The organism is Antarctobacter sediminis (genome assembly GCF_019218285.1).
GTDB classification, from domain to species: Bacteria; Pseudomonadota; Alphaproteobacteria; order Rhodobacterales; family Rhodobacteraceae; genus Antarctobacter; species Antarctobacter sediminis.
The window spans coordinates 1-54585 of record NZ_JAHUZG010000005.1; the positions used below are offsets into that span (position 1 = coordinate 1).

63 protein-coding genes and 1 tRNA gene are annotated in these 54585 nt (G+C 62.9%); 27 read left to right on the top strand and 37 right to left on the bottom strand.

What is annotated here, in order from left to right:
* Positions 1–114: 114 nt before the first annotated feature.
* The 4 genes from KJP30_RS20470 to KJP30_RS20485 form a co-directional block, all read right to left on the bottom strand.
* Positions 115–1473: a hypothetical protein gene (locus KJP30_RS20470; protein ID WP_218451234.1), complete on the bottom strand. Its 1359-nt coding sequence runs from the start codon at positions 1471–1473 to the stop codon at positions 115–117.
* A gap of 143 nt (positions 1474–1616) precedes the next feature.
* Positions 1617–2417: a metal ABC transporter permease gene (locus KJP30_RS20475; RefSeq protein ID WP_218451235.1), complete on the bottom strand. Its 801-nt coding sequence runs from the start codon at positions 2415–2417 to the stop codon at positions 1617–1619.
* Positions 2407–3117 carry a metal ABC transporter ATP-binding protein gene (locus KJP30_RS20480; protein ID WP_246594680.1) on the bottom strand — a complete coding sequence of 237 codons (711 nt, stop codon included), beginning with the start codon at positions 3115–3117 and terminating at the stop codon, positions 2407–2409. Before KJP30_RS20480 ends, KJP30_RS20475 begins: the two co-directional genes overlap by 11 nt.
* A 29-nt stretch (positions 3118–3146) precedes the next feature.
* Positions 3147–3626 (bottom strand): Fur family transcriptional regulator, encoded by a 480-nt coding sequence (locus KJP30_RS20485; protein WP_218451237.1) that lies wholly within the window; start codon positions 3624–3626, stop codon positions 3147–3149.
* 108 nt (positions 3627–3734) lie between these two features.
* On the opposite strand from KJP30_RS20485, the gene KJP30_RS20490 reads away from it, so the two are divergent.
* A complete protein-coding gene (locus tag KJP30_RS20490) occupies positions 3735–4769 on the top strand; it encodes a zinc ABC transporter substrate-binding protein (RefSeq protein WP_218451238.1) in 1035 nt (344 codons plus the stop codon).
* A gap of 13 nt (positions 4770–4782) precedes the next feature.
* Here the strand turns inward: KJP30_RS20490 and KJP30_RS20495 are convergent, their stop codons facing one another.
* The 19 genes from KJP30_RS20495 to KJP30_RS20585 form a co-directional block, all read right to left on the bottom strand.
* The gene (locus KJP30_RS20495) at positions 4783–5559 is read right to left on the bottom strand and encodes a LamB/YcsF family protein (RefSeq protein WP_218451239.1); all 777 of its coding nucleotides are present in this window, start codon (positions 5557–5559) and stop codon (positions 4783–4785) included.
* Complete coding sequence (locus KJP30_RS20500; RefSeq protein WP_218451240.1) at positions 5556–6557, bottom strand: 5-oxoprolinase subunit C family protein; 1002 nt, start codon at positions 6555–6557, stop codon at positions 5556–5558. The genes KJP30_RS20495 and KJP30_RS20500 overlap by 4 nt, the downstream gene beginning before the upstream one ends.
* Positions 6554–7297: a 5-oxoprolinase subunit B family protein gene (locus KJP30_RS20505; protein WP_343222802.1), complete on the bottom strand. Its 744-nt coding sequence runs from the start codon at positions 7295–7297 to the stop codon at positions 6554–6556. The genes KJP30_RS20500 and KJP30_RS20505 overlap by 4 nt, the downstream gene beginning before the upstream one ends.
* Before the next feature lie 144 nt (positions 7298–7441).
* The gene (locus KJP30_RS20510) at positions 7442–8686 is read right to left on the bottom strand and encodes an aminotransferase class V-fold PLP-dependent enzyme (RefSeq protein WP_218451241.1); all 1245 of its coding nucleotides are present in this window, start codon (positions 8684–8686) and stop codon (positions 7442–7444) included.
* Positions 8686–8868, bottom strand: coding sequence for a DNA gyrase inhibitor YacG (locus tag KJP30_RS20515; protein WP_218451242.1), 183 nt, complete (start codon positions 8866–8868; stop codon positions 8686–8688). The genes KJP30_RS20510 and KJP30_RS20515 overlap by 1 nt, the downstream gene beginning before the upstream one ends.
* A complete protein-coding gene (locus KJP30_RS20520; RefSeq protein WP_218451243.1) occupies positions 8865–9896 on the bottom strand; it encodes a ribonuclease E/G in 1032 nt (343 codons plus the stop codon). The genes KJP30_RS20515 and KJP30_RS20520 overlap by 4 nt, the downstream gene beginning before the upstream one ends.
* On the bottom strand, positions 9893–10483 hold the full coding sequence (locus tag KJP30_RS20525; RefSeq protein WP_246594672.1) for a Maf family protein: 591 nt from the start codon (positions 10481–10483) through the stop codon (positions 9893–9895). The genes KJP30_RS20520 and KJP30_RS20525 overlap by 4 nt, the downstream gene beginning before the upstream one ends.
* Before the next feature lie 162 nt (positions 10484–10645).
* A complete protein-coding gene (infA, locus tag KJP30_RS20530; protein WP_023849011.1) occupies positions 10646–10864 on the bottom strand; it encodes a translation initiation factor IF-1 in 219 nt (72 codons plus the stop codon).
* A 123-nt stretch (positions 10865–10987) separates the two neighbouring features.
* Complete coding sequence (locus KJP30_RS20535; RefSeq protein WP_218451244.1) at positions 10988–11872, bottom strand: carbon-nitrogen hydrolase family protein; 885 nt, start codon at positions 11870–11872, stop codon at positions 10988–10990.
* A 9-nt stretch (positions 11873–11881) separates the two neighbouring features.
* Positions 11882–12463 (bottom strand): GNAT family N-acetyltransferase, encoded by a 582-nt coding sequence (locus KJP30_RS20540; protein WP_218451245.1) that lies wholly within the window; start codon positions 12461–12463, stop codon positions 11882–11884.
* Positions 12463–12864 carry a ketosteroid isomerase-related protein gene (locus KJP30_RS20545; protein ID WP_218451246.1) on the bottom strand — a complete coding sequence of 134 codons (402 nt, stop codon included), beginning with the start codon at positions 12862–12864 and terminating at the stop codon, positions 12463–12465. Before KJP30_RS20545 ends, KJP30_RS20540 begins: the two co-directional genes overlap by 1 nt.
* Before the next feature lie 54 nt (positions 12865–12918).
* Positions 12919–13365, bottom strand: coding sequence for an arsenate-mycothiol transferase ArsC (locus KJP30_RS20550; protein WP_218451247.1), 447 nt, complete (start codon positions 13363–13365; stop codon positions 12919–12921).
* A gap of 1 nt (position 13366) precedes the next feature.
* Positions 13367–13846, bottom strand: a complete 480-nt coding sequence (locus KJP30_RS20555) for a UPF0262 family protein (RefSeq protein ID WP_218451248.1) — start codon at positions 13844–13846, stop codon at positions 13367–13369.
* A 125-nt stretch (positions 13847–13971) separates the two neighbouring features.
* Positions 13972–14394: an arsenate reductase (glutaredoxin) gene (gene arsC, locus KJP30_RS20560; protein WP_218451249.1), complete on the bottom strand. Its 423-nt coding sequence runs from the start codon at positions 14392–14394 to the stop codon at positions 13972–13974.
* 45 nt (positions 14395–14439) lie between these two features.
* Positions 14440–14793 carry an arsenate reductase (glutaredoxin) gene (gene arsC, locus KJP30_RS20565; RefSeq protein ID WP_218451250.1) on the bottom strand — a complete coding sequence of 118 codons (354 nt, stop codon included), beginning with the start codon at positions 14791–14793 and terminating at the stop codon, positions 14440–14442.
* A gap of 45 nt (positions 14794–14838) precedes the next feature.
* Positions 14839–16140 (bottom strand): histidinol dehydrogenase, encoded by a 1302-nt coding sequence (gene hisD, locus KJP30_RS20570; RefSeq protein ID WP_218451251.1) that lies wholly within the window; start codon positions 16138–16140, stop codon positions 14839–14841.
* 99 nt (positions 16141–16239) lie between these two features.
* A complete protein-coding gene (locus KJP30_RS20575) occupies positions 16240–16719 on the bottom strand; it encodes a DUF2948 family protein (RefSeq protein ID WP_218451252.1) in 480 nt (159 codons plus the stop codon).
* A complete protein-coding gene (gene murA, locus KJP30_RS20580) occupies positions 16716–17987 on the bottom strand; it encodes a UDP-N-acetylglucosamine 1-carboxyvinyltransferase (protein WP_218451253.1) in 1272 nt (423 codons plus the stop codon). The genes KJP30_RS20575 and murA overlap by 4 nt, the downstream gene beginning before the upstream one ends.
* A gap of 7 nt (positions 17988–17994) precedes the next feature.
* A complete protein-coding gene (locus KJP30_RS20585; protein ID WP_218451254.1) occupies positions 17995–18165 on the bottom strand; it encodes a hypothetical protein in 171 nt (56 codons plus the stop codon).
* A 138-nt stretch (positions 18166–18303) separates the two neighbouring features.
* Between KJP30_RS20585 and KJP30_RS20590 the strand changes: the two genes are divergently transcribed.
* Positions 18304–18378: transfer RNA gene (locus tag KJP30_RS20590), tRNA-Thr, on the top strand.
* Between the two features lie 344 nt (positions 18379–18722).
* On the opposite strand, the gene KJP30_RS20595 is transcribed toward KJP30_RS20590, so the two are convergent.
* Entirely contained in the window at positions 18723–18932 is a 210-nt protein-coding gene (locus KJP30_RS20595) for a hypothetical protein (RefSeq protein ID WP_218451255.1), read from the bottom strand.
* Positions 18933–19013: 81 nt separating this feature from the next.
* On the opposite strand from KJP30_RS20595, the gene KJP30_RS20600 reads away from it, so the two are divergent.
* The 9 genes from KJP30_RS20600 to KJP30_RS20640 all read left to right on the top strand — a co-directional run bounded on the left by KJP30_RS20600 (position 19014) and on the right by KJP30_RS20640 (position 27983).
* On the top strand, positions 19014–20243 hold the full coding sequence (locus tag KJP30_RS20600) for a 3-deoxy-D-manno-octulosonic acid transferase (RefSeq protein WP_218451256.1): 1230 nt from the start codon (positions 19014–19016) through the stop codon (positions 20241–20243).
* Between the two features lie 52 nt (positions 20244–20295).
* Complete coding sequence (locus KJP30_RS20605; protein WP_218451257.1) at positions 20296–20721, top strand: DUF1178 family protein; 426 nt, start codon at positions 20296–20298, stop codon at positions 20719–20721.
* A 31-nt stretch (positions 20722–20752) separates the two neighbouring features.
* Complete coding sequence (locus tag KJP30_RS20610; RefSeq protein ID WP_218451258.1) at positions 20753–21397, top strand: SDR family oxidoreductase; 645 nt, start codon at positions 20753–20755, stop codon at positions 21395–21397.
* Entirely contained in the window at positions 21375–21854 is a 480-nt protein-coding gene (locus KJP30_RS20615) for an SgcJ/EcaC family oxidoreductase (RefSeq protein ID WP_218451259.1), read from the top strand. Before KJP30_RS20610 ends, KJP30_RS20615 begins: the two co-directional genes overlap by 23 nt.
* 101 nt (positions 21855–21955) lie before the next feature.
* On the top strand, positions 21956–23194 hold the full coding sequence (locus KJP30_RS20620) for an aspartate kinase (RefSeq protein WP_218451260.1): 1239 nt from the start codon (positions 21956–21958) through the stop codon (positions 23192–23194).
* A gap of 269 nt (positions 23195–23463) precedes the next feature.
* Complete coding sequence (gene ptsP / locus KJP30_RS20625) at positions 23464–25716, top strand: phosphoenolpyruvate--protein phosphotransferase (RefSeq protein ID WP_218451261.1); 2253 nt, start codon at positions 23464–23466, stop codon at positions 25714–25716.
* 101 nt (positions 25717–25817) lie between these two features.
* A complete protein-coding gene (locus KJP30_RS20630; protein WP_218451262.1) occupies positions 25818–26252 on the top strand; it encodes a c-type cytochrome in 435 nt (144 codons plus the stop codon).
* Positions 26253–26256: 4 nt separating this feature from the next.
* The gene (locus tag KJP30_RS20635) at positions 26257–27555 is read left to right on the top strand and encodes a multicopper oxidase family protein (protein WP_218451263.1); all 1299 of its coding nucleotides are present in this window, start codon (positions 26257–26259) and stop codon (positions 27553–27555) included.
* Positions 27552–27983 carry a c-type cytochrome gene (locus KJP30_RS20640; RefSeq protein ID WP_218451264.1) on the top strand — a complete coding sequence of 144 codons (432 nt, stop codon included), beginning with the start codon at positions 27552–27554 and terminating at the stop codon, positions 27981–27983. The genes KJP30_RS20635 and KJP30_RS20640 overlap by 4 nt, the downstream gene beginning before the upstream one ends.
* 260 nt (positions 27984–28243) lie before the next feature.
* Here the strand turns inward: KJP30_RS20640 and KJP30_RS20645 are convergent, their stop codons facing one another.
* Positions 28244–29008, bottom strand: a complete 765-nt coding sequence (locus tag KJP30_RS20645; RefSeq protein ID WP_321206973.1) for an EcsC family protein — start codon at positions 29006–29008, stop codon at positions 28244–28246.
* A 50-nt stretch (positions 29009–29058) separates the two neighbouring features.
* Positions 29059–29544 carry a GNAT family N-acetyltransferase gene (locus KJP30_RS20650; protein WP_218451266.1) on the bottom strand — a complete coding sequence of 162 codons (486 nt, stop codon included), beginning with the start codon at positions 29542–29544 and terminating at the stop codon, positions 29059–29061.
* An 83-nt stretch (positions 29545–29627) separates the two neighbouring features.
* Here KJP30_RS20650 and KJP30_RS20655 point away from each other — a divergent pair, with 83 nt between their 5' ends.
* From KJP30_RS20655 to KJP30_RS20665, 3 genes are all read left to right on the top strand, one after another.
* Entirely contained in the window at positions 29628–30233 is a 606-nt protein-coding gene (locus KJP30_RS20655) for a flavin reductase family protein (RefSeq protein ID WP_218451267.1), read from the top strand.
* A 333-nt stretch (positions 30234–30566) separates the two neighbouring features.
* Positions 30567–31094 (top strand): dihydrofolate reductase family protein, encoded by a 528-nt coding sequence (locus KJP30_RS20660; RefSeq protein ID WP_218451268.1) that lies wholly within the window; start codon positions 30567–30569, stop codon positions 31092–31094.
* 286 nt (positions 31095–31380) lie between these two features.
* The gene (locus KJP30_RS20665; protein ID WP_218451269.1) at positions 31381–32040 is read left to right on the top strand and encodes a CatB-related O-acetyltransferase; all 660 of its coding nucleotides are present in this window, start codon (positions 31381–31383) and stop codon (positions 32038–32040) included.
* Between the two features lie 61 nt (positions 32041–32101).
* On the opposite strand, the gene KJP30_RS20670 is transcribed toward KJP30_RS20665, so the two are convergent.
* The gene (locus KJP30_RS20670; protein ID WP_218451270.1) at positions 32102–33730 is read right to left on the bottom strand and encodes a SulP family inorganic anion transporter; all 1629 of its coding nucleotides are present in this window, start codon (positions 33728–33730) and stop codon (positions 32102–32104) included.
* A gap of 260 nt (positions 33731–33990) precedes the next feature.
* Between KJP30_RS20670 and KJP30_RS20675 the strand changes: the two genes are divergently transcribed.
* From KJP30_RS20675 to KJP30_RS20685, 3 genes are read left to right on the top strand one after another with little or no spacing between them, the layout of a single operon-like run.
* On the top strand, positions 33991–34872 hold the full coding sequence (locus tag KJP30_RS20675; RefSeq protein WP_218451271.1) for an S-methyl-5'-thioadenosine phosphorylase: 882 nt from the start codon (positions 33991–33993) through the stop codon (positions 34870–34872).
* Between the two features lie 13 nt (positions 34873–34885).
* Positions 34886–35563 (top strand): DUF2927 domain-containing protein, encoded by a 678-nt coding sequence (locus KJP30_RS20680; RefSeq protein ID WP_218451272.1) that lies wholly within the window; start codon positions 34886–34888, stop codon positions 35561–35563.
* Positions 35564–35568: 5 nt separating this feature from the next.
* Positions 35569–36189: a LysE family translocator gene (locus tag KJP30_RS20685; protein ID WP_218451273.1), complete on the top strand. Its 621-nt coding sequence runs from the start codon at positions 35569–35571 to the stop codon at positions 36187–36189.
* 7 nt (positions 36190–36196) lie between these two features.
* On the opposite strand, the gene KJP30_RS20690 is transcribed toward KJP30_RS20685, so the two are convergent.
* Positions 36197–36370 carry a hypothetical protein gene (locus tag KJP30_RS20690; protein ID WP_218451424.1) on the bottom strand — a complete coding sequence of 58 codons (174 nt, stop codon included), beginning with the start codon at positions 36368–36370 and terminating at the stop codon, positions 36197–36199.
* 287 nt (positions 36371–36657) lie between these two features.
* On the opposite strand from KJP30_RS20690, the gene KJP30_RS20695 reads away from it, so the two are divergent.
* Positions 36658–37197: an adenine phosphoribosyltransferase gene (locus KJP30_RS20695; protein ID WP_218451274.1), complete on the top strand. Its 540-nt coding sequence runs from the start codon at positions 36658–36660 to the stop codon at positions 37195–37197.
* A 154-nt stretch (positions 37198–37351) separates the two neighbouring features.
* On the opposite strand, the gene phaZ is transcribed toward KJP30_RS20695, so the two are convergent.
* Entirely contained in the window at positions 37352–38632 is a 1281-nt protein-coding gene (phaZ, locus tag KJP30_RS20700; protein ID WP_218451275.1) for a polyhydroxyalkanoate depolymerase, read from the bottom strand.
* A 137-nt stretch (positions 38633–38769) separates the two neighbouring features.
* Here phaZ and KJP30_RS20705 point away from each other — a divergent pair, with 137 nt between their 5' ends.
* The 3 genes from KJP30_RS20705 (at position 38770) to KJP30_RS20715 (ending at position 41865) form a co-directional block, all read left to right on the top strand.
* The gene (locus KJP30_RS20705; RefSeq protein ID WP_218451276.1) at positions 38770–40572 is read left to right on the top strand and encodes a PHA/PHB synthase family protein; all 1803 of its coding nucleotides are present in this window, start codon (positions 38770–38772) and stop codon (positions 40570–40572) included.
* 120 nt (positions 40573–40692) lie between these two features.
* Positions 40693–41142, top strand: a complete 450-nt coding sequence (locus KJP30_RS20710) for a phasin family protein (RefSeq protein ID WP_218451277.1) — start codon at positions 40693–40695, stop codon at positions 41140–41142.
* A 255-nt stretch (positions 41143–41397) separates the two neighbouring features.
* The gene (locus KJP30_RS20715; protein WP_218451278.1) at positions 41398–41865 is read left to right on the top strand and encodes a phasin, PhaP; all 468 of its coding nucleotides are present in this window, start codon (positions 41398–41400) and stop codon (positions 41863–41865) included.
* An 89-nt stretch (positions 41866–41954) separates the two neighbouring features.
* Here KJP30_RS20715 and KJP30_RS20720 read toward each other — a convergent pair whose 3' ends face one another.
* From KJP30_RS20720 to topA, 5 genes are all read right to left on the bottom strand, one after another.
* Positions 41955–42266, bottom strand: coding sequence for a hypothetical protein (locus tag KJP30_RS20720; RefSeq protein WP_218451279.1), 312 nt, complete (start codon positions 42264–42266; stop codon positions 41955–41957).
* Positions 42267–42319: 53 nt separating this feature from the next.
* Complete coding sequence (locus tag KJP30_RS20725) at positions 42320–42943, bottom strand: CoA transferase subunit B (protein ID WP_218451280.1); 624 nt, start codon at positions 42941–42943, stop codon at positions 42320–42322.
* A complete protein-coding gene (locus KJP30_RS20730; RefSeq protein ID WP_218451281.1) occupies positions 42943–43647 on the bottom strand; it encodes a CoA transferase subunit A in 705 nt (234 codons plus the stop codon). Before KJP30_RS20730 ends, KJP30_RS20725 begins: the two co-directional genes overlap by 1 nt.
* Positions 43648–43735: 88 nt before the next feature.
* Complete coding sequence (locus KJP30_RS20735) at positions 43736–44287, bottom strand: L,D-transpeptidase (RefSeq protein WP_218451282.1); 552 nt, start codon at positions 44285–44287, stop codon at positions 43736–43738.
* Between the two features lie 93 nt (positions 44288–44380).
* The gene (gene topA, locus KJP30_RS20740; RefSeq protein ID WP_218451283.1) at positions 44381–47077 is read right to left on the bottom strand and encodes a type I DNA topoisomerase; all 2697 of its coding nucleotides are present in this window, start codon (positions 47075–47077) and stop codon (positions 44381–44383) included.
* 186 nt (positions 47078–47263) lie between these two features.
* Here topA and KJP30_RS20745 point away from each other — a divergent pair, with 186 nt between their 5' ends.
* Positions 47264–47698, top strand: a complete 435-nt coding sequence (locus KJP30_RS20745) for a hypothetical protein (protein ID WP_218451284.1) — start codon at positions 47264–47266, stop codon at positions 47696–47698.
* Between the two features lie 4 nt (positions 47699–47702).
* On the opposite strand, the gene dprA is transcribed toward KJP30_RS20745, so the two are convergent.
* The 3 genes from dprA to tldD all read right to left on the bottom strand — a co-directional run bounded on the left by dprA (position 47703) and on the right by tldD (position 50905).
* Positions 47703–48887 carry a DNA-processing protein DprA gene (gene dprA, locus KJP30_RS20750; protein WP_218451285.1) on the bottom strand — a complete coding sequence of 395 codons (1185 nt, stop codon included), beginning with the start codon at positions 48885–48887 and terminating at the stop codon, positions 47703–47705.
* A 124-nt stretch (positions 48888–49011) separates the two neighbouring features.
* Positions 49012–49467, bottom strand: a complete 456-nt coding sequence (locus KJP30_RS20755) for a hypothetical protein (protein WP_218451286.1) — start codon at positions 49465–49467, stop codon at positions 49012–49014.
* A gap of 16 nt (positions 49468–49483) precedes the next feature.
* Positions 49484–50905 carry a metalloprotease TldD gene (gene tldD, locus KJP30_RS20760; protein ID WP_218451287.1) on the bottom strand — a complete coding sequence of 474 codons (1422 nt, stop codon included), beginning with the start codon at positions 50903–50905 and terminating at the stop codon, positions 49484–49486.
* A 180-nt stretch (positions 50906–51085) separates the two neighbouring features.
* Here tldD and coxB point away from each other — a divergent pair, with 180 nt between their 5' ends.
* The 5 genes from coxB (at position 51086) to KJP30_RS20785 (ending at position 54536) form a co-directional block, all read left to right on the top strand.
* Entirely contained in the window at positions 51086–51961 is an 876-nt protein-coding gene (gene coxB, locus KJP30_RS20765; RefSeq protein WP_218451288.1) for a cytochrome c oxidase subunit II, read from the top strand.
* 80 nt (positions 51962–52041) lie between these two features.
* Positions 52042–52977: a heme o synthase gene (gene cyoE / locus KJP30_RS20770; RefSeq protein WP_218451289.1), complete on the top strand. Its 936-nt coding sequence runs from the start codon at positions 52042–52044 to the stop codon at positions 52975–52977.
* Positions 52974–53144: a cytochrome c oxidase system small membrane protein gene (locus tag KJP30_RS20775; protein WP_218451290.1), complete on the top strand. Its 171-nt coding sequence runs from the start codon at positions 52974–52976 to the stop codon at positions 53142–53144. The genes cyoE and KJP30_RS20775 overlap by 4 nt, the downstream gene beginning before the upstream one ends.
* Entirely contained in the window at positions 53134–53715 is a 582-nt protein-coding gene (locus tag KJP30_RS20780; RefSeq protein WP_218451291.1) for a cytochrome c oxidase assembly protein, read from the top strand. The genes KJP30_RS20775 and KJP30_RS20780 overlap by 11 nt, the downstream gene beginning before the upstream one ends.
* 20 nt (positions 53716–53735) lie before the next feature.
* Complete coding sequence (locus KJP30_RS20785) at positions 53736–54536, top strand: cytochrome c oxidase subunit 3 (RefSeq protein WP_218451292.1); 801 nt, start codon at positions 53736–53738, stop codon at positions 54534–54536.
* The last annotated feature ends 49 nt before the right edge of the window (positions 54537–54585 follow it).

The following is a 54585-nucleotide window of genomic DNA, read 5'->3' on the forward strand; positions in this document are numbered from 1 at the left end:
ACGGTCTGGTCGCGGACCTCTTCACCGCCGTCCCGGAACTGACCGAGAAACTCTGAGCGCACCCAAAAGCGCGAAAAAACGAAAAGGCCCGCCATTCGGCGGGCCTTTGGTGTGTTAGCCAAGCGCAAAGGCAAAGACCAGCACCCAGACCGACAGAAGCACACCCAGAACGGCGACGAAAACTCCGTTCCAACGCAGGCCCACGTGCAGCGCGCTGACGTTGCCAAAGGATCCAATCAGCAGCGTCGTGGCGGTAAAGGGTGAACACAGGCCCGAAATTGCCCAGCCCGCCGCGATTGCCGCAACAACCGCCGCAGGGGCCACACCCAGCACCTCGGGGGCGGGAATGACCGGCGCAAACAACGTCACCGCAAGGATCGGGTTCATGCCCAATTGTCCCAGCACCGGAACCAGCCAGACAAGCCCGATCAGCACGACCCATGTCGGCAGCGCCGCAAGGTCGATCCCTGCCCCGGCCACCACCGGGCCCAGCAGAGGCCCGCCTACCGTACCGATGTAGCCCGCCATCATCAGCAGCGTGACCTCGCCGCGCGCACCGGGCAGTTCGACGGTCACATAACGGTGCAAACGGCTGCGCAGGCTGAAATCCAACCCGCCGCCGCGATGCTGGATCAACACCCAGCCCAGCGACAGCGCCGGCACCACCAGCATAACGATCCCGACAATCCGCAGGCCGGTTTCCTCGTGCAGCACGGCGACGGTCACGCCCAGCAAAACCAACAAAAGCAGCAAAGGACGCAACAGCCGCCACGACCCTTCCACCGGTCCCCTTGGTGGCGACGGCACGGTAAGGCGCGGTTTGAAAATCGTGTCCAGAGCCCAGCCCGACACGAGGATGATCGCCGAAGTCCCGACACCCGCCACCACGGACTCGGCCCAGCGCGCACCGGGGATCAGCGCATTGGTGATGGCCATGGAAAACCCCAGAGGCGACCACGGCAGGGACGAGATGAAGCCTCGCTGGATCGCCAGCAACATGCGCCGGATGCGATGGCGGCGAATCTCGGCGTTGGCTTCGCGTGCGGCACTGGTGGTGGCCAGCGCCCCTAAAAGCGAGATCGCACCGTAATTCAGCAGCAGTGCGAACAGATGGCTGCCCACTGTGAGCGCCGCGTACCGACGGCCCGGCGGTTGCTCGGCAAGGAAACTGCCCGCCGCGCGGATCGCAGGCGACGTCTCGGCCACGTTGCGCAGGGTGGTCAGCGCCGCAAAAAATGCGCCAATAAATGCCGCCGAGGCAAAGCCGCGCAGGATGGTTTCTTGCCAGCCCGGCAAGGTGGCCGCCGCGACAGCCGTCAGCAGCACCGCCGCAAGGATGAACCCCTGCCGCGACCGGGCGACCTTGCCCGCCATCAGCGCCACAAGAAGGACCACCAGCACCGGCAAGAGAAAGGACAGGCCCGTCAGCCGCCATTCGTCCAGCGTGACCAGAACGGTCAGCAGAACGAGCATGGCGCCTGTCGCCGCGTCCAGCCTGTCTGTGCCCTGTGATGAAATAACGACTCTCCCGGCATGGTCCGTCCAGTCCGGGACCAGTCCTACCGGTCAAAACCGCCGGGCGATAGTTCGAAACGATGCCCGCGCGTTTAGCGCTTTCAGACGCTGCGCGCGCCGGTCACGCGCCCAAAGATCGAGCTTAGTGCAAACAGCGCCGCCGAGGCGCAAACGATGCTGGGACCGGCCGGCGTGTCAAATGTCCATGCCGCCCAAAGTCCGCCCAGCGCCGAAACCACGCCCACAGTGGCGGTGCCCGCCAACATCTGTTCCGGGGTCGAAGACAGCGGTCGCGCCGCCGCCGCCGGGATGACCAGCAGCGCGCCGATCAGCAGCGCCCCCACGACCTTCAGCGCGACCGCGACAACAAGCGCCAGCGCCAGCATCAGGATCACCCGCTCTCGTTCCGGGTTCAATCCCGAGGCGGCGGCCAGATCCGGCGAAATGGTCGAGGTCAGCAAGGCCTGCCAGCGCCAGCCGATCAGCGCGGCAACCGCCGCCCCGCCCAGCCAGATCACCAAGAGGTCCATCCGGCTGACGGCGAGGATGTCGCCGAACAGATAAGCCTCCAGATTGAGGCGCGGGCCGTTCAACAGGCTGGCTGCCACAAGGCCAAGAGCAAGCGCCCCATGCGCTGCGACGCCCAGAACCATATCGGCGCCAAATCCACGCCCCGACAAGCGCGCCACGCCAAAGGCAACCACCAGCGCCACCGCCAGGGTGCCCGCGAAGACAGGCACCGACAAGGCCAGCGCCAGCGCCACGCCAAGGATCGCCGCATGCGAGGTTGCATCGCCGAAATAGGCCATCCGCCGCCAGACGACGAACACGCCCAACGGCGCCGAGGCCAGCGCCGCCCCGACAGCGGCCAGCGCTGCGCGGACAAGGAAATCATCCAGCATTGCAGGCCTCTCCCGGTGCGTGATCGTGGCTGTGTGTATGTTGGTGGCGATACAGCGCCAGCGCACCCTTGGTCCCAGTGCCGAAAAGCGCGCGATATTCCTCGGCCTGCGCCACCACCTCGGGGCGTCCCTCGCAGCAGACGTGACCGTTCAGGCAGATCACCCGGTCCGAGGCGCTCATGACCACGTGCAGTTCGTGGCTGACCATCAGCACGGCGCAGCCAAGCCTGTCCCGCAGGTCTTCGATCTGGCGGTAGAAACTGGCCTGCGCCGGCTGGTCCAGCCCGGTGGTCGGTTCATCAAGGATCAGGATCTGCGGATCGTTCAACAGCGCCCGCGCCAAAAGCACCCGCTGGAATTGCCCGCCTGACAGCGCGGCAAGCTGGCGTTGCGAAAGATCGCCCGCGCCCGAAGCTTCCAGCGCGGCTTGCCGGGCCTCTGCGCTGACACGCTGCAGCAGGTTCAGGAACCGCGCCACTGTCATCGGCAACGAACCATCCAGCCGCAACCCCTGCGGCACATACCCAAGGCGCAGGCCGCGGGCCCGCGTCACCTTGCCCCGAAGTGGTTTCATCGCTCCGATCAAGGCGCGCAGCAACGTCGACTTGCCAGAACCGTTCGGACCAACCACGGTCACGATCTCGCCGGGGGCAATCGCGAAATCCACATTGCGCAGCACGTCCAGCGTGCCGTGCCGCATGGTCAGGCCACGCGCCTCGATCAGGGATGTCACTGATCCGCCTCCGCGCATGAGGGGCACAGGCCCTCGGCTTCGATCGCCACGCGTTCCACCTTGAACCCCAATTCCGAAGCCGACTCTCGCAGCACCTGCGAGGCCCGCCGTCCCGGCGTTTCCGCCACCGAGGAACAACCGCGACAGATCAGGAAACAAGGGGCGTGCTGCTCTCCCGGAGAGCCGCAGGCGATAAAGGCGTTCAGCCGTTCGATCCGATGCGCAAACCCATTGGCCACAAGGAAATCCAGCGCCCGGTATGCCACCGGGGGCTGGGACCCCTTGCCCTCTTCCCGCAGCACGTCCAGCACCTCATAGGCCCCCATCGCGCGATGTTCGGCCAGAAGGATCTCCAACACGCGGCGCCGCACGGGCGTGAACTGCAATCCCTGCGCGCTACAGGTCTCTTCGACCGTACTAAGCGCGGTGGCAATGCAGTGATGGTGGTCGTGATGTTCGAACCCTTTGGCTTCCATGTCGCGACTCTCCTTCGGGTTTGGGGTTGATATGGTATAACGTTGTGCCGTACAAGCCCGCAGATGTTACATTGTAACACTCCAACGCTTTTCAAGATCCGAGGCCCCATGCTGCGCTCCCTTCTCCTTACCGCCTGCCTAGTCCTTCCGCGACCCTTGCTGGCAGATACCCCCCGCGTCGTGACCGATATCGGCCCGGTTGAAAGTCTTGCCACCATGGTTCTGGGGGATCTGGGCACCCCCGAACGGCTGCTGGCGCCCGGTGCCTCGCCGCATACGCTGGCGCTGCGCCCCAGCCAGGCGCGCGCCCTGTCGAACGCCGATCTGGTTGTCTGGGTCGGTCAGGGTCTTACGCCGCAGTTGGACGGCCAGATCGAGACGCTGGCAAGCTCTGCCCGTCACCTGCCGCTGGGCGAGGCAGAGGGCATTCTGCTGCTGGAATTCCGGGACAGCGGGTTGTTCGAACATGACCACGGCCACGACGAACATGATGAGCACGACGATCATGATCACGCTGACCATGACGATCATGACGATCACGATCACGGTGATCACGATGACGATCACCACGATGATCACGACGACCATGATCACGCAGAGGCCGGTCATGATGATCATGGCCACCACGGAGCGAATGATCCGCATCTTTGGCTGTCCCCCGAGAATGCGACAACCGCATTGACCCTGATTGCCGATGCCCTGTCCGATCTGGATCCCGAAAACGCGGCAACCTATGCCGCCAATGCCAAGACCGGAGCGGCCAGCATCGCCAAGGCCGAGGCCGAAGCCCGCGCGGCACTAACCTCGGTCGGGGATCGCCCGATTGCCGTGGCGCATGATGCCTATCAGTATTTCGAAGCGCATTTCGGCCTGACCGTAACCGGCGCCATCTCGGATGCCGAGGCCAATACCCCCGGGCCGGCGCGCCTTGCCGAACTGCGCGACGGGATCGCAGACGACCGACCGGCCTGTGTCCTGATCGAACCGGGCACTGACGCGCGCCTGCTGGAAACCGTCAAGGCCAGCGGCATCCCGACCGCGATCGTGGACCAACTGGGCGCTGATCTTCCCAGCGGTGCGGGGTTCTACCCGGCGCTGATCCTTGGCATGGCGGAGAAAATCGCCGATTGCGTCGGCAACTAAAGCGCGCCGGGGCCTATGCGGCCCCGCGCCGTCCCTCAAAACAGCGCACCCTGACGCCCGCGTCCTCCAGCGCAGACCGCACGGCACGGGCCATAGGCAGCGCTGTTGCCCCGTCGCCATGCAGACAGATCGTGTCGATGGCGGCGGGGATCGGCTCTCCCTCTTCGGGCAGGATCGCCCCGGCTTTCACCATCTCGACGATCCGCGGAGCCGCGGTCTGAGGATCATGCAGAACCGCCCCCGGCAGCTTGCGATCCACCAAAGTGGCATCGGCATTATAAGCCCGGTCGGCAAAGATCTCTCCGGCCCAGCGACAGCCCAGCCGTTCGACCACGCGCTGTTGCGCCGTCGCGGCCAGCACCATGACGATGATCTCGGGCGCGACCTCCAGCGCGGCACCGTAACAGGCCTCGGCCAGCCCCTCGTCTTCAGAGGTCATGTTGGACAGCGCGCCATGCAGTTTCAGGTGGCGCACCTCGGCACCGACCGCCCGCGCCATGCCCAGCGCCGCGCCAAGTTGGTACTGCACCATATGGCGCACGGATTTTTCCGGCAGGTGCATCCGGCGCCGTCCGAATCCCTGAAGATCGGCAAACCCCGGATGCGCTCCAATACCGACACCACGGGCCAACGCCGTCCCCATGGTCTCGGCCATCACATCCCAGTCACCGGCATGAAAGCCGCAGGCGACATTGGCGCTGGTCACCACGTCCAGCAGTTCGGCGTCCTGCCCCATAACCCAAGGGCCAAAGCTTTCGCCCATGTCGGCATTCAGATCGACAGTAGTCATGGCATCTCCTCCCCCGCGGTCACACCGCTGATGAATTCATAGGACAGCAGGTCCGGCATCTCGGCCGGGTTCCTCAGCAAGGGTCGCACGACCAGCCCCGCCAACAGGCGGCGATAACCGGCCTCGGCCTCCAGCGCCTCGGCCCGGGTGACAAACCGGAACCGCAGCGCGGCCCCCGGTGCAGCCTGCGCCACCTTTGGCAAATCGGCCGGAATAACGGTCCCGATACGCGGATAGCCCCCGGTCGTCTGGCATTCGTTCAACAGGACGTATGGCGCCCCATCGCCCGGAATCTGGATGTCACCGGCAGTGATCACCTCCGAGAGGATGCTCTGCCCGGCCGTCAGCCCATACCCCTCCCCCTCGGGCACAAGGCGGATCCCCATGCGGTTGCCCCGGCTGTCCCGGGTAAACCGCTCCTGCGTGAAACGATCCCGCATGTCTTTCGGGAAAAACGCGGTTTGCAGCGACGGCAACACCCGCAAATCGCCCCCCGAAAACCGCGCCATCGGGTCCAGAGTCAGTCCAATGGCACGCCCGGCGTCCCCGCTCAACAGCAGCCGATCCCCGGTCTGCAAAACCCGGCCAAGCCCCGCACTCAGATGGGCCGACCGCGCCCCCAGTTTCTCCGGCAGGTCCAATCCGCCACCAAGCGTGAGATAGCCATAGACGCCGGACAGGGCCCCGCCAATCTCCAGCACGGCCCCCGAGGGCAACATGTGACTGGCGTTCCACGCCAAGGGCACCCCGTCCACGGTGGCCCGCATCGGCGCGCCGGTCAGGGCGATCCGACGCGCGGCCTCAACCCGGAAACGCCCGCCAAACCCGGCCATTTCCAAGGCGACACCCGGCGCCTGCCGCAACAGCGCCGCCCCTTCGGCCAACGCCATGGGATCAGCCGCTCCACCCCGCGACAGGCCCAGAGCCATATAGCCCGGACGCCCGCCATCCTGCACACTCACCCCCGGTCCGGCCTGCAAGACCTCCAGCACGCTCATGTCAAAGGCTCCATCACGACGCCGCCGGCCGGATCCGCCGAAAGCCGGTCCCAGGCTCCGGCTTCCACCGCGTCGAACTGCACCTCGTCCCCGGGCCGCAAAAGAAACGGACGATCGCCCTCTGGCCGAAACAATGGCGCAGCCGTCCGGCCAACTTGCCGCCACCCGGTCGGAGCCGACACTGAGAACAGGACAAACTGCCGGATCGCCACGACAAGCGCCCCTTCGGGCACCTTCGGGGTCAATCCGCTCTGACGCGGGATGTCCCAGACCTCGGGCAAAGTGCCAAGATAAGGCTGCCCCGGCGCGAACCCGATGGCATTGACCCGAACCCTGGCCGTAGACAGCGCCTCCACCGCAGCCTTTGCGCTCAGCCCGGCCGCCTCTGCCGCCTCGTCCAGCTGTGGCCCGAAACTGCCGCCGTAAACCGTCGGGATCCGCAGGAAACGACGTCCATCGGGCATCGGCGCCGCGTACCAGTCTTCCCGCGCCAACCGTGCCTCCAGATCCGCCACCAGAGCCTCAAGCGTCAGCGCCATGGGATCGAACCGCAGATAGGTGGACACCAGCGACGTCGAACATTCCTCGACCCCGTCAGGAGGATCCCGCTCGATCGCAGCCCGAAAGGCCAGCGCCGCGCGGTTCGCGGCCTCCGACAATGCGCCGCCAAATTGCACGATCACCCCGTCCAGTCCGATGGGTTCAATGTGCGGAAACTCTCGTTCGGGCAACCCTGTCACCACCTGCGCTCCTTTTCGCACAGACCAGCATGCAGGCCGGCGGTTGTCCACCGCCGCGCCTTCCAGCACCCGGCCCGGGCTTCTTCTTGGCAAAAATACTCCGGGGGAGCCGAAGGCGGGGGCAGAGCCCCCAAATGCACGCCCTCAGCCGAGAATGCTGCGCATCGCAGTCAGGAACGCCCGCACTTCGTCCATCGAATTGTAATGCGCGAGCGAAACCCGCACGCAATCGGCCTGCCCCAAGGGCTGCAACACGTTGCCGGAATAGTGATCCGCCTTTCGCGTATGGGTCCGGATGCCCTGCGCGTTCAGGCCCGCGACAATCTCGGCCGAATCCCGGCCTTCGGCCCAGAAACTCACCAACCCTTCGCGCGCAGGATTGTCGGCACCGCCGACGATCTGAACACCCGGCAAATCCGTCAGCCCGGCGAGGTTGCCGGTGCCATGGATCATTGCCTTGCACAGGCCCGCCTCTTGCGCGTGGATGGCATCGCGCGCCGCCGCCAGCCGTCCGACCCGCGTCCCGGCATCGGACAACTGCCCGCCCAGCCAGTCGAAATACTCCACCACCTCCGAGAAGGTGGCATAGGCACCGGTGTCGCGTGTGCCCAGTTCCCAGTTGCCCGCCGGGCCGCCGATCAGCGCGTCATGCGCCAGCGCCGTCAGCCGGTCCGAAGCCCATGCAAGCCCATAACCGTGGCGCGAAAAGACCTTGTAAGGCGAGATGACATAGCCGTCGACACCCGCTCCGGCCACATCGATGTGGCCGTGGCAAGCGTGCTGGATGCCATCGACGATGATGAAACACTCGGGCGCGACCGCCCGGATCGCCGCCGCGATCCCCGCAAGGTCCATGCCCATGCCCGTCACCGGCGACGTATGCAGGATCGTGGCCACCGCCATATCCGGCGTGACATGTGCGGCATAGGCCTCGGGTGTGACCTGTCCCGTGGCGTCGTCATGCGGGATCAGCACATGTTTGCGCCCGGACACTTCGGCCCAGCGCGCCATGGCGCTGCGCGAGGCCGGATGTTCCACGGTCGACCCCAAGGCCTGTCCCGCCCCCGCGCCAAGGCAGGCGTCCCGGATCAGGCGGAACAATAGCTCGGTGCCGCTTTCGCCAACGATCACCGCGCCGCCTTCGGCACCGACAAAAGCCCGCAGATCCTCGCGCGCCTTCGCGATCACCTCGACCAAAGCCTTGGAGGCGGGGTTGTCCCGCCCCTGATTGTCGGGGATCGCGGCAAAACGCGCCGAGACCTCGACAACCGAATTCAGTGTCAGCGCCCCGCCCGCGTTTTCGAAGAAGACCCGCTTGCCGGTAAAGGGGCAGTCCTCGACATGGGCAAAGCGCCCGCGGATCTGGGTCAGCAGAGCATCGTCGAACATCAGTGGGGTTTCCGTTCTTCTTCGGCCACGGCCTGCGCGGCGTCTTCCATGTCCTGAGGGTCGTCCGAGGGGATGGCATAGCCTCCCCCCAGCCATTTCGCGAGATCGACATCCGCGCAGCGCTTTGAGCAAAACGGACGGTATGCCGCCTCGCTCGGCTTGGCACAAATCGGGCAGCTCATATCAGGTCCTTCAGGGCCACGCGGTCGCGCTTGCGCTGCAACTCCAGCAGGCCCAGCGTCGTCCATCCGGCCACGACGGTTTCAGTCGTTTCGGTTTTTAGCGCGGCCTTCAGCACGCTTTCGATCTGGCGACGGTCCTTTTTGACCATCGGGGCCGGGTCGATCACGATCTGCCCGCCAAGCCCCCGCAGGCGCAACTGGCGCGGCAATTCGCGGAAAGCGGCGATATTGGCCTTGAGCCCCGCCGCGGGCGATGTATCGCCGCCGGTGTTCACATCCACTGCGACCAAGGCCGAGGTCGGTTCGATGACCATGCTGCCCCCGGTCGGCAAACTGACCTTGGCGCGGCGCAGCGCCTCGACAGCGTCGCTTACGCCGTGGCGGTCAAAGGCACCTTCGCCCTCATCCACCTCGGCCGGTTCGGCCCATTCCCGCCATGCCAGCGCGTGGGGGCCATCGCCCTCGACCAGCAATTCGGCATCGCCTTCGGTGTCGGCCAGAACGGCCCGCGCCAGTCCGGACATGGCCAGCAAGTCATCCATGATCGCATCGGCTGCGTCAGGATGCGCCGAAGACCGCAGGATCACCCCCGCGCCCTCGGGCAGCGGGCTTTCGGCCACGGCCTCATGGGCGATTTCCAGCAACTCGTCGCGCAGTTCGTCATCCCGGATCTGCCGCGAGACATTGATCCCCGGCGCGCCCGGCGTGACGATGGCATAGCGCGATTTGAACAACAGCCGTGTCGTGACAGGGATCGCCTTGCCCGGTTCGGCATAGCCTGTCACCTGCACCAGCAGGCGGTCGCCGGGGCTCAGGCCCTTGACCTGTCGCAAAAAGGCATTGCCGTCCGGGGTGCGCAAGAACAGCCCGCCTTGCCCTTTCATCGGCCGTTCGACCACGCCACGATAAATTGACCCTGGACGCGGCAGATCCGCGTCGATCAACAGGTCTTCCAGCTGTCCGTCCACCAGCAGCGCGGCCGCCTCGCGGCCGTCCCACTGATCCAATGCGATTGTTCTGCCCTTCATGAGCGCGCTTTGTAGAGCGGATACCCCGCCGCTTGAAGCAGATTCGCGGTCTCGGCCAAGGGCAACCCCACAACCGCCGTGAAGGAACCGCTGATCCATGGGATCAACGCCCCTGCCGGCCCCTGAATGGCATAGCCTCCCGCCTTGCCGCGCCAGTCGCCGCTGGCGAGATAGGCGTTCAACTCTTCGTTCGACAGCATCTTCATCTTGACCTGCGTGACCACGTCGCGCTCCCACAGCTTGTCGCCCCGGCGCACCGCCACGGCGGTGATGACCCGATGGCGACGACCTGACAGCGCGGTCAGAAAACCCGCGGCTTCCTTCTCGTCCTCCGGCTTGCCAAGGATACGGCGCCCCAGCGCCACGGTCGTATCCGCCGACAGCACGACCTCTTCGGGGTCCGCCGGGATCGCCAGCGCCTTTTCGCGCGCCAGCCGCACGCAATAGGGGCGCGGCAACTCGCCCTTGCGCGGATCCTCGTCAATGTCGGGCGGGCGGATGTCATCAGCCGAGACTCCCAGTTGCGCCAGCAGCTCGCGCCGGCGCGGGCTGCCGGATCCCAGGATCAGGCGGGGCATATCGGACATGTGGAACTCCTTGCGACAGCAGCACAGGCTTCACCAGAGGTCCGCGCCGGATGCAAGCAAAAGCGGCAGACACCGCCCAAAGGAAAAGCGGCCCGAAAGGGCCGCTTGTCACGCGCGCCGAAGCGCGTTTCCCGTTGTTCAGACCCGCAAAGGCCCCGCTGCTTACTTGAAGCGATAGTTGATCCGACCCTTGGTCAGATCGTAGGGGGTCATTTCGACCTGAACCCGGTCGCCCGCGAGGACACGGATGCGGTTCTTGCGCATCTTCCCTGCCGTATGTGCGATGATCTCATGGCCGTTATCAAGCTCGACCCGGAACGTCGCGTTCGGCAGGAGTTCCTTCACGACACCGGGAAATTCGAGCGTATCTTCCTTGGCCATGGTCTCTCCTGAATCGAAAACCGCGCTCTCGGCGCGGCGCGCCATAATATGCGCTTCTGCAGCGCGGAATTCAAGCCAGAAGTTCCGGCGTATCCCCCGGGGCTGCCCGTGACAAAAGCGCCCTCAGCGCAGGCGCTCGACCTCGGGCGGGCCATCACGCCCCTCCTGATCCTGCCAGTGCAGGCGGTTCAGCACCACACCATTGCGCCGGACCTCGGCAATCGCGGCCATATCAACATCGGCATAGGTCCATCCCGGTACGTTCAGCGCGCCCTCGGCAAAGATGCCCGTCGCCGGAAAGCCCGTATCCGGCGGACCAAAGATCGCGCCGCGCCCGACACTGACATCGATTGCCTCGCTCCAGTCCGCCTCGCCCACGACAGAGGACATGACCGCGACGCATTGCGCCTCCAACGCGCGGGCCTGCGCGCCGATGCGCACACGTGAATGCCCGGTCAGCGCCTCGGTGACAGAGGGCACCAGCAGAATATCCACCTCGGACAGCGCCCGTCCCAGCAGGGGAAACTCACTGTCGTAGCAAATCAGGATTCCAATCCGCCCCAACACCGTGTCGAAGACCCGCAAAGGACCGCCCGGCGCGATATGCCATTCCTCACGCTCAAACCGGGTCATGATCTGCTTGTCCTGCACGCCCATCCCCCCTGTCGGGGTAAAGAGGCGCGCGCGGTTCACCGGGCGTTCCGCGACCGATGAATCGAACACGGGTGCCGAGGCTGCAAGGATATGCACGCCGAACCGTCCGGCCAGATCGGAATGCAGGGCATCCGCCGCCGGGATCCGCTCGGCCACGGCATGGATCGAGGCCTCGAGATCCAGCGCCGTTTCGCGGCCTTCCAGCGTCGACAACTCCATCGCACCATATTCCGGAAAGACCAGCAACTGCGCGCCCTCACCCGACGCCTCGCTCACCCATCGGGTGAGCTTGTCAACGTAAGCATCCCAGTTGTTTAGAAAATCCGCAGGATAGCTTGCTGTTGCCACCTTCATGTCATCACCTCACAAAGCCCGGATCCAGAACTGTAGCGGCTTTTCTGTTTCGGCGTCCTGATCAATGTCTTTCCAGCGGAACCGCGCGATCGCACCGTCCAACGGCGCATAGCCGCGCTTGCGCCAGAACGGATCGAGCGGCGCGTAATCCGCAGGCCGCAAAGGATGGTCCTTTGGCCGGACAACCCCGCAGAACGCGGCATGTTTCCGCCCCAACGCCCGCGCATGACCTTCCCGCAGATCAAAGAAACGATGCCCGACACCGCGCCCGCGATAGTCTGGCAACAGCACGGATTCGGCACAGTAAAAGACCTCGGACAGATCATACCCCGTGCCCGCGAAGGCGCCGCCGAAATCATCGGCGTGATCCTCCAGCGGCGTCCCCGTGGCCGCACCCACCAGCCGGTCACCGTCAAATGCCCCGACAAGCACCGCGTTTTCGCTGTCTCGATAGGTCTGGAGATAGCCGCGCTCATAGTCGAAGTCCCCATCGTAAAGATAAGGAAAGGCGCGAAAAACCGTAATCCGCAACTGCGCCACATCGTCCAGCGCCGCTTCCAGCGCGGCGCCGGTCAGCACCTCGACCCGCATCAGGAAACCTGCCGCACCCAGTCAGCAAGGTTGTAAAAGGTCACAACCCGCGTGATCTTGCCGTCCGCCAGCGAAAAGAAGGACCCCGCCGGAAGGCAGTAAGTCTGGCCTTTCGCCTCGGGCAGGCCCTCGTCGGTTTCCAGATATGTCCCGTTGACCACGAATTCGGCCGCGCCGCGCGTGCCGTCCTCATTGGCGAAAATCACCATGTCGGTCAGGTTTTCACGGTAGCAGCGGTTCATATGCTCGCAAAAAGACCGGAACAGGTCTTTGCCAACCCGAACCTGACCTTCGTTTACGTGATGCGCCACATCGTCGGACAAGCAATCCAGCATTCCTGCCACGTCACCCGCATTGAATGCCGCAAAATAGCGTGCCACCACATCCCGCGCCTGTTCCATGCGCAACTCCCTGTATCTTCTCTGTGAAATTTCCCGGAAAAGCGACGCTGCCGCTTAGTCCGCTTCCCATTGATCGCGCAGCCGTTTCACCAACTGGTCACGTGTCTGCCGGTAGGCATTCAGCTTTTGCTCACGCGTTTCGCCAATGCCTGTCGGATCCATCACCGGCCAGTAATCCACCGTCAGGTGGTAATACCGGGTCAGTTCCAGCGCGCGCCGCTGAGAGGCCGGGGACAGCGTGACGATCAGGTCGAAACCTGACAGCATCTCGCCCATCTGCTCCATTTCCTCGAAACTGCGCGACCGGTGCCGCTCCAGCTCTACCCCGATTTCGCGGCAGGCGGCGATGGCGAAACCGTCAATTTCCAGATCGTTCACGACACCGACCGATTGAACGTAAGTCTCTGTCCCGTAAAGCTTCTTCATGACGCCTTCGGCCATCGGAGACCGCACGGCGTTGTGGTCGCAGGCAAAAAGGATCGACTGCGGCAATTCAAGCACTTCAGCCCCCGAAATGCAGCACGCAGACAAGGGTGAACAACCGCCGGGCGGTGGCGTCATCAACCTCGACCTTGCCCTCCAGACGTTCCTGAAGGATGCGCGCACCTTCATTGTGAATCCCGCGACGCGCCATGTCGATGGTTTCGATCTGGCTGGGAGGCAGGGTCTTGACCGCGTCGAAATAGCTTTTGCAGATCTGGAAGTAGTCCTTCACCACCTGCCGAAACGGCGACAAAGACAGGTGAAATTCCGCTGCCTTTTCATGACCTTCCGTGGTGACGTCAAAGACAAGCCGCTTGTCCCGGATCGACAGGCCCACATTGTACGGTCCCGTCGGGACTTCGCGATCCTCGCGCCCGGGCAGAACAAAGGAGTTTTCTTCCATCAGGTCGAACATGGCGACACGGCGCTCTTGCTCGATCTCCGGCGTCGGCGGCGGAAGATTGGCGTCATCCAGTTCGATATGCGCGATGCGGGTCATGGGCGGCATCCTGAAAGCTTGCCTTGGCTTAGCGCGGCCCGCGCGCGGGGGCAATGGCACGAATTGGTCCATTGCCCTCGGGCGGGGCATCAAGCCGGCCTTCACCGTGCCCTTCATCGACAGGATCAGTCGGGACGACGGCCTTCGGCGTCCAGCACCATCCCGCCGTCCTCCTTGAACACCGGCCCGTCCGGCCAGCGTTCGATGATCTCCAGCACCGTTTCGGACGGGCGGCACAGGCGGACGCCTAGCGGAGTGCAGACGATGGGCCGGTTCACAAGAATGGGATGTTCCAGCATCGCGCCCAGCAACGCCTCGTCTGACACCTCGGGATCGGTCAGGCCCAGTTCCTCGGCCGGGCTGCGCCGGACGCGCAGCGCCTCTCGCGGGGTGAGATTCGCGGCAGCAAAAAGCGCAAGCAGTTGCGCGCGGGTCCACCCCTCTTCGAGATAAAGCACCACATGCGGATCATACCCCGCAAGACGCAGGAAATTCAGAACGTTCCGGGATGTCCCACAGTCGGGGTTGTGATGGATGACAACAGACATGAGGCCCCTCTTCTCATGCCAATGTAACCCTGTTGTGTCGCAGCCTCAGTCGCCCAGAAGTTCACCAACCAGTTCGGGCGGACGACACAGACGAACACCGCGCGGCGAACATACGATAGGCCGCTCCACCAATTCGGGATGCGCAACCATGGCGTCGAGGATCGCTTCCTCGCTCACACCCTCTTCCAACAAGCCCAATTCCTTGGCTTGACCGCGCGCAGTGCGCAGCACGTCCCGCGCGTCAAGGTCCGCCACGGCAAACAGGGCCTGCAACTGGGGCTTGGTCCAGCCGGTTTTCATGTAGGGCACGACAACCGGATCCTGGCCCGCGTCGCGGATCAGTTGCAGGGCAGCCCCCGACTTGGAACAATTCGGGTTGTGAAAGATGACGATCGCCATGTTCTGATCCTGTTTGGTTCGCCTTCCGGCGGTGTCGCGCGCCCCTTATCGGTTCAGCTTGTCCAGCCGCGCAGTCACGCTTAGCCCATGCGCTTCAAGGCTTTCGGACTGCGCCAGAACCTCTGCCGCCGGACCGATGGCCCGCAGGCTTTCCGGTGTCATGCGCGCCATGGTGGTCCGCTTCAGGAAATCCATCACCGAAAGCCCCGAGGAAAAACGCGCCGACCGCGCCGTCGGCAACACGTGGTTCGGGCCACCGACGTAGTCACCGATCGCTTCGGGCGTCCACTGACCAAGGAAGATCGCCCCGGCGTGGATGCATTTCGCGGCCAGCGACTCGGGGTCTGCAACGCAAAGCTCGAGGTGTTCCGGTGCAATACGATTCGACAGCACAGCCGCTTCGTCCAAGTCGCGCACCGTGATGACCGCGCCAAAGTCACGCCACGATGCGCCCGCGATGGCGCGACGTTCCAGTGTTTCCAAACGCTTGTCGATGGCCTCGGCCACGGCGCGGCCGAAATCCGCATCGGTCGTGATCAAAAGCGACTGCGCGCTTTCATCGTGTTCGGCCTGACTCATCAGGTCCAGCGCGATCCAGTCGGCATCGTTTTCGCCATCCGCGATCACCAGAATTTCCGACGGGCCAGCGATCATGTCGATGCCCACCTTGCCAAAAACCCGCCGCTTGGCAGCCGCGACAAAGGCATTTCCCGGCCCGGTGATCTTGTCGACAGGGGCGATGCTTTGCGTGCCATAGGCCAGTGCCGCCACAGCCTGAGCGCCGCCGATGCGATAGATCTCATCCACCCCGGCCAGCCGCGCGGCCAGCAGGACTAACGGGTTCACAACGCCATCCGGCGTCGGCACCGTGATTGCCAGCCGTTCGACCCCGGCAACCTTGGCCGGGATGGCATTCATCAGGACCGACGAAGGATAGGAGGCCAGCCCGCCGGGCACGTAAAGACCAGCCGCCGAAACCGCCGACCAACGCCAGCCCAATGTCGCCCCTTGGGCATCGGTCCAGCTTTGATCCTCTGGCATCTGGCGCAGGTGGTAGGCGCGGATCCGCTGCGCCGCCGTTTCCAGCGCCTGCCGTTCCGCTTCTCCGACCTTGCTGCAATGTTCTTCGATCTCGGCCTCGGAAAAGCGGAGGCGATCCGCGTTCAGGTCCAGCCGGTCAAACTTGGCGGTCAGTTCCAGCACCGCCTCATCGCCCCGGGCGCGCACATCGGCGATGATCCCGGCCACCACGGCATCCACGTCCGGGCTGTCTTCGCGTTTGGCACCCAGCAGCGCGGCAAAGGCGGTTTCGAAATCATCCTGACGGCTATCGAGAAAGACGGGCATGCAGACCTCCGCTATATCAAGCGCGTCTTAGCCCGCCCCCCCGTCAGCCTCAAGCACCTGCCGGGGCGGGCAGATGCGACCAATTCCTGCAACCTGCGATCAGGCGCCGTGATCGGGCACCTTGCCCGAGGGGGCGATATAGGGGCGCGTCACGTCTTTCAGCGATACTTCCAGGGCTTCGACCCGGGCCCGCAGCGCACCATCGCCAGCAAGCGTCAGCACCACGAACCCTTCGGCGTCTTCCCCTGCTTCGAAACCCAGGGACAGGACTTGCAGGATCATGTCCTTGTCCGAACGATCCACGCCCTGACTGGAAACGCCCAACACGTTGTCGATCACCAAAAGGGATTGCACCCGTTCGACAGGGCGGCCGCGCTGGCGCGCGGTTGCCACGTCTTCCCAGCGCAGACGGTTGACCAGAAGGCCCAGCCGACGCTGCGTGGCTTGCCAGCGGATCTCTGTCACCGGCAGCACGGCATCCTGCACGAGGCTGGAAATCACCTGCAAATCCTCGGCATCCAGCGCGCCAAGGTTCAGCGGGCGTTCGGCCCCATCTTCGAAACGGGCGTCTTCGGTCATGTGCCGCTGATCCTTTCGATCCGGGCGCCAACGGCAGAAAGTTTGCCTTCGACATCCTCATAGCCGCGATCAAGGTGGTAAACACGGCTGACCACGGTTTCCCCCTCGGCCGCCAATCCGGCAAGGATCAGCGAAACGCTGGCACGCAAATCGGTCGCCATGACCGGCGCGCCCCGCAAGCGTTCCACGCCAGTGACCTTTGCGGTGCCGCCATGGACGTCAATCTGCGCACCCATCCGCATCAGTTCCGGCGCGTGCATGAACCGGTTCTCAAAGATCTTTTCCTCAAGCACCGAAACGCCTTCTGCCGTGCAAAGAAGCGCCATCATCTGCGCCTGCAAATCCGTCGGGAATCCCGGGAAGGGTTCCGTGGTCACGTCCACCGCCGACACGCGTCCGTTGCGACGTGCCACTTTCAGGCCTTTCTCGGTCTCTTCGACCGAAATACCGGCTGCATCCAACCGCTCGCAAAATGCCGCGACCAGATCCATGCGCCCGCCAAGACAAGTGATTTCGCCACCGCAGACCGCCGGTGCCAGCATGTAAGTGCCCAATTCGATCCGGTCGGTCACCACCGCATGGGTCGCACCGCCCAGCCGGTCGACACCTTCGATGGTGATGGTCGAGCTGCCCTCGCCGTCGATCTGCGCGCCCATCTTGCGCAGGCATTGCACCAGATCCACGATCTCGGGTTCGCGCGCCGCGTTTTTCAGAACGGTTGTGCCCTTGGCCAGAACCGCCGCCAACAGCGCGTTTTCCGTGGCCCCGACGGAAACAAACGGAAAGTCCACGATCCCGCCCCTCAGGCCGCCCGCGGGCGCCTTGGCGTGGACATAACCATCCCGCAGGTCCATTTCCGCGCCCATGGCCTCCATCGCCTTGAGGTGGAGATCAACCGGGCGCGCGCCGATGGAACAGCCGCCCGGCAGCGATACTTCGGCATAGCCGAAGCGCGCCAGAAGTGGCCCCAGTACAAGGATCGAGGCGCGCATCTTGCGCACGATGTCATATTCCGCCCGCTGCGAGATCAATCCGTGTGAGGACATCGCCAGCACCTTGCCATCCGCAAGCGAGGACACCTCGGCCCCCAGCGATTGCAGAAGCAACGTCATGGTGCGGATGTCCGACAGACGCGGCGCATTTGTCAGCGTCAGCGGTTCTTCGCTGAGCAGCGTCGCGGGCATCAGCGTCAGGCAGGCGTTTTTTGCGCCCGCAATGGGAATCTCCCCGTTCAGCGGGCCGTTCCCGGTCACTACAATCGAATCCATGCCTGTCCTATTCCTCGCCCGGTGCCGCGCCATCGTCCTTCGGAGCGTTTTCGGCGGCATCCTGTCGTGCGCGCGCCTGTGCCTTTCGGCGCGCAAGATTGGCCTTCAGCGCCGCCTTCAGCCGCGCATCCCTGCCGTCCCCTGCGCCTTGTCCGCGCCCTTTGCCCTTTTGCTCCATGGCGCGGGTTTACCGCAGGCGCGATAGCGGGTCCAGACTGCGGCAGAGCGGCGACGGGCGGATCGGCGATTTTTTCCGATAGTTTTTCAAATGACCTCTTGCGGGGTCCGAAATTTGGGTCTATCAGGCCCGCCACACGCTGCTGTAGCTCAGAGGTAGAGCACTCCCTTGGTAAGGGAGAGGTCGAGAGTTCAATTCTCTCCAGCAGCACCATCCTCCTCAAATCGATGGTGTTAGGTGACCCGGAACCGGGTTTCTGAAAGCGCCGCCACATTTCACGCATCGCGCGAGGATGTTCTTGCAGTCCGCTGTTTTCAAAAAGAAAATACCTCCCCATCGAGCAAACATGCGCTGCCTTCCGGTTTCGGCGAAAACTCCTGAATCTTGGACCTATGGTTATCCACAGCAATAAACGCTGGCAAAGGCTGAGACTCGCGCGAGGAATGGGGTTCATCCCCTGCCGCCTCTGAACTGGGCAAATTGCCCGTCCGCGCGGCACGGCCTCCCAAGGGGCCGCTGCGCAGGGAAACGGGCAAAAAATCGCTTATAGACAACCTTCATGCGAAGTTGAGCCATTTGCGGGCCAAAATGATCGCATAAGGATAAGCCTTCGCGTCACATCTTGCCGCAACAGCATCGACATTGGATCCATGCGTTGAAACAAAGAGGCTGAAAACAAAAGCATTTTTCTTCGACCGCTTCTCGCCCTCCAAATCGTCAAAAACACATGGTTTCGCCGGTTTCGGCGCGCTGACGACCACCAACACCGCCGGGACTTGCCAAGCCGTGCCCCCGCAGCCTATCCGCTAGCAACGCCAGTCGGCCCGCCGGGATGGAACCTGATACACGTGCTACTTTACCGCCTGCTTCTCAGCCTTTTCGCCGCAGTCACCCTGACCAAAGCCCTCCGGCGCGGCGGACTGGCCTCGGCTCGCGCCCGGCTTGGGGTCGGATCTGCTCGGGGCGGCACGCATATCTGGCTGCACGGGGCATCGAACGGCGAGCTGGCCTCGGTCCGCCCCCTCTTGGAAAAACTGATCGAGGCGCGCCCCGATTTGGCTTGGCTGATCACGGCCAATACTGAAACAGGGGTGGCGCTTGTCGACGGTTGGCGGCTGCCTCGTGTCTCTGCGCTCCTCGCGCCACTTGATCTGGGCCGCCCAACCCGCCGACTGATGCGCGACTGGCAGGTTTGCGCCCATATCGCCCTGGAGGCCGAGCTTTGGCCCAATCGGTTCCGCCTTTGCCCCGGTCCGATCCTTCTGCTGGGCGCGAGGATGAGCGCCGGAACGGCACGCGGCTGGGCGCGACTGTCGGGGCTGGCGCGACGCATTCTGTCCCGGGTCAGTTTTGCCTCGGCTCAGGATGCTGGCAGCGCCGAACGTTTGCAGCAACTGGGCCTGCCCATGCAAGCACGCGGCCCGGTCATTGACCTCAAGGCATTTTATGCGCCCCCCGTCGTGCCGCCGGACGCAGAGCTCGACACCGCATTTGATCGCGGCTCGACGTGGCTGGCTGCCTCGACCCATGAAGGCGATGAAACCGTGGTTCTGGCGGCCCACCGGACCTGCCTCGAACAAACGCCCGGTCTGCGCCTCATCCTCGCCCCGCGCCACCCCCGTCGCGGCAACGAGATCCAGCAGGAAGCCGCAGCGCTAGGCCTAAACGTCGCACGGCGCAGCCTTGGCGATGCGCCCGGCACCGCGCAGGTCTATCTTGCCGACACGATGGGTGAAATGCCTCTGTGGTATGCGCGCGCGGGGCGCGTTTTTATCGGCGGCACGCTGAGTGATCGCGGCGGCCACACGCCCTATGAACCGGCAGCCTACGGCGCAGCACTTTTGCACGGGCCGGACATCCGCAATTTCGCCGCAGCTTTCGGGCGGCTGAAAGAAAACCACAGCGCGGTTGAAATCCGCGATGCACAAGGATTGGCCACCGGCTTGCAGACGCTGGCATCGCCAGAGGCCCAATTGACCGCGGGCACGGCCGCGCGCACCGCCTTGCAGCAAGACGCCGACATTGACGCGCTGGCAGAGTTGGTGTTGAAGCATCTGCCGCCGCCGCGGCAAACTTGATCCGCGGCACGATATCCTTATCTTTCGTACAGTTGCCATCCGGAGCCGGGAGATGATCCAGTACAGCCTGAAATGCACCGAAGGTCACCAGTTCGACAGCTGGTTCCAATCGGCTTCGGCCTTTGACAAGTTGCAGGCGGCGGGCCACGTGGCCTGTGCCATTTGTGGCTCGGCCAAGGTGGAAAAGGCACTGATGGCGCCGCGCGTTGGCCATGGCGAGACAGAGAAGCCGGCAAAGCCGCTGACACGGGAAAAGAACGCCGCCGAACAGGCACTTGCCGCATTGAAGGCACATGTCGAAGCAAATTCAGACTATGTGGGCAACCGATTTGCCCAGGAAGCCCGTGCAATGCACGCCGGAGAGGCCCCCGAACGTCCGATCTGGGGCGAAGCCAAAGGGCACGAGGCCAAGGCCCTGATCGAAGAAGGCATCAAGGTCGCGCCCCTGCCCTTTACACCGACCCGTAAAAGTAACTGATCGCCTGTCGCGACCAAGCCGGAGTATCCACATGCAAATCCTGATTACCGGCGCCAATCGCGGCATCGGCGCGGCGCTGGACAGCGTGCTGACCGCGCGCGGCGATACCGTTCTGGGCACCGCACGGTCCCATCCGGAATACCTGCCGCTGGAGGTCACCGACCCCGCCTCGCACCAAGCGCTCGCGGAGCGGATCGAGGGTCAGCCGATCGACGCGCTGGTCTGTAACGCCGGGGTCTATCTTGATAAGGGACAGAACCTTGCCGACGGCTATCCGGCGCAAATGTGGGCCGACAGTTTCGCCGTGAATGTCACCGGTGTCTTTCTGGCGGTGCAGTCGCTGTTGCCGAATCTGCAACTGTCCAAAGCCCCGCGGATCGCAATCATCTCGTCGCAGATGGCATCGCACACGCGCGCGCCGGGCGGCAGCTACATCTACCGCGCCTCCAAGGCGGCGGCGCTGAACCTCGGCCGCAACCTTGCCACGGACCTTGCGCCGCTGGGCATTGCCGTCGGCATCTATCACCCGGGCTGGGTGCAGACCGACATGGGCGGCGGCACGGCGGAAATCACACCCGAAGAGGCCGCACGCGGCCTTGTCGACCGCATCGACGGGCTGAACCTTGAGACCACCGGCTGTTTCGAGACCTGGGATGGCCGCGCCCATCCCTATTGATCCCGCACCCGAACCAGAGCGGTTCCCGGCCACCTTCGCCGCAGCATGGCACAGCCGGAGTGGTGCGGCGCTGGCCGAGCTTTTTACAGAAGACTCGGTTTTCGTGAACGTCACCGGCCTGTGCCTGCATGGGCGCGCCGAGATCGCCAAGCCTCATGACCGCCTGTTCAGGACCGCCTTTGCGGAAACCATCCTTGCCCCCAGCCGGACGGCCACCCGCAGGCTGTCGGACATCAATGCGCTGGTGCGCTGCCGGTTCACGCTGTCGCGCCATCGCACATATGACGGCAGCATTCGGCCAGATCGCCTGTGGATCACGAGTTTCGTGCTGGAAAAGCGGGCAACCGGCTGGCTGGCACTCAGCGCACAGTTCACCGGAGATACCTCCTCCCCCGAGGCATTGATCGCGGCCGGTCGAATGATCCCGGTTGACCACAGCACCCCGCGTGAAAGCTGAATCGCGGCGGTGCCGCCACAGCGCCCGTTCCTGCGGCCAAACCGCCCTTGCGTGCGCCCCAAACGCGGCGTAAAGGCCCTGCGATCTGAAGGGAAATGCCTATGCCCGTGCTCGTGATGAAATTCGGCGGCACCTCTGTCGCCACGCTGGACCGCATCCGCCGCGCCGCCAAGCGCGTTGGCGTCGAAGTGGCCAAGGGCTATGACGTGATCGTCATTGTCTCGGCCATGTCGGGCGAAACCAACAAGCTGGTCGGCTATGTCGAGGAAACTTCGCCGCTGTTCGATGCGCGCGAATATGACGCCGTCGTGTCGAGCGGGGAAAACGTCACCGCCGGTCTCATGGCGCTGACGCTTCAGGAAATGGACGTGCCGGCGCGCAGCTGGCAGGGCTGGCAGGTTCCGGTCAAGACGACCTCGGCCCATGCCTCGGCCCGGATCGAGGACATCCCGACCGACAATATCACTGCAAAGTTCGCCGAAGGCATGAAAGTGGCCGTCGTGGCCGGTTTCCAGGGCATTTCGCCCGAGGGCCGCATCACCACGCTGGGCCGCGGTGGATCGGACACCACCGCAGTCGCCTTTGCCGCGGCTTTTGGCGCCGAACGGTGCGACATCTATACCGATGTGGACGGGGTCTATACGACCGACCCGCGGATTTGCGAAAAAGCGCGCAAGCTGGACAAGATCGCATTCGAAGAAATGCTGGAAATGGCCAGCCTGGGCGCGAAGGTGCTTCAGACCCGGTCCGTGGAACTGGCCATGCGCTTCAAGGTGCCGCTGCGGGTGCTGTCGAGCTTCGAGGAAATGGATGACGCGGCGGGGACGCTGGTCTGCGACGAGGAAGAGATCATGGAAAGCAATGTTGTGGCCGGTGTGGCCCATTCCCGCGACGAAGCCAAGATGACGCTGGTCTCGGTCGCGGATCGTCCCGGGATCGCAGCGGCGATCTTTACCCCGTTGGCGGATGCCGGCGTCAACGTGGACATGATCGTGCAGAACATCTCGGAAGATGGCCGCACCGATATGACCTTCTCTTGCCCCACCAATCAGGTGGCCCGCGCCGAAAAGGCGATGGAAGACGCCAAGGCCAAAGGCGACATCAACTTTCATGGTATCGTCGCGGATACCAACGTGTCGAAAGTGTCGGTTGTCGGCATCGGAATGCGCTCGGCGGCGGGCGTTGCGGCCAAGTTCTTCCGCGTGCTGGCCGAAGAAGGCATCAACATTCAGGTCATCACCACGTCAGAGATCAAGATCTCTGTTCTGATCGAACGCAAGTACATGGAACTGGCGGTGCAGGCCCTGCATGACGCCTTTGACCTCGACAAGGCGGCCTGAGACAACCCCGCCACGCTTTGGAAAGGCCCCCGCGGGGGCCTTTTGCGTTTCCGCTCGGCCCTTCGGCTGAACGCAGCAACAAGTCAATTAATTGCACGAAATTCTTTCGTTCCCGGCGCAAATGCGTCGATTTTGCGCAAAGCCGAGGTCGCCTGACACCCGCATAACGGGTATTTTCACACCAAGACGGAGAAAAGCCGTTTCCCTTGGGCCCCTTAATGCTCTATTGATGCGGGTCGCATCCAACAGCGACGCGCGGGAAAAAATCCATGCCGACAAACACAGAATCGGAAAGCCGCAAGCTGCTGGGTCGGTTACGCGACACGATGGCCGAGGATGCCGCCGGTCAGGCCCGACTGGACAAGATCACTCACCTGACTGCCGACAGCATGGGGACAGAGGTCTGTTCGATCTACCTGTTCCGCGACCCGGAAACGCTGGAACTTTGCGCCACGCAGGGCCTCAAGCCCGAGGCAGTCCACCAGACCCGGATGAAACTGGGTGAAGGCCTTGTTGGCCGTGTCGCCCGCACCGGCAAGACGATCAACGCCGCTGATGCGCCATCTGAACGCGGGTTCCGCTACATGCCGGAAACCGGCGAAGAGATCTATTCCAGCTTTCTCGGCGTACCGATCCAGCGGCTTGGATCGAAACTGGGCGTTCTTGTCGTCCAGTCGAAACAGGCCCGCCAGTTCACCGCCGACGAGGTCTATGCGCTGGAAGTGGTCGCCATGGTGCTGGCCGAGATGACCGAACTGGGCGCCTTTGTCGGTGAGGGTGCCGCGCTCAAGGCGCGGCATTCGCAATCCATGCTGTTCCGTGGCGGCACCGGGCAGGAAGGCGCGGCCATGGGCCATGTCTGGCTGCACGAGGCGCGCGTGGTGGTGACCAACCCGGTGGCCGACGATCCCGACAAGGAATTGAAACGCCTGCACGACGCCGTGGACAAGCTGCGCGTCAGCGTCGACGAGATGCTGGCCGGGGCCTCTGCCGGATTGGCTGGCGACGGCGATCAGGTGCAGGTGCTGGAAGCCTACCGCATGTTCGCCAACTCAAAAGGTTGGATGCGGCGCATGGAAGAGGACATTGCCCGCGGGTTGTCCGCCGAGGCCGCGGTGGAAAAAGAGCAATCCACCGCCCGTGCCCGCATGTCACAGGTCAATGACGCCTATCTGCGCGAACGCCTGCATGATCTGGACGACCTGTCCAACCGCCTGCTGCGCATCCTGACCGGTCAAGGCCGTCAGACGGGCGCGGAGCTGCCGGAAAACCCAATCCTGATCGCGCGGAACATCGGCCCGGGCGAATTGCTGGAATACAATCGCAAACTCAAGGGCGTGGTGCTGGAAGAGGGCTCGGTCGGCAGCCATGCGGCCATCGTCGCCCGCGCGCTGGCGATCCCGCTGATCATCCACGCAGAACGCATCACCAACGAGGCGCTGAACGGCGATCTGATCCTTGTGGACGGCGATCAGGGTGTGGTCCATCTGCGCCCCGACGATAGCGTGGTCAGCGCCTTTCGCGACAAGATGGCAATGCAGGCCAAGGCGCAGGAACGGTATTCGTCGATCCGCGACACTCCCTGTGTGACCGCCGATGGTGTCCGCATCCAGTTGCACATGAACGCCGGGCTGATGGCCGACCTGCCCTCGCTGGACGGGTCCGGCGCCGAAGGTGTGGGGCTGTTCCGGACAGAACTGCAATTCCTTGTCCGCAACCAGATGCCCAAGCGGACCGAACTGGCCGAACTGTACAAGCGGGTTCTGGACGCGGCGCATGGCAAGCGCGTGATCTTTCGCACCCTGGACATCGGGTCGGACAAGGTGCTGCCCTACATGAAAACGCTGGACGAACCGAACCCGGCGCTTGGCTGGCGGGCGATCCGCGTTGCGCTGGACCGTCCCGGCGTCATGCGGATGCAGTTGCAGGCGCTGGTCCGAGCCGCCGCCGGGCGTCCTTTGTCACTGATGTTCCCCTTCATCGCCCAGTACGAGGAATACGCCCGCGCCCGCGACGAGGTGGAAAAGGTGCTGGCTCGCGAACGCCGCCTTGGTCATCCGGTTCCCGAAAAGCTGGAGGTCGGCACAATGCTGGAAACCCCCAGCCTCGCCTTTGCCTCGCGCCGCTTCTTCGAGGAGGTCGAGTTCCTGTCGATTGGCGGCAATGATCTGAAACAGTTCTTCTTTGCCGCCGACCGCGAAAACGAACTGGTGCGCCGCCGCTATGACACGCTGAACGTCTCCTTCCTCAGCTTCATCGAGGACATCGTGAAACGCTGTGAAAGCACCGGCACACCGCTGAGCTTTTGCGGCGAGGATGCGGGCCGCCCGGTCGAGGCTCTGGTGCTGGCGGCGATTGGCCTGCGGTCTTTGTCGATGCGTCCCGCCTCTGTCGGGCCGGTCAAATCGCTGCTGATGCGCTATTCGCTGAAAGAGGTGCGCGACGTGATCGAAGAAGCCAAGCTGCGCGGCGAACAATCGGTGCGGCAGGCGGTCATGGAGTACCTGCGCGACAATTCCTGACCTGTCCGCTCCTCACGGATAGTTTGGCGGCGGGTTGCTTGACAGGCGCGCCACCTGCCTAAACTCTTCGACAAACGGAGAAGAGAGAGACAGGGTTCGACATGCGCAAGACTTTTCTGACCGGCCTGCTGGTCGTCACAGGGGCCGCCGCCCTTGCCCATTCCGGTGTTCAAAATGCCGCCGTTCTGGCACGTATGGACAACATGAAAACCATCGGCGACACGATGAAACTGCTGGGCAGCATGGCCAAGGGGCAGACGAATTTTCAACCAGAAGTCGCCCAGGCCGCCGCCTTGCAGATCGCAAAACATGCCGGCCAGACGCCTGCCCTGTTCGAAGCCCCCGAAACCGACCCCAAGTCCGAGGCCAAGCCCGCGATCTGGGAGAATTTCGACGATTTCTCGGCCAAGTCGCTTGCTTTGGAAACCGCTGCGCTTGAGGTCGCACAGGCACTCAGCAGCAAGGACGCGCTTGTGCCATCGGTCCAGCGCCTTGGCGAGACCTGCAAGTCCTGCCACAGCCTGTATCGCGAGTGATGCCATGCCGCTGAACCGTCGTCGTTTCATCGGAACCGCCCTTGCCGCCACCACCCTGCCCGGCGTGTTGCGGGCGGCCCCGCATCCTTTGCGGGCGGAACCGGTCGTGGCGCAGATCCTCGATCCGGGCGAGGGCGCGACAGCGATGTTTGGTTTCAACGGCAGCACGCCCGGGCCGGAATTGCGCATGACCGAGGGGCAGCGCCTGACTGTGGCGTTCCAGAACGCCCTGCCCGAGCCGACCGCCGTGCATTGGCACGGGATCCGCATCGACAACGCAATGGACGGCGTGCCCGGGCTGACGCAACAGACAGTCCCGCCGGGGGGCGACCACATCTATGATTTCGTGACCCCGGACGCGGGAACCTACTGGTATCATTCGCACCACCAAAGCTGGGAACAGGTGGCGCGCGGGCTATACGGTCCGCTGATCGTCGAAGAAACCGCCCCGCCGGAGGTCGACCACGACATCACCGTGATCCTTGACGACTGGCGGCTGGAACAATCCGGCGAGATGGCGGGCGGCTTTGGAAATATGCATGACTTTGCCCACGCCGGGCGGCTGGGGAATTTTGCAAAGGCGATCCTGCCCAAGACCAAGGTCAACCGGGGCGAACGCCTGCGCCTGCGGATCATCAACACGGCTACGGCCCGGGTTTTTCCCTTGGTGCTGGAGGGGATAGAGGCGCAGGTCGTCGCATTGGACGGCCGCCCCCTGCCCGCGCCGCGCACCGCAGAACAAATGTTGTTGGCCCCGGCGCAGCGGATCGACGTGATCGGCGACGTGACTGATGTGGTCCGCTTTTTGTTTCCAACTCCGGACGAAGCCTTTGAGATGGGTAAACTGACGCTGGGGGACAGCCCCGCAACGCCCCGCGGCACGCAGGTCTTGCCCCTGCCGGCGGGATACCGGCCCCAGCCTTCGGATACGCCGCGCGACCTGACCATAACGATGGAAGGCGGCGCGATGGGGGGCCGCCATGCCGGAGATGACATCTGGGCCTTTAACGGTGTGTCAGGGCTTGCGGATGCGCCCTTTGCCCGGTTCGAACGCGGCGAGACCGCCCGCCTGCGCCTGATCAATGACACCGCTTTTCCGCACGGCATCCACCTGCATGGGCACCATTTCTTTGAATTGGATACCGAAGGCACGCCGGGCGATCTGCGCGACACCACCTTGCTGATGCGAGGAGAAACGCGCGACATTCTTTGCGTCTTCGACAACCCGGGAAAATGGCTGTTGCATTGTCATATGCTTGGGCATCAGGCCTCTGGAATGAAGACTTGGGTGGAAGTGACATGAAGCCGCTGATTTTTGCCCTGCTTGGGATAGCTGCCCTGCCTGCCATGGCCGCACATGAATTGGACGGGCGCGACATTGACGCGGGTGCGCGGCTTTATGCCGAGAATTGCGCTGCCTGCCATGGTGCCGGTCTTGAAGGTCAGCCCGACTGGCAAACCCCCGGCGCGGATGGCGTCATGCCTGCGCCACCACATGATGAAACCGGCCACACTTGGCATCACGGCAACGTCCAATTGTTCGACTACACCAAGCTGGGCGGCGCCGAGCTGGTCAAACGCATGGGGCTGAGCAGTTTTAACAGTGGCATGCCCGGCTTTGGCGACGTGCTCAGCGACGAAGAGATCTGGCAAATCCTCGCCTATATCCGGTCGACATGGCCAGAAGAGATCCGACAAATCCAAGCCGGACGCAATCCGCCGCACGACTGATGCGCATGATCGACGGGGCATGATGGGCGGAGCATGAAAAAACCCGGTCGCTGCCTTCGGCGGGCGACCGGGTTCCACGAGTTTTTCACGAGTTCGCCCCTACCGTTCTGGCCAGAGCGCCACCCGCGCTTTCTGCGCGGGAGGATCCCCTTTCCCCTTGTCTGCAATCTGCGGTCCTTCGCCAAAGCCGCATGTTTCGGGGGCGGGTGCTTCGTTCCGGTGCTTTCCGCTCCGGTACGACTCACTTACCCCGGTTAAGCCTAATTTCGCGTTAACCGAGGTGCCCACATCTCGGCTTTCAATTCGGCCACCAGATCTTCACGCGGGAGCCCGGATCGCTTGGCCAGTGCCAGCAGACCGAAATGCACATGGGCCATTTGCTGATAATAGCTGGTGTAGGCGTAATTCGTCGCGGCCCCGGCCACGGCCCCCAGAACGGGCACCGTTTGCGCGGCCAGCTTTTGCCCCATGGCGATGGACAGGCGCGGGGCGACGCGGGCAATCAGCCCGTGCAAGGCGGCCCCCGTCACTGTCACTCGGGCCGCCAAGAACCCCATTTCGCCGCCATCATCCTTTTCCAGCGGACCAGCGGCGGCAAAGACGCTTAGGCATTCGCGCGCGATTTCAGGATCTTCGGGATCAAAGCCATGTTCCGCAGCAATGCCTTGAATCGCCCGCAATAGCACGGTCACCGTCACGGGCAATTCCGCCAGCGCCGTGGGCAATCCGCCCGATCCGCCGACCGCCCCCATCGCCGTGGCGAGGGCCGTGTTCAGCCATCCCTTTTGGTCTGGAACCATGCCGCGTGACTGTTGCGCCGCCTGCAAAGACACGGTCAGGGCGCGCCTTGTCGCCTCTTCCAGCCGGTCTTTCGCCTTGTCGGGCAGCCGTTCCAGAAGGTTTTCCGCCTGTCCTCCGATCAACGACAGGACCTGCATCCCGATCGACCCTGCGTCACGATATCGCTTGGCAAGAGCAGCGATTTCCGCCTTGTGATGCACAACCGGCAAGTTCGTATCCGTCACGTTCGCGTCCTCCTCGGTCCCGTCAAAGATGGGTCCGAAGCGGTGCCGGATCAAGCTGCGCGGGTAACGGCGCCTGTCACGCCCTTCCATGCGCCGGGGATCAGGTCCAGCCCAAGGATGCGGTCCGGGTTGGTCGGCGGCGGCATGTCCACGCCCTCCAGCCGTTCGAACCCGAAGCGCCCATAATAGGGCGCATCCCCCACCAACAGCACCCGTGCAAAGCCCTGTTCCGCCGCCCGAGCCAGCGTATCGCGGATCAGCGCCGCCCCAAGGCCTTCGCCCTGAGCGATGGGGTGGACGGCCACCGGGCCCAATAGCAGACTCTCGGCCGCGCCCACGCGCACCGGCCAATAGCGGATCGCGCCGCCGATATTGCCGTCTTCGTCGCGCGCAATCCGGCACAGCCCGGCCACGGGCGCCACGTCATCGCGCAACCGGTATGAGGACAGCGCCGTGCGGCCCGGTGCAAAGGCCAGGTCGAAAAGCGCCTCGACGTCCCACCAGTCGGCGGTTGTTTCCTGTGCAAGCGTGAACACCCTGTCTCTGCTCCTGCCCCCGTGCAATTCGGCGCAAGGCCGCGTATCACGCGAGAAACCCACGCGCAAACAGGAGCGAGCCCTTGTTCTATCGTCCCGAAGACGGCCACGGCCTGCCGCACAACCCCTTCAATGCCATCGTGACCCCGCGCCCCATTGGCTGGATCTCGACCCGGGGCGAGGACGGGCATGACAATCTTGCCCCCTATTCTTTCTTCAACGCCGTGGCCTATGTGCCGCCGCAGGTGATGTTTGCCTCGACATCGGCCAAACCCGACCGGGCTGATACCAAGGACAGCGTGGCCCAGATCCGCGATACCGGCGTTTTCTGCGTGAACGTGGTGGAATACGCCATGCGGGACGCGATGAATGCCAGTTCTGCGGCCTTCGGCAAAGAGGTGGATGAGTTCGAGGCCGCCGGCATCGAAAAGATCGCCTGTGAAACCATCGACTGCGCTCGCGTCGCCGGGGCCCCGGCCAATCTGGAATGCAAGCTGACGCAGATTGTTCAATTGCCCGGCGAGGCGAATTTCGCCGTCTTCGGCGAAGTGACCGGCGTACACATCCGCGACAATTGCCTGAAGGATGGCATCTTTGACGTGCTCAGCTTTAACCCTCTCAGCCGTATGGGCTATCGCGACTACACGGTGGTGCGCGAAAAATTCTCGCTGAAGCGCCCGGGGGAGTGACAACACAACCGCGCGCTGGCCGCATCAGATGTCAGCGCGCGACAGCGCCGGGCAATCTGTGGACCTATGCAGAGAGCAAGCGCTTACCGGACGGGTCCGCTCTCGATTGGGGGCATCCGGCTTTGGCGCCGCGAGAGCCGGAAAAGAACGTGAGTTGCCTGATGCTGCAAGGGGTGCAAAAGCCCACTTAAATGTCGCGGTCGGTTGACCAAGTAGACAAGCCTCGCTACAAAATCCCCGTCATTCGAGGAGTGCTCTGTCAGTGATCAAATAATTTCCAAGTCAGTTGTAAGCCAAAACGGCTTCTCGGAAATTATTAGACAGGAGCAACTCATGCATCCCATCATTTATGACGTGGCAGTCTCATTGGACGGGTTTATCTCTGGTGCGTCCGGAGACATTTCAAAGTTCGCCCAAGAGGGCGCGATCATAGACGACTATTTTAAGCGCCTCAAGACCTACAAGACGGCAATCATGGGCCGGAAAACCTATGAGTTCGGATACGACTTTGGTCTTCAACCCGGCCAGAACCCCTATCCACACATGAAAACATTTGTTTTCTCCGACGCGCTAGAGGTGCCAGAACACGCTGAAGTAACGGTTTCCAGCCGCCCGACACCTGACGAAATACGCTCTTTGGCCCGTAGCGCCAATGGCCCCGTGTATCTGTGCGGCGGCGGCGATTTCGCAGGATGGATGCTGGAACAAGGATTGATTGACCGGCTCATTCTGAAGCGCGCCCCATGTGTGCTTGGGGGTGGCACGACCTTATTTGGCGCATGTACGCGACCCGTCTGCATGTCTCGGGTTCGGACAGAAACCTATGAAAACGGGTATCTTCTTGAAGAGTTCGAAGCCTGATCAACTTCGAGAAGCGGACAATGCCAATCCGATTGTCCGCTTCGTCCCTCTTATTGCCCGCCTCAAAAACCGGGCCCTGCGGCCCACTGTGGCGAACGGGTTCGTGAGGTCGTGGCTCTGCTTGGGCAGCAACCGTCAGCGCCGCATGCCCTCCATGCGGATCCGCATGGCCCAGCCACTCGTATTTCCGCGCCATACATGCTATCTCCACCCTGCAACGATGGAGGCACCGATGACCAAGACCCTTTGAACCCCTGACATTGACCAAGCGTTCAAAGGAGGCATCATGCCCGCATCCATCCTGCCCGCGGCCGATCTGGCCCATCCCATCACCCTGCCCGACGGGTCCACTCATCTTGGCACGGTTTACCTGAAAAACGTCATCGACCACCCGCGGGTCGAGGTTGGCGACTACACCTATGCCTCGGATTTCAATCCGCCCGAGGATTGGGCGACCCATCTGGCCCCCTATCTTTTCCCGTTCAGCCAGGAAAAGCTGACCATCGGAAAATACTGCCAGATCGCCCATGGCGTGCGTTTTGTCGGCAGTTCCGCCAATCACGCCATGGACGGCGTGACCACCTTTCCCTTTGCGGTCTTCGATCCCGACACCATGCTGGGTTATCAACCTGACAGCCGCGACATGACCATCGGGCATGATGTCTGGCTGGGCTACGGCGCGCTGGTGCTGCCGGGGGCGAGGATCGGCAATGGCGTGATCGTCGGCGCGGGGGCGGTCGTGCGTGGCACAATCCCTGATTATGCCATCGTCACCGGAAACCCTGCGCAGGTCGTGCGGATGCGGTTCACCGACGACGAGATCGAAAGGTTGAACCGCCTTGCGTGGTGGGACTGGCCGCCCGAAACCGTGGCCCGGGCGCGCGAGGCGCTGCTGGCCGGGGACGTGGCGGCGCTGGAACAATGCGCGCCGAACAGCAACGGATAAACAAAAAGGGCGCCCTTGCCGGGGCGCCCTTTTCCTGTGTTGATCCCGTATCCCGCGCGGCCTAGTGCCCGCCAAGGATCCCGGTGCGGACGTTGTAATCAACCGCCAGCTGGTAATCGGGGTCATCGTCGCTGTCGATCACAAGGTGCCCGGCCTTGGTCAGCAGGCGGTGGCAATCGCGGCTGAGATGGCGCAGCTGGATCTGCTTTCCGGCGGCTTCGTATTTTCCGGCCACCGCCTCGATCGCTTGCAGCGCCGATTGGTCGACAACACGGCTGTCGGCGAAATCGACGATTACGACCGCCGGGTCTTCGATAACCTGGAACATCTCGGAAAACCCTTCGGACGAGCCAAAGAACAGCGGGCCCTGGATCTGGTAGACCTTGGCCCCTTCGGGCGTGGTGTAGGTCTTGGCGTGGATCCGGCGCGCGTTGTTCCATGCATAGGCAAGGGCCGAGACGATGACGCCCACGACCACCGCGACGGCAAGGTCTTCCATCACCGTGACGACGGTCACCAGCAGGATGACAAAGGCATCCATCAGCGGGACCTTGGTCAGGATCCGCAGCGAGTTCCATGCGAAGGTACCGATCACCACCATGAACATCACGCCGACCAGCGCGGCCAGCGGGATCAGCTCGATCAGCGGCGCGGCAAAGAGAATAAAGATCAGCAGGAACAGCGCCGCCGCGATCCCCGCGATACGGGTGCGCGCGCCGGATTTCACGTTGATCATCGACTGGCCGATCATGGCACAGCCGCCCATCCCGCCAAAGAAACCGGTCAGGATGTTCGACGCGCCCTGTGCGATACATTCCTGGCTTGCGCCACCGCGTTTGCCCGTCATCTCGCCCACGAGGTTCAGCGTCAGCAGGGATTCGATCAGGCCGATGGCGGCAAGGATCACCGCGTAAGGCAGGATGATCTCCAGCGTTTCAAGGTTCAGCGGCACCATCGGGATGTGGAAGGCCGGCAGACCGCCCTGGATCGAGGCCATGTCACCCACGCGCGGCGTATCAAGGCCAAAGCCGATCACCAGCGCCGCCACAACGGCGATGCCGGCCAGCGGTGCGGGCACCACCCGGCTAATCTTTGGCATGATCCAGATAATCGCCATGGTCATCGCCGTCAGCCCCAGCATCAGGTACAGCGGCAATCCCGAAAGCCACTCGCCTCCGCCGACGCCGTGGCCCGAAGCCTCGGCCGTGCCCGGCACCTTGAACTGGCCCATCTGTGCCAGAAAGATCACGATGGCCAGTCCGTTGACAAAGCCCAGCATGACCGGATGCGGCACAAGGCGAATGAACTTCCCCCACTGCATCACCCCCGCAAAGACCTGAAGGATGCCCATAAGGACCACGGTCGCAAAGAGATATTCGACCCCGTGTTCCGCCACCAGCGCCACCATGACCACTGCAAGCGCGCCGGTCGCACCGGAAATCATGCCCGGACGCCCCCCGATCAGCGCCGTGACCAGCCCCACCAGAAAGGCCGCGTACAGCCCGACCAGCGGGTGAACGCCCGCCACAAAGGCAAAGGCCACGGCCTCGGGAACCAGCGCCAGCGCAACAGTCAGACCAGCCAATAGCTCAATCCGCAAACGTCCGGGCGTCAGCTTTTCTTCGGGCAAAAGCGAGAGGTCGGGCAAAGCAAGACGATTGGCGAAACTCGCCAGAATGCCTGGTTTCATCGGGGATCCTTTCCTTGGGCGATACCACGGGCGCACCCGTCACGCTGCAATGCAGCATGGCGCATCGATTCACCGCCCCATACCGCAATCACGGAAAAGATGCACGGTATTCTTGCGTATTCCGCTGCGCGGTGTTGCGGCGGCGAACAGAATATCCGCCAAAACTGCGGCGGGGGCTTTGCTCTCTTTCGCGCATCCGTCAAACTCGCGCCAAATCGAAAGGGGCAGCCTCACGGCGCCCGAAAAGACAGGACATGACCATGACGGACACGATGATCGCCGTGATCGGCGGATCGGGCATCTATGATATCGACGGGTTGCAGGAGGCCCGCTGGCAGGCGGTCGACAGCCCTTGGGGTACGCCGTCGGACGAGATCCTGACCGGCACGCTGGACGGCATTCCGATGGCCTTTCTGCCCCGTCACGGCCGTGGCCACGTGCATTCCCCGACCGAGGTGCCCTATCGCGCCAATATCGACGCGCTAAAGCGTCTGGGCGTAACGGATGTGATCTCGGTTTCGGCCTGCGGGTCGTTCCGCGAGGAATATGCGCCGGGCGATTTCGTCGTCGTGGACCAGTTCATCGACCGCACTTTCGCGCGCGAGAAATCCTTTTTCGGCACCGGTTGCGTCGCGCATGTAAGCGTTGCCCATCCCACCTGCCCACGTCTGGGCGAGGCCTGTTTTTCGGCGGCCCGCGATGCCGGGATCACGGTCCACAGGGGCGGCACCTATCTTGCGATGGAGGGGCCGCAGTTCTCGACCATGGCGGAATCCAGGATGTACCGCGACAGCTGGGGCGCGGATGTGATCGGCATGACCAACATGCCAGAGGCAAAGCTCGCCCGCGAGGCCGAGCTTTGTTACGCCTCGATCGCCATGGTCACCGATTACGATAGCTGGCACCCCGATCACGGCGCGGTCGACATCACCGAGATCATCAAGACACTGACAGGAAATGCCGACAAGGGCCGCGAGATGGTACGCCGCCTGCCCGCGCTGCTGGGCGCGGACCGCGCGCCCTGCCCGCATGGCTGTGACCGCGCGCTGGAATATGCCCTTCTCACCGCCCCGGAAAAGCGCGACCCGGCGCTGCTGGCCAAACTGGACGCCGTCGCCGGGCGCATGTTGGGCGGGAACTGAGGAACGAACAGCAATGCCCCGCGCCGCGAGCCTTTTCCTTGCCTTGACCCTGCCCTGCGCCGCAGTCGCAGCGGTGGACTACGTGGAAACCACGGGGCCACTCAGCGACGAGGATTTCTACCGGCTCGTGGCCTGCGCTGCCCCTCCGGGCGATGCCTGCCGCAAGGACATCGTTCGCTGGCCAACCGACAAGCCCTTGCGCGTGCAGATCACGCAGGTGGATCGCGCCTTTCTTGGCGGGCGACAGAAACGGGCCCGGGCCGCGCTGGTCCGGGCCATCCAGTACATCAACCGGGCCGGTGCGGGGATCACCCTGCGACAGGTTTCATCCGGGGACGAGGCAGACATCCGGATCCACCTGATCGACACCGATGGCACCGAACCGATCACGGGCACCGGGATCAAGGGCGTGGACGGAACAACCGTCACCGGCGCCCGGGTCATCGTCTGGTCGCGCAGTGACACCCATGTGATCCAGCGCGCCCGCATCGTCTTTGGCACCCGCCTGCACATTCGCCACTACGAATCCGCGATGATCGAGGAATTGACCCAGGCGCTTGGCCTTCTGACGGACATCCGCAATCCCGACTACCTCGGCAAGTCGATCTTTTCGCAGGATGACAATCAATCCAAGGATCTGGGCCCGCAAGACATCATGGCCCTGCGCCGCCATTATCCCCCAACGGACTAATCACAATGGATTTCCAGATCTGGCTTGCCTTCGTCGCAGCCTCCACCGCTCTCCTCATGATCCCCGGCCCCACGGTATTGCTGGTCTTGTCCTACGCGCTGAGCAAGGGGCGTTCGGTGGCGCTGGCCTCGGCTGCTGGCGTCGCCACCGGAGATTTCCTTGCCATGAGCCTGTCGCTGGCAGGGTTGGGCGCGCTGGTCGCCGCCTCGGCCATGCTGTTCACCCTGCTGAAATGGCTCGGCGCCGCCTACCTCGTCTGGCTGGGGCTCAAGCTGATCCGGTCAGCCCCGCAAGACGGGCTGCCCTTGCCCGCAGCCGAGGTAACCCCGCAGGGCGTCTTTGCCCACAACCTCGCGGTCACAGCGCTGAACCCGAAAAGCATCGCGTTCTTCATTGCCTTCGTCCCCCAGTTCGTGACCGCAGACGCACCACTGCTGCCGCAATTCGCGATCCTCGTCACCACTTTCGTCACGCTGGCGGCCCTGAATGCGCTGGCCTATGCCCTCGCCGCTGATCGCCTGCGCCGGATGATCTCTCGGCCCTCGGTGCTGGGCTGGCTGACGCGCGCTGGCGGTGCAACGCTCATCGCGATGGGCGCGCTGACCGCAACCCTGCGCCGCAGCTGACCCACACCTATTCCGCGTGTTTGGCCAGAAAATCGCGAATGAACAAACGAATTTCGCGCGACGCGGAACTATCCAGCTCCTTGCAGAGTTCAATAAAGGCATCGCGGTCGGCGCGATCCATGCGCAGCACCAGCTGTGCATCCTTGCCGCCGCCCTTCTTTTTCTTTTCGTCCTTGCCCACGACGTCGCTTGATCCTTGATTTTTCCGCTATACGTTGTATATACAAAATACAGCATAACCTGGTAACGAAAGGTATAGGTCATGACCCTGAACAATGCCAAGACCGTGTTCCTGCGGGAACGGCTCGACTGGAACCGCCCGCATCTCAACTGGGTCCAGAACATCTACTATTCGGCCCGGCGCCGCCTGTCCTGACAACCCGCCCGCCGACACCGCAGGGTCAAGCCTTGCATTCTGCGCCGCTCCCGCGATAACCGCTGGGGCGGCGTTGTCGTTCAGGAGGCCCCATGCCGCGCAAGACCGAAATCAAGGACTACATCCGGACCATCGTCGATTTCCCCCACGAGGGGATCATGTTCCGCGACGTGACCACCCTGTTCGCCGACCCGCGCGGGTTCAGAATGGCGATCGACCAGCTGCTGCATCCTTACGCCGGGGTGCGTTTCGACAAGGTCGTCGGCCTCGAAGCGCGCGGCTTCATCCTCGGCGGCGCCGTCGCACACCAACTCTCCGCAGGCTTTGTCCCGATCCGCAAGAAAGGCAAACTGCCCGGCGCGGTCATCTCCGAAGACTACCAGCTCGAATATGGCGAAGCTGTGGTCGAAATCCACGACGACGCGATCCAGAAGGGCGAAAAGGTCCTCTTGGTCGACGATCTTCTTGCAACCGGCGGCACGGCCGAGGCCGGGATCAAACTGGTGGAACGGCTCGGCGGCGAACTCATCGGCTGCGCTTTCGTGATCGACCTGCCCGAACTGGGCGGCCGAAAACGGCTCGAAGCGCTCGGCATGGATGTTCACGCCCTCTGCGCATTCGAAGGGCTTTGACGCCCCGCTTCTTCTTGGCTGCAATACTCCGGGGGAGCGCCGCAGGCGCGCGGGGGCAGCGCCCCCTGCCGGAGGACGGCGCAAAGCGCCAGTCCGACAAAAAAAGCGCGCGCCCGAAGGCGCGCACATCTGGATCAGCCCGGAACGCCCAAACTCACCGGTGATCTGCCAGTTTGACCGGCACCGCGGCCGGAGATTTCGGCAGATCCGAGTTGGCGTCAATGAAATCCAGCACCAGCGGGCGGATGTTGTTGCGCCAGCTTTTCCCGGCAAAGATGCCATAATGTCCGGCACCCGGCTCCAGATGGCTGGCCTTCTTCTCGTCCGGCAGACCGGTGCACAGATCCAATGCCGCGATGCACTGACCGGGGGCCGAAATGTCGTCCTTCGATCCTTCGACAGTCTTGACGGCAACCTTGGTGATCGCGCCCATGTCCACCTTGTGACCGGCGACGACAAACTCGTTCTTGGCGATTTCACGGTTCTTGAAGATCCGCTCGACCGTGGAAAGATAGAATTCCGCCGGCATGTCCATGACCGCAAGATATTCGTCGTAGAACCGGTTGTGTGCATCGTGATCCGACGCCTCGCCGCGGGCGACACGAATGATCTGGTCACGGAAGGCCGCCGAATGGCGGTCAGCGTTCATGGACATAAAAGAGGCCAGTTGCAGCAGGCCCGGATAGACCATCCGCCCGACGCCCTTGTACTTGAAACCGACGCGCTGGATCATCGTCTCTTCCAGCTGCCCCATGGTCACGCGGCGGCCAAAATCGGTCACATCGGTTGGGGTTGCATCCGGGTCGATCGGACCGCCGATCAGGGTCAGGGTGCGCGGCTGCGCATCCGGGTCAAGTTCCGCCAGATAGGCCGTGGCCGCAAGCGTCAGAGGTGCCGGCTGGCAGACGGCGATCACATGGGTATCCGGCCCGAGATGCCGCATGAAATCCATGAGATAGAGCGTGTAATCCTCGATATCGAACTTGCCGGCCGAAACCGGAATGTCGCGCGCGTTGTGCCAATCGGTGACATAGACTTCGCAATTCACGATCAGAGACTTGACCGTCGAGCGCAGCAGCGTGGCATAATGGCCCGACATGGGCGCGACCAGCAGGATCTTGCGCGGCTGTTCCTCGCGTCCGGAGACGTTGAAATGAACCAGGTTGCCAAAGGGCTTTTCCACCACCGTCGCAATGTCCACGAGATGGTCCTTGCCATCCTCGCAGGTAAAGGTGCGGATGCCCCAGTCCGGTTTGACCACCATCCGTTCAAAAGTACGTTCCGTCACCGCGCCCCAGGCCGCCATCCATTCCAGCCCCGGGTTCGGAAAAGCCGAGAAGGCCGGGTAAGATGCCAGGGTTCGCGCCGTCGCACCGAGCCACGCATTGGTGTTCCGAATGCTTTCCATCAGATCATAGGTCGCCATGTAGCGCACGACAGCCACTCCTTTTCGTTTCGCGGGGACTGCGCCATGCCGCGCACCCGACCAAGCCCGAGCCAATTCGTCGCTTTGCCCCCCGAAACCCACGACGGTAATTCTGCACCTGCGAAGGATAGGGGGATTTAATTCCGATGACAACAAACGAGGTTGCCGCAGGTGAAAGCCGCGCGCGGTTGGAGGAGAACCTTGAGCGCGTCGAAGAACTCAGCAAACGGCTCGTCTCGGCCCTTACCCGCCGCCATCCGACCCCGCCCGCGCTGAACGGCCCGGACCATGCGCTTTATGCCAAGGCCGCGCAGGCCTATCTTCAGGAATGGATGACCAATCCCGCGAAACTGATCGAACAACAGGTCAGCTTCTGGGGCAAGACCGTCACAACATTCGTCGAAGCTCAGCAACAACTGGCGCGGGGAAAGTTGCAGGCACCGGAAAACCCCGGCCCCAGCGACAAGCGTTTCCAGAACCCTCTGTGGGACAGCCACCCCTATTTCAACTACGTCAAACAGCAGTACCTCATAAATGCGGATGCGATCCGCAACGCCGTCGAGTCGATCGAAGACATGGACGAGACGGAAAAGCGCCGCCTGCGGTATTTCAGCCAGCAGATCGTGGACATGTTCGCGCCGACCAATTTTCTGGCCACCAACCCCGATGCCCTGATGAAAGCGGTCGAAACCGAGGGCGAGAGCCTGGTGCGCGGGCTGGAAAACCTGGTCAAGGATCTGGAGGCCAACAACGGCGAACTGGTCGTCCGGCTTGCCGATGACACGGCCTTTGAAATCGGTGAGAACATCGCGACCGCGCAAGGCGAGGTCATCTATCGCAACCGGATGATGGAGATCATCCAGTACAGCCCCACCACCGACCAGGTCTACGAAACGCCGATTGTCCTGTTCCCGCCGTGGATCAACAAGTTCTACATCCTCGATCTGAAACCTCAGAACAGCCTGATCCGCTGGGTCGTCGACCAAGGCTATACGCTGTTTGTCGTCAGCTGGATCAACCCGGATGGCAAGTATCGCGATGTGGGACTCGAGGAATATGTCGACGAAGGGTTCCTCAAGGCCATCGAGGTCGCCAAGGAGATCTGCCAGACGGACAAGGTGAACGCGGTCGGCTATTGCATCGCGGGCACAACTCTTAGCCTGACATTGTCCTTGATGAAGAAACGCGGCGACAAATCGGTGAAGTCCGCCACCTTTTTTACCGCGCTGACAGATTTCAGCGATCAGGGCGAATTCACTCCGTTCCTACAAGAAGATTTCGCCGACGGGATCGAACAGGAGATCAATCAGGAAGGCATCCTGCCCTCCTTCATCATGGCGCGCACCTTTTCCTTCCTGCGCTCGAACGACCTGATCTACGGCCCGGCGATCCGGTCCTACATGATGGGCGAAACGCCCCCGGCCTTTGACCTGCTCTACTGGAACGGCGACGGTGCGAACCTGCCCGGACGGATGTTCAGCCAGTACCTGCGCGGGTTGTGCCAACGGAATGAATTTGCCGAAGGCACATTTGAGCTGTTCGGCGAAACGCTCAGCGTCAAGGACGTGGATGTGCCGCTGATGTCCATCGCGGCCGAAACCGACCACATCGCCGCGGCGCGGGATGTCTTTCGGGGCGTGCAGATGATGGGGTCGCGCTCCAAGCAGTTCGTGCTTGGCCAGTCCGGCCATATCGCCGGCATCGTGAACCCGCCGTCCAAGGTGAAATACGGCCACTACGTCAACGACGATCTCAAGCTGGATTTCGACGCGTGGAAAGAGGCCGCAGATTACCGCGAAGGGTCATGGTGGCCGCATTGGGAAGCTTGGCTGAAAAAGCGGTCCGGCAAGAAAGTTGCCGCAAGGGCACCCGGTGATTCGGCCTATGAATCACTGGCCCCCGCGCCCGGAACCTATGTGAAGCTGAAGGCAGCTCAACAAAACCAGTGACTTGGCCACACATGCTGCGGCGCAGAAATTTTCCTTGAAATGCCGCGTCGCAGCATGCATATTCTAGGCAGCTGCTGGAACGGGGCGGGCCCGACGCAGCAACACACAAGGATTACTGAAATGGCACAGACCCAGGATTTCACCGCGATGATGAAAGACATGATGGGCGCATTCCCGGTCGACACCAAGGCCATGGAAGACGCGTTCAAGACCACCGCGACCATGAACGAAAAGCTGTCGGCCGTTGCGCTGGAAGCTGCCGACAAGTCGATCGAACTGTCGACCTCCTGGACCAAGGACACTCTGGCCAAGCTGGCCGACATGTCGAAAGCAAAGGCAGAGCCGGCTGACTACGCCAAGGCGATGACCGACTTCGCTTCGGCACAGGCAGAAGTTGCCGCCGAGAACATGGCCGCCTTCGCCGAGATCGCCAAGAAGGTCCAGATGGACACCGTCGAACTGCTGATGGCTGCTGGCAAGGACTTCTCCGAAGATGCCACCGCCGCCATGAAAAAGGCAACTGACGAGATGACCGCGACCGCCAAGAAGGCAACCGCCGCGGCCAAGTAATTCGGTTTCGACCGAAACGGGATTTGCGCCCTCTCCTCCCATTTTGGCGCAATGACCTGGGGCAGGATCTTCGGATCCTGCCCCTTTTTCTTTGCCTGCTGACAGGCCAATGCCTTGTCGTTTTAGCCTGCCACAGAAATTTTTTGCCGCAGCGCAGAAAAAATGTCTTGAAATGCTGCGCCGCAGCATACATCTTGAAGATCAGTTGACGAGGCCGGGCTTATCCCGGCGCACACCCAACAAAGGATTACGAAAATGGCACAGACCCAAGACTTCACCGCGATGCTGAAAGACATGATGGGCGCATTCCCCGTGGACACCAAAGCCATGGACGACGCCTTCAAGACCACCGCAACCCTGAGCGAAAAGCTTTCCGGCGTTGCGCTGGACGCTGCCAAGAAATCGACCGAGCTGTCGGCCTCCTGGACCAAGGACACCCTGTCCAAGCTGACCGACATGTCGAAGGCAAAGGCAGAACCGGCCGACTACGCCAAGGCGATGACCGAGTTCGCATCGGCTCAGGCCGAGATTGCAGCGCAGAACACCGCAGCTTTCGCCGAGATCGCCAAAAAGGTTCAGATGGATACCGTTGAACTGCTGATGGCCGCTGGCAAGGATTACTCCCAAGACGCCACCGCAGCCGTCAAGAAGGCGACCAATGACCTGACCGCGACCGCTCAGAAGGCAGCGGCTCCGGCGCGCAAGGCACCCGCCGCGAAATAATCCGGGTGTTCCCGGACGGGTTTTGCGCCCTCTCCTCCCAATCAGGCGCAACACTCAGGGGCAGGATCTTTGGATCCTGCCCTTTTTCTTTACCGAACCGGGAAAAAGGCGAGGAACAAGACAACCCAACTGCCCAGCAATCCGCCAGCCAAAAACACGGCGTTCATCGCAGCATAGGTGAAGTATGCCCCAACCACGCCGCACAGGAATGCTATGAGAAGGAACAGCGGGACGTAGAAGCTGAAGAGCAGAAGCGGAGCGAGTGCCCGCAGCAGATCTAAGGCGACCGGGACCCCGAGGGCCAAACTGATCGCGAAGGCAATCCATGCAAGCATGTGAACGAGAGTGAGCCAGTCCAGCAAGCTGGACCCTTCTGAAGGCTCGCCAAAATCGCCGCCCATTGCGCCTCCGTGGACCAAGCCGCCGCCCCGTCAGGCGGCGGCCCGGGATGTTCTTAGACGATGGTCGCCTGCGTTGCGGCGCGCAGCTCTTCTTCGGTCACGCCGTCGGCGGTTTCAACGATCTTCAGACCGCCTTCGACCACGTCCAGAACGCCAAGGTTGGTGATGATCCGGTCCACCACGCCCTTGCCGGTCAGCGGCAGGGTGCATTCCTTCAGCACCTTGCTGTCGCCGTGCTTGTTGGTGTGGTCCATGACCACGATGACCTTGCCGACACCGGCCACAAGATCCATCGCGCCGCCCATGCCCTTGACCAGCTTGCCCGGAATCATCCAGTTCGCAAGATCGCCATTTTCGGCCACTTCCATCGCGCCAAGGATCGCGGCCGCGATCTTGCCGCCACGGATCATGCCGAACGACGTCGCGCTGTCGAAATAGGACGTGCGCGCCAGTTCGGTGATGGTCTGCTTGCCGGCGTTGATCAGGTCCGGGTCCTCTTCACCCTCATAGGGGAACGGGCCCATGCCCAGCATGCCGTTTTCGGATTGCAGCGTGATGTCCTTGTCGCCCACGTAGTTGGCAACCAGCGTCGGGATACCGATCCCGAGGTTCACATACATCCCGTCTTCGAGTTCCTGTGCCGCGCGTGCGGCCATCTGGTTACGATCCCAGGGCATTACGCTTCCTCCCGCTTGCGCGTGGTGCGCTGTTCGATCCGTTTTTCATGTTCACCCTGAATGATCCGGTGCACATAGATGCCCGGCAGGTGGATGTGATCCGGGTCGATACTGCCGCGCGGGACGATTTCCTCGACCTCGACGACACAGACCTTGCCGCACATCGCGGCCGGCGGGTTGAAGTTGCGCGCGGTCTTGCGGAACACGAGGTTGCCGGTGTCGTCGGCCTTCCACGCCTTGACGATCGACAGGTCGGCAAAGATCCCCTCTTCGAGGATGTAATCCTGGCCGTTCCAGGACTTCACTTCCTTGCCTTCGGCAATCACGGTGCCGACGCCGGTCTTGGTGTAAAAGCCCGGGATGCCCGCACCACCGGCGCGCATACGTTCGGCCAGCGTGCCCTGCGGGTTGAATTCCAGCTCCAGCTCGCCCGAGAGGTACTGGCGCATGAATTCGGCGTTTTCGCCAACGTAGGACGACATCATCTTCTTGATCTGCTTCGTATCGAGCAGTTTGCCAAGACCGAACCCGTCAACACCCGCGTTGTTCGAAGCGACCGTCAGATCCTTGACGCCCGACTCGACGATGGCGTCGATCAGCAGTTCCGGAATGCCGCAGAGGCCAAACCCGCCCGACGCGATGAGCATGCCGTCGAACAGCAGCCCATCCAGCGCCTCGGCGGCTGTGCCGTAGACCTTTTTCATGGAAATCTCCCCTGATTTCTGGATCAGAGGAGTTGTCGCCGCCCCGCAGCAGGATGTCAACGCACCACGGGGCCTGCGAGCGCTCACATCAGATCAGGCGCACCTGCGTGCCGATCGGAGTGATTTCATACAGTTCGGCGATCTTCTCATTATAAAGTCCGATGCAGCCATCAGAGGACGGACGCCCGATCTTGCGCGTGTCATGGGTGCCGTGAATCAGATAGGCAGGCCAGTCCAGATACATGGCATGGGTGCCCAGAGGATTGTCCGGCGCACCGCCGGCAACCGGCTTCCAATCGGGGAACCGCTCCATCTGAGAGGCCGTCGGCGTCCACGAAGGCCCGACCTTTTTGCGCACGATCTTGGTATAGCCGCGCTTGGTCAGTTCATCGGTTTTGGGGACCGAGGTGGGATAGACGCGGTAGCCGCCGTCCGCCGACCAATAGTGCAGCGCGCGGCTGTCGGTGTCGCAGACGATACAGCCCTTGCCCAACTCGTCGAAATGGTCGCGCCAGTCCTGGCTGACAAAGCTGGAAATGTTGCGCCGCACCGGCACTGTTTCCGCCTTGGCCCGCGCCGGTACGATCATGGCCGCTCCGCCCGCGATAAGCAGGCCGCGGCGTGTCAGTCCACCAGTCATGATGGTCTCCTTGCCTGTCTGTTCAGGCAAAGAGGTATCCGTCACCACCGCGCGGTGCCAATCACATCCTGTTGACAGGATGTGTTCTGGCGATCATTCGCCGTCGGTGTCCTTTTTGACGGCGGGTTTCTTCGCGGGTGTCTTTTTCGCCACGGTTTTCTTGGCCGGAGCCTTTTTGGCCGCTGCCTTTTTCGGAGCGGCCTTTTTCTTGCCGCCCTTCTTGGCTTTCTCGGCGATCAGTTCCAGCGCCATTTCCATGGTGACCTTTTCCGGCTCCACGTCTTTGGGCAGGGTCGCGTTCACCTTTTCCCACTTCACGTAAGGACCATAACGGCCCTCCATGATCGAGATCTTGCCGCCATCGGGGTGATCGCCCATCTCGCGCAGCGCCTTGGCCGCCTGTCGTCCCCGACCCGGATTGGCCCGCTTATGCGCCAAGAGTTCGACCGCGTGGTTCATCCCGATCTCGAAAACCTCCTGAAACTCCTTGAGGTTGACGTAGACGGGTTTTTCCTCGTCCGGCAGTTGGTGCATGATGTAGGGGCCAAAACGGCCAAGATTGGCCGAGATCACACCGCCATCCGGATGCATCCCGATCTCACGCGGCATGGTCAGCAAGGTCAGCGCCTTTTCCAGCGTCATGTCCTTGGGATCCCAGCCCGGCAGGTATTCACGGTTCTTGCGTGGCAAAGAGGCGCGTGGCGGCTTTTTGTTTTCGGGGGTCGGTTCGCCGCGCTGGACATAGGGGCCGAACCGACCGGCCTTCAGCCAGATTTCGTCCCCGTTGTCCTCACCCAGCAGTTTTTCCTCACCCTCGGCGCCCTCACCCGCGATCGGACGGGTGTAGGTACATTCCGGGTAGTTGCCGCAGCCCACGAACCCGCCGGTGCGCGAGGTCTTGAGGTGCAGCCGCCCCTGCCCGCATTTCGGACAGATGCGCGGGTCGCTGCCGTCTTCACGCGGCGGATAAAGCTGCGGGGCCAGCGCCTCGTCCAGCACGTCCAGCACTTCGGAAATACGCAGATCCGAGGTCTCGGCAATGGCGGCGCTGAAGTCGCGCCAGAACTTGGCCAGCAGGTCCTTGTAGTCTTCTTCCCCGGCCGAAACCTGGTCCAGCTCGTTCTCCAACGCGGCGGTGAAATCATATTCCACGTAGCGTTTGAAGAAGTTCAGCAGGAAGATGGTGACGATCCGTCCCTTGTCCTCGGGGAACAGGCGGTTCTGTTCCTTGCGGACATATTCACGGTCCTGAATCGTGGTGATGACCGAGGCATAGGTCGAAGGTCGCCCGATGCCCAGCTCTTCCATCTTTTTGACCAGCGTCGCCTCAGTGTAGCGCGGCGGCGGCTGGGTAAAGCTTTGCGTGCCCAGCGTCGCCCCGTCCCCCGAAATCACAGCAGCAGGTTTTGCCGCGCCGTCCATCGCTTTGGCAAAGGCGGATTTCATCGCGCCACCGTCGAACCCGGCGCGCTCACCCTGCATGATCTGCGGCAGACGCTTGTCATCATCTTCGACCGGTTCGTCGCGGCCCTCTTCGTAGACCTTGAGGAAGCCGTCGAACAGGACAACCTGCCCCGTGGCGCGCAAACCGACCTGTCCGTCGTCGCAGCCGATTTCAACCGTGGTTCGTTCAAGACGCGCAGCCGACATCTGGCAGGCGAGTGTCCGCTTCCAGATCAGATCATACAGCTTGCGCTGATCGGGGTCGGACAGGCGCAGGGCTTCGGCATCCCGTGTCATATCCGTGGGACGGATACATTCGTGCGCTTCCTGTGCGTTCTTGGCCTTGTTCTTGTAGATCCGCGGGCTGTCGGGCACGTATTCCGCACCGTAACGGTCCTTGATCGCATCGCGCGCCGCGCTGACCGCCTCGGGCGCCATGTCGATCCCGTCGGTTCGCATATAGGTGATGTGCCCGGCCTCATACAGGCGCTGCGCCGCGTTCATGGTCTGGCGCGCGCCCATGCCGAACTTGCGGCTGGCCTCTTGTTGCAGGGTCGAGGTCATGAAAGGTGCCGAGGGGTTGCGGCTCGAGGGTTTGGCCTCGACGCTGACCACCTTGAGCGCCCGTTTGGCGATTGCCTCGACGGCCATCTCTGCCTGTGTGGCGTTTTCAAGATCGTAACGGTCCAGCTTTTTGCCGGCGAGGCTCACAAGGCGCGCCTCGTAGCTTTGGCCACGCGGTGTGGTCAGCTGGGCCTTCACCTGCCAGTATTCGCGCGGTTTGAACGCTTCGATCTCCATCTCGCGCTCGACGATCAGCCGCAGGCAGACCGATTGCACCCGCCCCGCGGACCGCGCGCCGGGCAGCTTGCGCCACAAGACAGGCGACAGGTTGAAGCCCACGAGGTAGTCCAGCGCGCGCCGTGCGAGATACGCCTCGACCAGCGGCGCGTCGATGTCGCGCGGGTTCTGCATCGCCTCGGTCACGGCGGCCTTGGTGATCGCGTTAAAGGTCACGCGCTCAACCTTGGTGGATTTCTTGATCGACCGCCGCTTGGTCAGCGCCTCTTTGAGATGCCAGCTGATGGCTTCCCCCTCGCGATCGGGGTCGGTTGCGAGGATCAGTTCGTCATCGGATTTCAGCGCCTCGGCGATGGCCGCAACGTGTTTTCGCGAATCGTTGGCGATCTCCCAGGTCATGGCAAACCCGTCGTCGGGGTCGACCGAACCGTCCTTGGGCGGCAGGTCACGCACATGTCCATAGGATGCCAGAACCGTGTAGTCGGAACCCAGATACTTGTTGATTGTCTTGGCCTTGGCCGGGGATTCGACGACGACGACGGGCATGGGAATCTGCTACCTCGCGAATTTTCTCTTTGGCCAGAAAGGGCCTTGTCTTGTGCCGCGTATGGCGGCGCAAAATGTGGTGTGCAAGGCCGATTTGTCAATCCGGGGCGCCGTGACGCCCCTTGGCAGGCTTCTCTCGGGGCGGGATCCGGCGTAAGTCTGGAACCATATCAAGGAGGTATTGTGATGTTCCGATTTACCCTTGCGGCCGCCGTTGCCGCCCTGTCTTTTGCCCCGCTCACCGCCACCGCCTGGGAAACGCCGGCCCGAGGCACAGCCGTGCGGGGCCAGTTGATGGATGCAATCCGCCCGCATGCCGAATGGACGCTTGGCGCGCCGGTGATCTTTGTCGTGTCGGACCTGCGCGTGCAGGGCGAAGTCGGGTTTGCCAGCCTTGATCCCGTGCGCCCCGGCGGACGCGAGATCACGCGCAACGAAATCCCGGTGCGTCCCGGCTGGGACAACCCTTTTGACTGGGGTGGCCCCTCGATTCAGGTCTTATACCAAAGATCGGGATCGACCTGGGTTGCCGTACACCATGCCATCGGTGCCACCGATGTCTGGTGGTCCGATCCCGAATTCTGCGCCACATGGTCGCCGGTCATCCCCGAGTTCTGCTGATCAATCAGTGCCGCGGCACAAGCGACAAAAGCCCGCCGGGCTGACGCTTGATCTGCCCGTCAAGTTCAAGGTCGGTCAACACCGGAGACACCTTGCCCGCAGGCGCGCCAAGGTCACGGATCAACTGATCCTCAGCCAGTGGCGACGGTCCAAGCCGGTCAAGGATCATGCGGTGCAGATTTGCCGCCTTGCGTAGTGTGCTATCATTCCGCGGGCGCTCCGAAGCGCTCACAACTGGCGCCTGCGGCTCTGGCAGATCCAGCCGGCCTTGGTCTGACGGGCGGGGCACGTCCAGCGGCGGCAATGCCTCGATGATGTCCTCGACATTTCGGATCAGGCTGGCGCCGTCGCGGATAAGGATATTGCAGCCACTGGCACGGGCATCCATCGGATGGCCGGGCACGGCCAGAACCTCGCGCCCTTGGTCAAGGGCTGTACGGGCCGTGATGAGTGAGCCTGATTTGGCCGCGGCCTCGACCACGACAACGCCCCTCGACAGGCCGGAAACGATGCGATTGCGCGCCGGAAAATGCCGGGCAATCGGTTGCAATCCCATGGGCTGCTCGCTGAGGCGACATCCCCCCTGACGGCAGATTTCTTCGGCCAGCTTGGCGTTTTCCGAGGGGTAAAGCACATCGACGCCCCCCGCCAGAACCGCCACGGTGCCCGTCTGTACCGCGCCGGCGTGTGCGACCGCATCGATCCCGCGCGCCAAACCTGAAACCACGACATATCCCGCCTCGCCCAACCCCTCGGCCAGACGGCGGGCCATGCGGATCCCCAGCGATGAGGCGCTGCGCGCACCTACAAGAGCAACCATCGGTCGCCGCAAAGCGGACTTGTCGCCAATTCCCCAAAGCACCGGTGGCGCATCCGACAGGTTCGCCAGATCGTCCGGGTAATCGGCGTCGCCGCGACAGATCAACCACGCCCCTGCCCGATGCCCCGCAGCCAGTTCGGCCTGCACCACTTGGGGCGGGCAGGCTTCGTAGTTTTCGACGCCAGCGGCGCGCGCGACCCCGGGCAGCGCGTCAATCGCGGCCTCCGCGCTGCCGTGTTCGTTCAGCAATCTCCAGAAAGTCGTCGCCCCCACACGACGTGAGCGCAAGAGACGGAGCCAGGCCACGCGATGATCTTCCGTGGTGGGTGGGAGTGGGGGGTGAGTGGAAGAGTAGCTTTCGTCGCGCATCCGAACCCCGTCATCTTGCATGACAATTTGTAGGCCCGGGCTGGTTAACCAGAGGTAAACCCAAGCGCCATTCGCGCAACCAATACGCGCAACCCTCTCATAACATGAAAAATTTGGTCAAATCCTAGCGGTCGGAATCGGCTGAGCGCCTCGAGTCGCCGGACCGGCGCAGGCCGCGAATGGCCAGCCACCGCAGACAAACCGCGTGCAGAACCGCAAGAATCGGCGCGATGAGAACCGGCAGCGGCCCACCGATCAGGGCGGAAAACAGGCCACCCAGCGCGACGCCGCCCAGAAGCACCGTCAACCAGCCGCCCAATCCATTGCGGAGAAAGACCTGCAACAGTACCGCGCCCGGCAGATGCCCAACCCAGCTGAGCATCACCGAAAACGCAAAGATCACCCCTGCTGCTGCCAGCGCTCCGCCAATGGCTTCGGACAGCGGGCGCAGCGCCAACCCAAGGAACCCGACAGCCAACCCCATCGTCACGGTCAGAACCATCGCCGCCGCGATTGCCGCCGCATGCGCCCCCAACCCAAGCCCGGCGGCCAACGCCGGGTCCGAGCGCAGGGGATGCAAGTGCGAGACAGGGCCGTCAGGTCTGTGCGCCGCCAACCGTCAAGCCCCCGATCATCACGGTCGGCTGACCGACCCCGACCGGCACCCATTGGCCCTGTTTGCCGCAATTGCCCATGCCCGGATCCAGCGCCATGTCATTGCCCAAGGCGCGGATCTGGTTCAGGGCGGTTGCCCCGTCACCGATCAGCGTGGCACCCTTGACCGGCGCGCCCACCTTGCCGTCCTTCACGCGGTAGGCTTCGGTGCAGGAAAAGACGAACTTGCCGTTAGTGATGTCCACCTGTCCGCCACCGAAACCGACCGCCCAGATCCCATCTTTCAGGTCGGCCACGATGTCCTTGGGGTCGCTGTCACCGCCCAGCATGTAGGTATTCGTCATGCGCGGCATGGGGATATGCGCAAAGCTTTGCCGCCGCCCGTTGCCCGTGGGCTCTACCCCCATCAGGCGGGCGTTCTGCCGGTCCTGCATAAAGCCGACCAGCACACCGTCCTCGATCAGCACATTCTTGGCCGATGGCGTTCCTTCGTCATCGACCGTGATCGAGCCTCTGCGGTCGGGAATCGTACCATCGTCCAGAACCGTCACCCCCTTGGCGGCAACCTGTTGACCCATCAACCCGGCAAAAGCCGAGCTGCCCTTGCGGTTGAAGTCCCCTTCCAGCCCGTGGCCCACGGCCTCGTGCAGCAGGATGCCCGGCCAGCCCGGGCCAAGAACGATGTCCATGACACCGGCAGGTGCCGGTTCTGCCTCCAGATTGACCAGCGCGATTCGAAGAGCCTCGCGGGCCTTGGCCTGCCAGTCCTGCGGCGCAAGCAGTCCGTCCAGCGATACCCGCCCACCTCCGCCCGCCGTGCCGGATTCGCGGCGGCCGTTTTCCTCGACGATGACCGAGACATTGACCCGCGTCATGGGCCGTGTGTCACTGACCAAAGTGCCGTCGGCCCGCAAGATCGTCACCTCTTGCAGCGAGGCGGCAATGGTCGCGGTCACCTGAACGACGCGCGAATCCAGTTCACGGGCGAACGCGTCGATCTCGCGCAGGGTGTCCAGCTTGACCGGAAAGCTGGCGCCCTCGATCGGGTCGGCGTCGGTGTAAAGCGTGCGATTGGTTCCCGCAGGTGGCGGCGCCATGATCCCGCCGCCGTCACCGATGGCCAGCCGGGCGGTCTGAACGGCGCGTTTCAGGGCGCTTTCGCTGATCTCGGTCGCATGGGCATAGCCCGCAACCTCGCCACGGACGGCGCGCAGGCCGAATCCTTCGGAGGAATCGTAACTGGCGGTCTTGACCCGCCCATCATCCAGAACAAGACTCTCGGACCGCGCTCTTTCAAGAAACAGCTCGCCGTCTTCGGCCCCTGTCAGCGCCTTACGCACCAGCGCGGTGGTGCCATCGAGGTCAAGATGGGTTTCGAAGGGGCGGAAGGGAGCGGCTGGCATGGGGACCTCCGGTTTGATCTGGATCAAGAAAAAGCGGCGGTTTGCCGCAAGGACCGAGCTTTCCCGGCATTCCAGAATATGATTTTAAACGAGCAGAACGCAATGGGAGGTGCGTGGACGGGCTATGCCGTCGCGCTGCGCCGTCCATACGACCACACTCGCAACCGATCAGGGTGAGACATGCAACGCAAAACGATGCTTTCGGGCCTACTCAGCGCCTTCATCGCCGCGCCGGCACTGGCGCAGGACCTTCCCGTGGTGGGCAAACCCCACGACGGCGGCATGGGCTTTCAGCCCGCCGCGACCGAACTGGCCGCGGACCTGCAGTGGCTGGATGGTCTGATCCTGGTGATCATTACCGCCATCACGCTGTTCGTGGTTGCGCTGCTGGCCTACTGCTACGTGCGCTTCAACCGCAAGGCCAACCCGACTCCGGGCACCTTCACGCACAATTCCCCGCTGGAAGTGGCGTGGACCATTGGTCCGATCGTGATCCTTGTCTTCATCGGCGCCTTCTCGCTGCCGGTTCTGTTCAAGCAGCAGGAAATCCCCGAAGGCGACATCACCATCAAGGTGACCGGCTACCAGTGGTACTGGGGCTATGAATACGTCGGCACCGACCTTGCCTACGACAGCTACATGATCGGTTCGCCCGCCACCGGTGGCGACAACCGCATGACCCCTGCCGTCGAAGAGCAACTGATCGCCGCTGGTTACGACAAGAGCGATTTTCTTCTGGCCACGGACACTTCGGTCGTCGTGCCCGTCGGCAAGACCATCGTGATGCAGGTCACCGGCGCAGACGTGATCCACTCGTGGACCATCCCCGCCTTTGGCGTGAAACAGGATGCCGTCCCGGGCCGCCTTGCGGAACTGTGGTTCACCGCCGAGAAAGAAGGCGTCTACTTCGGCCAGTGTTCGGAACTCTGCGGCATCGCGCATGCCTACATGCCGATCACCGTCAAGGTCGTCAGCGAAGAAGCCTACGAAGCCTGGTTGCAGCGTTCGATCGACGAAGGTGGCTACACCGACGTCCGCGCCGTTCTGACCAACTGATCAGTGGCGGGGTCATCCCCGCCCGACGCAAACCTCCTAGGGTGCGCCGTCCCGGCGCACCTTTTGCCAAGGGACCCACGATGAGCGACGCCAGCCTTCACGCAAGCACTCAGGAAAACGAGGCACAGTTCGGCGATTATTTCGCCCTGCTGAAGCCGCGGGTGATGACCCTTGTCGTGTTCACGGCTTTTGTCGGCCTTCTGGCCGCGCCCGCGGGTGTGCATCCCTTTATCGGCTTCTGTGCCGTGCTGTTCATTGCCGTGGGCGGCGGTGCCTCGGGCGCGCTGAACATGTGGTACGATTCCGACATCGACGCGGTGATGAAACGCACAGCCAAGCGCCCCATCCCCGCCGGCAAGGTGACCCGGGACGAGGCGCTGGCCATTGGCCTGACCCTGTCGGTCTTCGCCGTGGTCTTTCTTGGGCTTGCCACCAACTGGGTGGCCGCCGGCCTTCTGGCCTTTACCATTTTCTTCTACGTCGTGATCTACACGATGTGGCTCAAGCGACTGACGCCGCAGAACATCGTGATCGGCGGCGCCGCCGGGGCCTTTCCCCCGATGATCGGCTGGGCCGCGGCCACTGGCGAGATCTCGACCGCCTCGGTTCTGATGTTCTGCCTGACGTTCCTCTGGACACCGCCGCATTTCTGGGCGCTCGCCCTCTTTGTCCGCATGGACTATGACAATGCCACCGTGCCGATGCTGACCGTGACCCACGGCCGCCGCGCGACCCGCCGTCATATCCTTGCCTACACCGTCCTTCTGGCCGTTTTCGCGCTTGGTCTCGCCTTCACCGAAGTGGGCGGCCCGATCTACCTTGTGACCGCGCTGGTGCTGAACCTGCTGTTCATCAAGGGCGCGGTGCAGATCCTGCGCCGGGACGAGGCGCACGCCGAGGCTGACAGCTACAAGGTCGAAAAGAGCTTTTTCAAACTGTCCCTGCTGTACCTCTTCGCCCATTTCGGTTCGATTCTGGTCGACGCAGGGCTGGACCGCCTGGGGGTCTGGGCATGAGCCTTGTCAAGGAACACGAACTGCACAAGCGCCGCCGCGGCCGTAACATCGGCGTGGGTCTGGTGCTGGCGGCCTTCATAACGATAATATTCGGGCTGACTGTCGTGAAGGTCACCCGGGGGGACTTCCAGATGCAACCGCAGCAGGGAGTAACTGATGGCAATTGATGGCAAGGTTAAAACGGTCTTCCAGACCGTTGGCGTCGTCGTTCTGATGGGGGGGCTCGCATGGGCCTCGGTCCCGTTCTACGATTGGTTCTGCCGGGTAACCGGTTTTGGCGGTACGCCCAACGTGGCCAGCGCCGCAGGCGACGTGCTGGACAAGACGATCAAGGTCCGCTTCGACGCCTCCAAGGAACGCGGGATGCCGTGGGAGTTCAAACCCATGCAGACCGAAATGGTGATCCGCATCGGCGAAGAAGGTCTGGCCTTTTACGAGGCCTTCAACCCCACGGACCGACCGATCGCCGGGCAGGCGTCTTACAACGTCGCCCCCTACGAGGCCGGGGCATTCTTTTCCAAGATCGAATGCTTCTGCTTTACCGAACAGGTGCTGATGCCGGGTGAACGGGTGCAGATGCCCGTCAGCTTCTTTGTCGACCCCGACATCGTGAATGACCGTGACGCCAAGCACACCGGCCATATCACGCTCAGCTACACCTTCTACGAGATCGACCTGCCGGACGAAACGCAGGCCGCGCTCGACGCCCAAAAAGACGCGAAAGCGTCCGTGAACTAACGCCTAACGAGGGAACCGCAATGGCGCATGCAAAGAACCACGACTATCACATTCTGAACCCCTCTATCTGGCCCTTCCTCGGGTCCGTCGCCGCCTTCGTCATGCTGTTCGGAGCGGTCCTGTTGTTCCACGGAAACGGACCGTGGATGTTCCTGATCGGCTTTGTCGGCGTGCTTTACGTGATGTTCGGCTGGTGGTCGGACACGGTGACCGAAAACCAGGTGGGCGACCACACCCCGGTTGTGCTGATCGGGCTGCGCTATGGTTTCATCCTGTTCATCATGTCCGAGGTGATGTTCTTCTTCGCCTGGTTCTGGTCCTTCTTCAAACACGCCATGTACCCGATGGGCCCCGAAAGCCCGGCGGTGGACGGCGTGTGGCCGCCCGCGGGAATCGAAACCTTCGACCCCTGGCACCTGCCGCTGATCAACACCCTGATCCTGCTCTGCTCCGGGGCGGCTGCCACCTGGGCGCACCACGCTCTGGTGCACGAAGACAACCGTCAGGACGTCAAGTCGGGCCTGATCATCGCTGTGATCCTCGGCCTGATCTTCACGGTCTTCCAGGCCTATGAATATAGCCACGCGGCCTTTGGCTTTGGCGGTAACATCTACGGCGCCAACTTCTTCATGGCGACAGGGTTCCATGGCGCGCATGTGATCATCGGCACGATCTTCCTGTTCATCTGCCTGATCCGTGTCTACCGCGGCCATTTCACCCCCACCAACCACCTCGGTTTCGAGGCGGCAGCTTGGTACTGGCACTTCGTCGACGTGGTGTGGCTGTTCCTCTTCGCGGCTGTCTACATCTGGGGCGGCTGAGGATAGACGGGTTCGCCCGGTCCTGACGCCCCTGCGCGCAGGTTGGGAC

Excerpts from the sequence above, each read along its gene's own strand:
- KJP30_RS20470 (WP_218451234.1), bottom strand. The coding sequence starts at position 1,473 with ATGCTCGTTCTGCTGACCGTTCTGGTCACGCTGGACGAATGGCGGCTG.
- KJP30_RS20475 (WP_218451235.1), bottom strand. The coding sequence starts at position 2,417 with ATGCTGGATGATTTCCTTGTCCGCGCAGCGCTGGCCGCTGTCGGGGCG.
- KJP30_RS20480 (WP_246594680.1), bottom strand. The coding sequence starts at position 3,117 with ATGCGGCACGGCACGCTGGACGTGCTGCGCAATGTGGATTTCGCGATT.
- KJP30_RS20485 (WP_218451237.1), bottom strand. The coding sequence starts at position 3,626 with ATGGAAGCCAAAGGGTTCGAACATCACGACCACCATCACTGCATTGCC.
- KJP30_RS20490 (WP_218451238.1), top strand. The coding sequence starts at position 3,735 with ATGCTGCGCTCCCTTCTCCTTACCGCCTGCCTAGTCCTTCCGCGACCC.
- KJP30_RS20495 (WP_218451239.1), bottom strand. The coding sequence starts at position 5,559 with ATGACTACTGTCGATCTGAATGCCGACATGGGCGAAAGCTTTGGCCCT.
- KJP30_RS20500 (WP_218451240.1), bottom strand. The coding sequence starts at position 6,557 with ATGAGCGTGCTGGAGGTCTTGCAGGCCGGACCGGGGGTGAGTGTGCAG.
- KJP30_RS20510 (WP_218451241.1), bottom strand. The coding sequence starts at position 8,686 with ATGTTCGACGATGCTCTGCTGACCCAGATCCGCGGGCGCTTTGCCCAT.
- KJP30_RS20515 (WP_218451242.1), bottom strand. The coding sequence starts at position 8,868 with ATGAGCTGCCCGATTTGTGCCAAGCCGAGCGAGGCGGCATACCGTCCG.
- KJP30_RS20520 (WP_218451243.1), bottom strand. The coding sequence starts at position 9,896 with ATGAAGGGCAGAACAATCGCATTGGATCAGTGGGACGGCCGCGAGGCG.
- KJP30_RS20525 (WP_246594672.1), bottom strand. The coding sequence starts at position 10,483 with ATGTCCGATATGCCCCGCCTGATCCTGGGATCCGGCAGCCCGCGCCGG.
- infA (WP_023849011.1), bottom strand. The coding sequence starts at position 10,864 with ATGGCCAAGGAAGATACGCTCGAATTTCCCGGTGTCGTGAAGGAACTC.
- KJP30_RS20535 (WP_218451244.1), bottom strand. The coding sequence starts at position 11,872 with ATGAAGGTGGCAACAGCAAGCTATCCTGCGGATTTTCTAAACAACTGG.
- KJP30_RS20540 (WP_218451245.1), bottom strand. The coding sequence starts at position 12,463 with ATGCGGGTCGAGGTGCTGACCGGCGCCGCGCTGGAAGCGGCGCTGGAC.
- KJP30_RS20545 (WP_218451246.1), bottom strand. The coding sequence starts at position 12,864 with ATGGAACAGGCGCGGGATGTGGTGGCACGCTATTTTGCGGCATTCAAT.
- KJP30_RS20555 (WP_218451248.1), bottom strand. The coding sequence starts at position 13,846 with ATGACCCGCATCGCGCATATCGAACTGGATGACGCCAATCTTCCGCCG.
- arsC (WP_218451249.1), bottom strand. The coding sequence starts at position 14,394 with ATGTCTGTTGTCATCCATCACAACCCCGACTGTGGGACATCCCGGAAC.
- arsC (WP_218451250.1), bottom strand. The coding sequence starts at position 14,793 with ATGGCGATCGTCATCTTTCACAACCCGAATTGTTCCAAGTCGGGGGCT.
- hisD (WP_218451251.1), bottom strand. The coding sequence starts at position 16,140 with ATGCCCGTCTTTCTCGATAGCCGTCAGGATGATTTCGAAACCGCCTTT.
- KJP30_RS20575 (WP_218451252.1), bottom strand. The coding sequence starts at position 16,719 with ATGACCGAAGACGCCCGTTTCGAAGATGGGGCCGAACGCCCGCTGAAC.
- murA (WP_218451253.1), bottom strand. The coding sequence starts at position 17,987 with ATGGATTCGATTGTAGTGACCGGGAACGGCCCGCTGAACGGGGAGATT.
- KJP30_RS20585 (WP_218451254.1), bottom strand. The coding sequence starts at position 18,165 with ATGGAGCAAAAGGGCAAAGGGCGCGGACAAGGCGCAGGGGACGGCAGG.
- KJP30_RS20605 (WP_218451257.1), top strand. The coding sequence starts at position 20,296 with ATGATCCAGTACAGCCTGAAATGCACCGAAGGTCACCAGTTCGACAGC.
- KJP30_RS20610 (WP_218451258.1), top strand. The coding sequence starts at position 20,753 with ATGCAAATCCTGATTACCGGCGCCAATCGCGGCATCGGCGCGGCGCTG.
- KJP30_RS20615 (WP_218451259.1), top strand. The coding sequence starts at position 21,375 with ATGGCCGCGCCCATCCCTATTGATCCCGCACCCGAACCAGAGCGGTTC.
- KJP30_RS20620 (WP_218451260.1), top strand. The coding sequence starts at position 21,956 with ATGCCCGTGCTCGTGATGAAATTCGGCGGCACCTCTGTCGCCACGCTG.
- ptsP (WP_218451261.1), top strand. The coding sequence starts at position 23,464 with ATGCCGACAAACACAGAATCGGAAAGCCGCAAGCTGCTGGGTCGGTTA.
- KJP30_RS20630 (WP_218451262.1), top strand. The coding sequence starts at position 25,818 with ATGCGCAAGACTTTTCTGACCGGCCTGCTGGTCGTCACAGGGGCCGCC.
- KJP30_RS20635 (WP_218451263.1), top strand. The coding sequence starts at position 26,257 with ATGCCGCTGAACCGTCGTCGTTTCATCGGAACCGCCCTTGCCGCCACC.
- KJP30_RS20640 (WP_218451264.1), top strand. The coding sequence starts at position 27,552 with ATGAAGCCGCTGATTTTTGCCCTGCTTGGGATAGCTGCCCTGCCTGCC.
- KJP30_RS20660 (WP_218451268.1), top strand. The coding sequence starts at position 30,567 with ATGCATCCCATCATTTATGACGTGGCAGTCTCATTGGACGGGTTTATC.
- KJP30_RS20665 (WP_218451269.1), top strand. The coding sequence starts at position 31,381 with ATGCCCGCATCCATCCTGCCCGCGGCCGATCTGGCCCATCCCATCACC.
- KJP30_RS20670 (WP_218451270.1), bottom strand. The coding sequence starts at position 33,730 with ATGAAACCAGGCATTCTGGCGAGTTTCGCCAATCGTCTTGCTTTGCCC.
- KJP30_RS20675 (WP_218451271.1), top strand. The coding sequence starts at position 33,991 with ATGACGGACACGATGATCGCCGTGATCGGCGGATCGGGCATCTATGAT.
- KJP30_RS20680 (WP_218451272.1), top strand. The coding sequence starts at position 34,886 with ATGCCCCGCGCCGCGAGCCTTTTCCTTGCCTTGACCCTGCCCTGCGCC.
- KJP30_RS20685 (WP_218451273.1), top strand. The coding sequence starts at position 35,569 with ATGGATTTCCAGATCTGGCTTGCCTTCGTCGCAGCCTCCACCGCTCTC.
- KJP30_RS20695 (WP_218451274.1), top strand. The coding sequence starts at position 36,658 with ATGCCGCGCAAGACCGAAATCAAGGACTACATCCGGACCATCGTCGAT.
- KJP30_RS20705 (WP_218451276.1), top strand. The coding sequence starts at position 38,770 with ATGACAACAAACGAGGTTGCCGCAGGTGAAAGCCGCGCGCGGTTGGAG.
- KJP30_RS20710 (WP_218451277.1), top strand. The coding sequence starts at position 40,693 with ATGGCACAGACCCAGGATTTCACCGCGATGATGAAAGACATGATGGGC.
- KJP30_RS20715 (WP_218451278.1), top strand. The coding sequence starts at position 41,398 with ATGGCACAGACCCAAGACTTCACCGCGATGCTGAAAGACATGATGGGC.
- KJP30_RS20720 (WP_218451279.1), bottom strand. The coding sequence starts at position 42,266 with ATGGGCGGCGATTTTGGCGAGCCTTCAGAAGGGTCCAGCTTGCTGGAC.
- KJP30_RS20725 (WP_218451280.1), bottom strand. The coding sequence starts at position 42,943 with ATGCCCTGGGATCGTAACCAGATGGCCGCACGCGCGGCACAGGAACTC.
- KJP30_RS20730 (WP_218451281.1), bottom strand. The coding sequence starts at position 43,647 with ATGAAAAAGGTCTACGGCACAGCCGCCGAGGCGCTGGATGGGCTGCTG.
- KJP30_RS20735 (WP_218451282.1), bottom strand. The coding sequence starts at position 44,287 with ATGACTGGTGGACTGACACGCCGCGGCCTGCTTATCGCGGGCGGAGCG.
- topA (WP_218451283.1), bottom strand. The coding sequence starts at position 47,077 with ATGCCCGTCGTCGTCGTCGAATCCCCGGCCAAGGCCAAGACAATCAAC.
- KJP30_RS20745 (WP_218451284.1), top strand. The coding sequence starts at position 47,264 with ATGTTCCGATTTACCCTTGCGGCCGCCGTTGCCGCCCTGTCTTTTGCC.
- dprA (WP_218451285.1), bottom strand. The coding sequence starts at position 48,887 with ATGCGCGACGAAAGCTACTCTTCCACTCACCCCCCACTCCCACCCACC.
- tldD (WP_218451287.1), bottom strand. The coding sequence starts at position 50,905 with ATGCCAGCCGCTCCCTTCCGCCCCTTCGAAACCCATCTTGACCTCGAT.
- coxB (WP_218451288.1), top strand. The coding sequence starts at position 51,086 with ATGCAACGCAAAACGATGCTTTCGGGCCTACTCAGCGCCTTCATCGCC.
- cyoE (WP_218451289.1), top strand. The coding sequence starts at position 52,042 with ATGAGCGACGCCAGCCTTCACGCAAGCACTCAGGAAAACGAGGCACAG.
- KJP30_RS20775 (WP_218451290.1), top strand. The coding sequence starts at position 52,974 with ATGAGCCTTGTCAAGGAACACGAACTGCACAAGCGCCGCCGCGGCCGT.
- KJP30_RS20780 (WP_218451291.1), top strand. The coding sequence starts at position 53,134 with ATGGCAATTGATGGCAAGGTTAAAACGGTCTTCCAGACCGTTGGCGTC.
- KJP30_RS20785 (WP_218451292.1), top strand. The coding sequence starts at position 53,736 with ATGGCGCATGCAAAGAACCACGACTATCACATTCTGAACCCCTCTATC.